This is a genomic window from Blautia aquisgranensis (genome assembly GCF_040096615.1).
In the GTDB taxonomy this organism is placed as follows: domain Bacteria; phylum Bacillota; class Clostridia; order Lachnospirales; family Lachnospiraceae; genus Blautia_A; species Blautia_A aquisgranensis.
Genome location: NZ_JBBMEJ010000011.1, coordinates 1 through 57,671 on the forward strand (window position 1 = coordinate 1; position 57,671 = coordinate 57,671).

47 protein-coding genes, 4 tRNA genes and 1 rRNA gene (1 of these 52 running past the window's edge) are annotated in these 57,671 nt (G+C 44.4%); 44 read left to right on the plus strand and 8 right to left on the minus strand.

Annotated features, from left to right (window positions below):
* The 11 genes from WMO28_RS09960 to WMO28_RS10010 all read left to right on the plus strand — a co-directional run.
* Positions 1-137, plus strand: a 23S ribosomal RNA gene (locus WMO28_RS09960); the annotation flags it as partial.
* A 77-nt stretch (positions 138-214) separates the two neighbouring features.
* Positions 215-288, plus strand: a tRNA-Asp gene (locus WMO28_RS09965).
* 9 nt (positions 289-297) lie between these two features.
* Positions 298-370 (plus strand) — tRNA-Val (locus WMO28_RS09970).
* Between the two features lie 23 nt (positions 371-393).
* A tRNA-Leu gene (locus WMO28_RS09975) sits at positions 394-477 on the plus strand.
* A 572-nt stretch (positions 478-1,049) separates the two neighbouring features.
* Positions 1,050-1,802, plus strand: a complete 753-nt coding sequence (locus WMO28_RS09980) for a tRNA threonylcarbamoyladenosine dehydratase (protein WP_349056884.1) — start codon at positions 1,050-1,052, stop codon at positions 1,800-1,802.
* 150 nt (positions 1,803-1,952) lie between these two features.
* Positions 1,953-2,999 carry a [FeFe] hydrogenase H-cluster radical SAM maturase HydE gene (gene hydE, locus WMO28_RS09985; protein WP_349056886.1) on the plus strand — a complete coding sequence of 349 codons (1,047 nt, stop codon included), beginning with the start codon at positions 1,953-1,955 and terminating at the stop codon, positions 2,997-2,999.
* 141 nt (positions 3,000-3,140) lie between these two features.
* Positions 3,141-3,263 (plus strand): hypothetical protein, encoded by a 123-nt coding sequence (locus WMO28_RS09990; protein WP_349056888.1) that lies wholly within the window; start codon positions 3,141-3,143, stop codon positions 3,261-3,263.
* Positions 3,214-3,801: a TetR family transcriptional regulator gene (locus WMO28_RS09995; protein WP_178644614.1), complete on the plus strand. Its 588-nt coding sequence runs from the start codon at positions 3,214-3,216 to the stop codon at positions 3,799-3,801. The genes WMO28_RS09990 and WMO28_RS09995 overlap by 50 nt, the downstream gene beginning before the upstream one ends.
* Positions 3,802-3,921: 120 nt before the next feature.
* Positions 3,922-4,332: a metal-dependent transcriptional regulator gene (locus WMO28_RS10000; RefSeq protein WP_178644616.1), complete on the plus strand. Its 411-nt coding sequence runs from the start codon at positions 3,922-3,924 to the stop codon at positions 4,330-4,332.
* An 89-nt stretch (positions 4,333-4,421) separates the two neighbouring features.
* Complete coding sequence (locus tag WMO28_RS10005) at positions 4,422-5,153, plus strand: histidine phosphatase family protein (protein WP_178644618.1); 732 nt, start codon at positions 4,422-4,424, stop codon at positions 5,151-5,153.
* A gap of 215 nt (positions 5,154-5,368) precedes the next feature.
* The gene (locus WMO28_RS10010) at positions 5,369-16,519 is read left to right on the plus strand and encodes a GLUG motif-containing protein (protein WP_349056889.1); all 11,151 of its coding nucleotides are present in this window, start codon (positions 5,369-5,371) and stop codon (positions 16,517-16,519) included.
* Positions 16,520-16,747: 228 nt separating this feature from the next.
* On the opposite strand, the gene WMO28_RS10015 is transcribed toward WMO28_RS10010, so the two are convergent.
* A complete protein-coding gene (locus WMO28_RS10015) occupies positions 16,748-18,460 on the minus strand; it encodes an ABC-ATPase domain-containing protein (RefSeq protein WP_349056891.1) in 1,713 nt (570 codons plus the stop codon).
* Positions 18,461-18,708: 248 nt separating this feature from the next.
* Between WMO28_RS10015 and WMO28_RS10020 the strand changes: the two genes are divergently transcribed.
* The 13 genes from WMO28_RS10020 to WMO28_RS10080 all read left to right on the plus strand — a co-directional run bounded on the left by WMO28_RS10020 (position 18,709) and on the right by WMO28_RS10080 (position 29,476).
* Positions 18,709-20,103 carry an aminopeptidase gene (locus tag WMO28_RS10020; protein ID WP_178644624.1) on the plus strand — a complete coding sequence of 465 codons (1,395 nt, stop codon included), beginning with the start codon at positions 18,709-18,711 and terminating at the stop codon, positions 20,101-20,103.
* A 169-nt stretch (positions 20,104-20,272) separates the two neighbouring features.
* Positions 20,273-20,980 (plus strand): ATP-binding cassette domain-containing protein, encoded by a 708-nt coding sequence (locus WMO28_RS10025; RefSeq protein ID WP_178644626.1) that lies wholly within the window; start codon positions 20,273-20,275, stop codon positions 20,978-20,980.
* A gap of 7 nt (positions 20,981-20,987) precedes the next feature.
* A complete protein-coding gene (locus WMO28_RS10030) occupies positions 20,988-22,808 on the plus strand; it encodes an efflux RND transporter periplasmic adaptor subunit (RefSeq protein ID WP_349056892.1) in 1,821 nt (606 codons plus the stop codon).
* Positions 22,801-24,033: an ABC transporter permease gene (locus WMO28_RS10035; RefSeq protein WP_349056893.1), complete on the plus strand. Its 1,233-nt coding sequence runs from the start codon at positions 22,801-22,803 to the stop codon at positions 24,031-24,033. Before WMO28_RS10030 ends, WMO28_RS10035 begins: the two co-directional genes overlap by 8 nt.
* A gap of 157 nt (positions 24,034-24,190) precedes the next feature.
* Positions 24,191-24,264 (plus strand) — tRNA-Arg (locus WMO28_RS10040).
* A gap of 221 nt (positions 24,265-24,485) precedes the next feature.
* Positions 24,486-24,926, plus strand: coding sequence for a DUF4869 domain-containing protein (locus tag WMO28_RS10045; protein WP_349056894.1), 441 nt, complete (start codon positions 24,486-24,488; stop codon positions 24,924-24,926).
* Between the two features lie 11 nt (positions 24,927-24,937).
* Positions 24,938-25,915: a translation initiation factor 2 gene (locus WMO28_RS10050; RefSeq protein ID WP_349056895.1), complete on the plus strand. Its 978-nt coding sequence runs from the start codon at positions 24,938-24,940 to the stop codon at positions 25,913-25,915.
* A 278-nt stretch (positions 25,916-26,193) separates the two neighbouring features.
* Positions 26,194-26,436 (plus strand): hypothetical protein, encoded by a 243-nt coding sequence (locus WMO28_RS10055; protein ID WP_178642292.1) that lies wholly within the window; start codon positions 26,194-26,196, stop codon positions 26,434-26,436.
* Positions 26,437-26,473: 37 nt separating this feature from the next.
* Positions 26,474-26,704, plus strand: coding sequence for a purine biosynthesis protein PurH (locus tag WMO28_RS10060; protein WP_178642295.1), 231 nt, complete (start codon positions 26,474-26,476; stop codon positions 26,702-26,704).
* Positions 26,705-26,783: 79 nt separating this feature from the next.
* Positions 26,784-27,281 carry an AlbA family DNA-binding domain-containing protein gene (locus WMO28_RS10065; RefSeq protein WP_349056897.1) on the plus strand — a complete coding sequence of 166 codons (498 nt, stop codon included), beginning with the start codon at positions 26,784-26,786 and terminating at the stop codon, positions 27,279-27,281.
* On the plus strand, positions 27,274-27,405 hold the full coding sequence (locus tag WMO28_RS10070; protein WP_349056953.1) for a hypothetical protein: 132 nt from the start codon (positions 27,274-27,276) through the stop codon (positions 27,403-27,405). Before WMO28_RS10065 ends, WMO28_RS10070 begins: the two co-directional genes overlap by 8 nt.
* Positions 27,406-27,429: 24 nt before the next feature.
* Entirely contained in the window at positions 27,430-28,245 is an 816-nt protein-coding gene (locus tag WMO28_RS10075; RefSeq protein ID WP_178642298.1) for a Cof-type HAD-IIB family hydrolase, read from the plus strand.
* Positions 28,246-28,477: 232 nt separating this feature from the next.
* Entirely contained in the window at positions 28,478-29,476 is a 999-nt protein-coding gene (locus tag WMO28_RS10080) for a calcium/sodium antiporter (protein WP_349056898.1), read from the plus strand.
* Between the two features lie 20 nt (positions 29,477-29,496).
* On the opposite strand, the gene WMO28_RS10085 is transcribed toward WMO28_RS10080, so the two are convergent.
* Positions 29,497-30,552, minus strand: coding sequence for a helix-turn-helix domain-containing protein (locus WMO28_RS10085; RefSeq protein WP_178642321.1), 1,056 nt, complete (start codon positions 30,550-30,552; stop codon positions 29,497-29,499).
* Between the two features lie 270 nt (positions 30,553-30,822).
* Here WMO28_RS10085 and WMO28_RS10090 point away from each other — a divergent pair, with 270 nt between their 5' ends.
* Positions 30,823-32,388 (plus strand): alpha-L-rhamnosidase-related protein, encoded by a 1,566-nt coding sequence (locus WMO28_RS10090; RefSeq protein WP_349056899.1) that lies wholly within the window; start codon positions 30,823-30,825, stop codon positions 32,386-32,388.
* A gap of 154 nt (positions 32,389-32,542) precedes the next feature.
* Here WMO28_RS10090 and WMO28_RS10095 read toward each other — a convergent pair whose 3' ends face one another.
* A complete protein-coding gene (locus tag WMO28_RS10095) occupies positions 32,543-33,007 on the minus strand; it encodes a transporter (RefSeq protein ID WP_349056900.1) in 465 nt (154 codons plus the stop codon).
* A gap of 180 nt (positions 33,008-33,187) precedes the next feature.
* Here WMO28_RS10095 and crcB point away from each other — a divergent pair, with 180 nt between their 5' ends.
* Positions 33,188-33,553 carry a fluoride efflux transporter CrcB gene (crcB, locus tag WMO28_RS10100; protein WP_178642481.1) on the plus strand — a complete coding sequence of 122 codons (366 nt, stop codon included), beginning with the start codon at positions 33,188-33,190 and terminating at the stop codon, positions 33,551-33,553.
* A gap of 65 nt (positions 33,554-33,618) precedes the next feature.
* Positions 33,619-34,182 (plus strand): YbaK/EbsC family protein, encoded by a 564-nt coding sequence (locus WMO28_RS10105; protein WP_178642484.1) that lies wholly within the window; start codon positions 33,619-33,621, stop codon positions 34,180-34,182.
* 5 nt (positions 34,183-34,187) lie between these two features.
* On the opposite strand, the gene WMO28_RS10110 is transcribed toward WMO28_RS10105, so the two are convergent.
* Positions 34,188-35,129 carry a glycosyltransferase family 2 protein gene (locus WMO28_RS10110; RefSeq protein WP_349056903.1) on the minus strand — a complete coding sequence of 314 codons (942 nt, stop codon included), beginning with the start codon at positions 35,127-35,129 and terminating at the stop codon, positions 34,188-34,190.
* Positions 35,130-35,325: 196 nt separating this feature from the next.
* On the opposite strand from WMO28_RS10110, the gene WMO28_RS10115 reads away from it, so the two are divergent.
* The 5 genes from WMO28_RS10115 (at position 35,326) to xylB (ending at position 41,079) form a co-directional block, all read left to right on the plus strand.
* A complete protein-coding gene (locus tag WMO28_RS10115) occupies positions 35,326-36,285 on the plus strand; it encodes a bile acid:sodium symporter family protein (RefSeq protein WP_178642489.1) in 960 nt (319 codons plus the stop codon).
* Between the two features lies 1 nt (position 36,286).
* Complete coding sequence (locus WMO28_RS10120) at positions 36,287-37,219, plus strand: helix-turn-helix domain-containing protein (protein ID WP_178642492.1); 933 nt, start codon at positions 36,287-36,289, stop codon at positions 37,217-37,219.
* Between the two features lie 114 nt (positions 37,220-37,333).
* Positions 37,334-37,951 (plus strand): DUF4867 family protein, encoded by a 618-nt coding sequence (locus tag WMO28_RS10125; protein ID WP_178642495.1) that lies wholly within the window; start codon positions 37,334-37,336, stop codon positions 37,949-37,951.
* A gap of 81 nt (positions 37,952-38,032) precedes the next feature.
* A complete protein-coding gene (locus WMO28_RS10130; RefSeq protein ID WP_349056904.1) occupies positions 38,033-39,517 on the plus strand; it encodes an L-fucose/L-arabinose isomerase family protein in 1,485 nt (494 codons plus the stop codon).
* A 104-nt stretch (positions 39,518-39,621) separates the two neighbouring features.
* A complete protein-coding gene (xylB, locus tag WMO28_RS10135; RefSeq protein ID WP_349056905.1) occupies positions 39,622-41,079 on the plus strand; it encodes a xylulokinase in 1,458 nt (485 codons plus the stop codon).
* 55 nt (positions 41,080-41,134) lie between these two features.
* On the opposite strand, the gene WMO28_RS10140 is transcribed toward xylB, so the two are convergent.
* Positions 41,135-42,025, minus strand: coding sequence for an AraC family transcriptional regulator (locus WMO28_RS10140; RefSeq protein ID WP_349056906.1), 891 nt, complete (start codon positions 42,023-42,025; stop codon positions 41,135-41,137).
* A 183-nt stretch (positions 42,026-42,208) separates the two neighbouring features.
* Here WMO28_RS10140 and WMO28_RS10145 point away from each other — a divergent pair, with 183 nt between their 5' ends.
* From WMO28_RS10145 to glpK, 9 genes are all read left to right on the plus strand, one after another.
* The gene (locus WMO28_RS10145; protein WP_349056907.1) at positions 42,209-44,170 is read left to right on the plus strand and encodes an alpha-L-rhamnosidase-related protein; all 1,962 of its coding nucleotides are present in this window, start codon (positions 42,209-42,211) and stop codon (positions 44,168-44,170) included.
* A 128-nt stretch (positions 44,171-44,298) separates the two neighbouring features.
* The gene (locus WMO28_RS10150) at positions 44,299-45,543 is read left to right on the plus strand and encodes a galactokinase family protein (RefSeq protein WP_178645376.1); all 1,245 of its coding nucleotides are present in this window, start codon (positions 44,299-44,301) and stop codon (positions 45,541-45,543) included.
* 123 nt (positions 45,544-45,666) lie between these two features.
* On the plus strand, positions 45,667-46,131 hold the full coding sequence (locus WMO28_RS10155) for a DUF1700 domain-containing protein (RefSeq protein WP_349056908.1): 465 nt from the start codon (positions 45,667-45,669) through the stop codon (positions 46,129-46,131).
* Between the two features lie 265 nt (positions 46,132-46,396).
* Positions 46,397-47,854, plus strand: a complete 1,458-nt coding sequence (locus tag WMO28_RS10160; protein ID WP_349056909.1) for an NAD(P)/FAD-dependent oxidoreductase — start codon at positions 46,397-46,399, stop codon at positions 47,852-47,854.
* A 7-nt stretch (positions 47,855-47,861) separates the two neighbouring features.
* A complete protein-coding gene (locus tag WMO28_RS10165) occupies positions 47,862-49,148 on the plus strand; it encodes an FAD-dependent oxidoreductase (protein ID WP_178645392.1) in 1,287 nt (428 codons plus the stop codon).
* A 4-nt stretch (positions 49,149-49,152) separates the two neighbouring features.
* Positions 49,153-49,521 (plus strand): DUF1667 domain-containing protein, encoded by a 369-nt coding sequence (locus WMO28_RS10170; protein ID WP_178645379.1) that lies wholly within the window; start codon positions 49,153-49,155, stop codon positions 49,519-49,521.
* 58 nt (positions 49,522-49,579) lie between these two features.
* Complete coding sequence (locus tag WMO28_RS10175) at positions 49,580-50,311, plus strand: glycerophosphodiester phosphodiesterase family protein (RefSeq protein ID WP_178645380.1); 732 nt, start codon at positions 49,580-49,582, stop codon at positions 50,309-50,311.
* 117 nt (positions 50,312-50,428) lie between these two features.
* A complete protein-coding gene (locus WMO28_RS10180; RefSeq protein ID WP_349056910.1) occupies positions 50,429-51,001 on the plus strand; it encodes a glycerol-3-phosphate responsive antiterminator in 573 nt (190 codons plus the stop codon).
* Between the two features lie 30 nt (positions 51,002-51,031).
* A complete protein-coding gene (gene glpK / locus WMO28_RS10185; RefSeq protein WP_178645382.1) occupies positions 51,032-52,531 on the plus strand; it encodes a glycerol kinase GlpK in 1,500 nt (499 codons plus the stop codon).
* A 90-nt stretch (positions 52,532-52,621) separates the two neighbouring features.
* Here glpK and WMO28_RS10190 read toward each other — a convergent pair whose 3' ends face one another.
* On the minus strand, positions 52,622-53,032 hold the full coding sequence (locus tag WMO28_RS10190) for a DUF6465 family protein (protein WP_178645383.1): 411 nt from the start codon (positions 53,030-53,032) through the stop codon (positions 52,622-52,624).
* Positions 53,033-53,205: 173 nt separating this feature from the next.
* Between WMO28_RS10190 and holA the strand changes: the two genes are divergently transcribed.
* Positions 53,206-54,201: a DNA polymerase III subunit delta gene (holA, locus tag WMO28_RS10195; RefSeq protein ID WP_349056911.1), complete on the plus strand. Its 996-nt coding sequence runs from the start codon at positions 53,206-53,208 to the stop codon at positions 54,199-54,201.
* A 49-nt stretch (positions 54,202-54,250) separates the two neighbouring features.
* Here the strand turns inward: holA and WMO28_RS10200 are convergent, their stop codons facing one another.
* Positions 54,251-54,817 carry a YgjP-like metallopeptidase domain-containing protein gene (locus tag WMO28_RS10200; protein WP_178645385.1) on the minus strand — a complete coding sequence of 189 codons (567 nt, stop codon included), beginning with the start codon at positions 54,815-54,817 and terminating at the stop codon, positions 54,251-54,253.
* 117 nt (positions 54,818-54,934) lie between these two features.
* Entirely contained in the window at positions 54,935-55,198 is a 264-nt protein-coding gene (gene rpsT, locus WMO28_RS10205; RefSeq protein WP_021976748.1) for a 30S ribosomal protein S20, read from the minus strand.
* 300 nt (positions 55,199-55,498) lie between these two features.
* Here rpsT and gpr point away from each other — a divergent pair, with 300 nt between their 5' ends.
* Positions 55,499-56,428: a GPR endopeptidase gene (gene gpr / locus WMO28_RS10210; protein WP_178645386.1), complete on the plus strand. Its 930-nt coding sequence runs from the start codon at positions 55,499-55,501 to the stop codon at positions 56,426-56,428.
* Between the two features lie 23 nt (positions 56,429-56,451).
* Positions 56,452-57,671, plus strand: the 5' portion of a protein-coding gene (locus WMO28_RS10215) for a stage II sporulation protein P (RefSeq protein WP_349056912.1). It continues 52 nt past the right edge of the window; 1,220 of the gene's 1,272 nt are visible here — the first part of the coding sequence; the start codon lies at positions 56,452-56,454; its stop codon lies off the right edge, out of view.

Here is a 57,671-nt window from a genome sequence, read left to right on the forward strand (position 1 = left end):
GAAGCCCCCCTCAAGATGAGATATCCCATTCTTTTAAGAAGTAAACCCCCTTGAAGACGACGAGGTAGATAGGGCAGAGGTGGAAGTGTGGTAACACATGGAGCTGACTGTTACTAATCGGGTGAGGGCTTGACCAAGAAGCAGGTCAGAATTGATTCAAGTGATTAACTATCAACAAAGCATGTATGTAGTTTTTAAGGTACAAACCTTAAATGGCCCAGTGGCTCAGTTGGTTAGAGCGCCGCCCTGTCACGGCGGAGGTCGAGAGTTCGAGTCTCTTCTGGGTCGTTCATATTTGGGGTCTTAGCTCAGCTGGGAGAGCATCTGCCTTACAAGCAGAGGGTCATAGGTTCGAGCCCTATAGGCCCCATTTTTGAACAAATAATTGAATATGCGGGTATGGTGGAATAGGCAGACACAAGAGACTTAAAATCTCTCGGGGGCAACTCCGTGCCGGTTCAAGTCCGGCTACCCGCAGTATTAAGAAGGTTCCTTGAAAAGAGGAGCTTTTTTTGTGCGAAAAAGTATGATCAAGAGTGAAAAAAATATTCCTAGTACATCAGTAGGGGATATTGACAAGGCTATCTATACATGATAGAATCCTCGCAGTTATGTATAATCCTGCAGAAAATTACTTGTTAATTATAGCATTCTGTTCCGATTATCTTATCAGATCCGGGCTCTCAGAACGTATGAACCAGTGCATTCGACGTTACAGCGTATTTTATGACGGGCAATAAGTTTCTCATGCACAGAAATTATGCATGGTGTGACACACTCTGGGATTCCAGAGACTCTGCACTCCGGTACTTCATGTCCTGAGTTGCTTTCTTTCGATATAATAATTTATTGGATTGCTATAATTTTCTGAATTGTTGTAGAAAAAATATTCGCATTACTTACGGAAAACAGTAAACTGCAGCAGGAGCTTTTTTGATAGCAGGAGCTATTAAGGCTATGTATGATACCAGAAGATATTTTCAGAGAAAATTATATATAGAAAATAGAACACGAATATATAGAACACGAAATATAAGGAGAAATTGAAAATGCTGAATCAGTTTTCAAGAACAGAATTATTAATTGGAAAAGAAGGAATGGAGAAGCTGAAGAATTCCAGAGTTGCCGTATTTGGAATCGGTGGCGTTGGCGGATATACCGTAGAGGCACTTGTTCGAAGCGGTGTGGGTACACTGGATCTGATCGATGATGATAAAGTATGCCTTACGAACATTAACCGTCAGATTTATGCAACCAGAAAAACTGTTGGCAAATATAAGGTAGATGTGGCGCGCGACCGTATTCTGGAGATCAATCCGGATGCAGTCGTAAATATCCATAAGACTTTTTATGTACCGGAGACAGCAGATTCCTTTGATTTTTCGCAGTATGATTATATTGTGGATGCTATTGACACAGTAACCGGCAAGCTGATGCTGGTAGAGCAGGCCAAGGCTTCCGGAACCCCTATCATCAGCTCCATGGGAGCCGGAAATAAAATGGATCCGACAGGCTTTATGGTGACAGACATTTATAAGACATCTGTCTGCCCGTTGGCAAAAGTTATGCGCCGTGAGCTGAAAAAGCGTGGAATTAAGAAGCTGAAGGTCGTATATTCACAGGAGAAACCAATGACACCAATCGATGATATGGCAATCAGCTGCAAGTCACATTGCATCTGCCCTCCTGGAACAGCCAGAAAATGCACACAGCGCCGCCAGGTGCCGGGAAGTAATGCTTTTGTACCGTCAGTGGTAGGTCTGATCATTGCAGGAGAGGTTGTAAAAGATCTGATCAAATAAGAATATGTATGAAACGGATACTATGTATTTATTGCGTAGTATCCTTTTTTATTTTATGGTAGAATATTTTTAGATGAAAGAGAAATACCATCAATTTCAAAAAAATCGTCTGTATCAGATTCATAAATAAAAGAAAAGGACATATCAATTATGGGGATCGTTGAAAAATTTATTAAAGAGGGCCAGCTAAAACAGGACGAATATCCACAGCTTCTGAAGCTGTATAAAGATCCGGAGACTGTAGAACTGCTCCGGCAGGAGGCTGTCCGAATCCAGAAGAAATATTTTGGAAATAAAATATATACAAGAGGGCTGGTAGAGTTTACCAATTACTGCAGAAATGACTGTTATTACTGTGGAATCAGGCGCTCCAACACCAACGCTGTGCGCTATCGCCTGACAAAAGATGAAATCCTTAAGTGCTGTGAAAATGGACATGAGCTGGGCTTCCGGACATTTGTGCTCCAGGGAGGAGAAGATCCCTGGTTTAATGATGAAAGAATGGCGGATATTATAAGCTCCATCAAACGAAGCTATCCGGATTGTGCGATCACATTATCTATCGGAGAAAAATCAAAAGAAAGTTATCGGAAATTTAAGGAGGCAGGTGCAGACCGCTATCTTCTCCGGCATGAAACTGCGAATGAAGATCATTACCGTTACCTGCATCCGGAAAATCTCAGTCTCGCCAACAGAAAGCAGTGCCTTTATGATCTGAAAGAACTTGGCTATCAGATCGGCGCCGGATTTATGGTGGGAGCACCGGGACAGACCCTGGAACATCTGGCAGAGGATCTTGTTTTTCTGAAAGAATTAAATCCGCATATGGTAGGAATCGGGCCGTTTATTCCGCATCATGATACGAAATTTGCAGAGGAAGAACCGGGAAGCGTGGAGCTGACACTTTTCCTTCTGTCTGTACTCCGGATCATGCTTCCACAGGTACTTCTTCCGGCAACCACAGCACTGGGAACCCTGGATCCCCGGGGCAGGGAGAAAGGCTTTCTGGCAGGGGCAAATGTTGTGATGCCTAATCTGTCACCGGTGAAGAACCGGAAGCAGTATGAGCTTTACGATAATAAAATCTGTACAGGTGAGGAGGCCGCGGAATGCAGGGGCTGTCTTTCCAGAAGGGTGCAATCTGTGGGGTACGAGATCGTTACAGACAGAGGCGATTCACCGATGCTGCAGCCATAGCAGTAAAATACGGATTGAAATCATAACACAGGCAAATAAATTTACACACAGAGACTTCCATTTTCAGGAGATATACGTTAAAATACGAATAGGATCAGATTGACATAATAATATCAAAGATATGTCAGGAGCTGATCAGAAATGAGCAGATTTTTTTCCGCAGGCGGAGAAAGCGGAAAAAGCAGCAACGAAACAACAATGGAGTGCGTAAAATATGGAAAAAACAGAAAGTGCTGTGCGGAGCAGACTTCTGGAAGCCGGTAAAGAGGAATTCAGGGACAAAGGGTTTCTGAAAGCCTCTCTTCGTGCCATCTGCAAAAAAGCAGATGTGACTACGGGAGCTTTGTATTTCTTTTTTGAAAGCAAAGCAGCTCTTTTTGAGAAGATCGTGGAGGAAACGGTCGGAGAAATGGAGCAGATAGCCGGGAAACTGACAGATTCCCAAAACGAAGAGCAGACGATATCAGAAGAATACGACCAGCTTTTTATGGAATTCGTCTGGGAAAACAGAGATATTGCGAGAATTCTCATGGAAGGTGCAGAAGGAACCAGATATGAAAATTTCTGGGAGGACACCTGCACAAAAATGGAACAGCTTCTTCAGGAGAATTTCCGGAAAAAATGCGGAAAAGAAGCAGATAATGATCTGGTACATATCCTGATTGGAATGAAGATGCAGGGCTACAGAGAACTGCTTAAGGGAAATTATTCCAGGGAAAAACTTCTGGAGCTTTCCAGAATGTTAAAGCGCTGTTCAGATCAGAGTATTCAGACTGTGGCAGAAGAAATCAAGAAAAAATGATAAAGACCTGGCAGCAAAAGCTGTCAGGCTTTTTTTTCTCGGAAAACCATTGCCCAATCAATGAAAGTATGCTATGATTAACTTGGTTAGTTTGAACAAACCGCGGGAGGTGTAAATAGCATGAGATCAAATGAATCATCAGAAGATTATCTGGAAACCATATTGATTCTGGGAAACAGGAGCTCACTTGTGAGAGCGGTGGATATAGCGGCTGAGATGGGGTTTAAGAAGCCGAGCGTCAGTGTTGCCATGAAGAACCTGCGTCAGAAGAATCTGATCACAGTTGCAGATAACGGAGATATCCGTCTGACTGAGGAAGGTCATAAGATCGCAGATAAGGTATACGAACGTCATCAGCTGATCTCTTCCTGGCTGATCATGCTGGGAGTCCAGGAAAAAACAGCTCTTCACGATGCCTGCAGGATCGAGCATATCATCAGCGAGGAGAGCTTTGAGGCGCTGAAAAAGGCGGTTCACGAGCTGAGAGAGCAGGAGAATGCAGCGAAGGAAAAAGCTGTGAGTGAAGCCTGAACAGATGAAAAAAAAGACAACAGGAATTGACAACAGAAAAAATAAGAATATAATGGAAATCCAGGTTATAAAATGGAGGACACAAAAAGATGAAATTACTTTTTATACGACATGGAGACCCGGATTATACAATAGATTCCCTGACAGAGAAGGGCTGGAAAGAGGCGGAATTTCTTTCCGAAAAGATCGCTGCGCTTGATGTCAGGGATTTTTATGTCTCGCCTCTTGGAAGAGCGAAGGATACTGCTTCCTGTACTTTAAAAAAGACGGGAAGAACAGCGACAGAATGTAAGTGGCTGCGGGAGTTTGATGTCCAGATCCGAAGACCCGACAGAAACGGGGAAAAGATCATCCCGTGGGACTGGCTTCCGCAGGACTGGACGAAGGTTGAGAACTTTTACAGCTTTGACAGCTGGTGGGATAATGATATCCTTAAAGAAGGCCATATGAAGGAAGAATATGACTGGGTAACCAAAAACTTTGACAAGGTTCTGGCTGAGCATGGTTATGTCCGTGAAGGGCATTACTACAGAGCCGAGAAAGCGAACGAGGATACCCTTGTTTTCTTCTGCCATTTTGGAGTAAGCTGTGTGCTGATCAGTTATCTTCTCAGTATTTCTCCACTGGTAATGCTGCAGAATTTCTGTGCTGCACCGTCTTCTGTAAGCACGATCGTAACAGAAGAGCGCAGAAAGGGCATCGCCTCTTTCCGTATGAGTTCTTTCGGAGATATCTCACATCTGTATGCACACCAGGAGCCTCCGGCTTTTGCTGCCAGATTCTGTGAGACATACGATAATAAGGAACAGAGACACGACTGACGCGTGCAAATGAATATTCTCAAAATTATAAGAAAGTTCCCGGTTTAATATCGGGGGCTTTTTTTGTAGTTCACATAGTATTTCGAGAATATTTTGAAAAAAAGAGAAATGTAACACTATATCAGAAAGAATATAAAATATATGAGAATAATAATGAAAAAGAAGATGACATATGCTATAATTGTTCAAAAATAACATATGGAAGGAGAAAAAGTATGAAAAGAAGGGGCAGGCAGTTTCTGGCCATTTTGTTGGCGGTCCTGATGATTTTGCCTATGGACAGTTTTTCTGTTCTGGCTATGGAATCAGAACAGATGACGGAATGGCAGGATGATATGTCGGATGGAGATGTATTTTCGGATACTTCGGAAGAAGAAAATGAAACTGTGCAGGAATCCGCTGATGTGTCGTCAGATGAAACAGAGGAAACGTATATACCTGAGACGGAGGTATCGGAACCACAGCAGGAGGAAAGTTCAGCGGAAGTAACTCCGGAAGCAGAAAATCCGGAAATTGAGGAGCTGGAAACAGAGGAGGAAAAATCCGAGCCAGAAGAAGAAATTATTGAGGAGCCCGGGAATTCGGACACTGAAAATGAGAGCCAGGAGCTTACACTGGACAGTGAAGAGACAGAAGAAAAAACGGAAGCTCTTGAAAGCGAAAATGAGATAGCAGTTTTTTCAGATGATACCCAGTGGACGGGAAAAGGGACAGAGGATGAACCTTATGAGATCAGTACAGAGGCAGATCTTAGGAAAATGTCTCAGTTAACTCAGTCCGCATCACTTGGTGGATATTTTATTCTGAAAAATGATATTGCCCTTACAGAAACATGGATTCCAGTTGGAAAAGACGGAAACAACTGTTTTAAGGGCGTTTTTGATGGAAATAATTTTACTGTCAGTAATGTGCAGACCGATTCTGTAAAAGGATATGCTGGCTTTTTCGGATATAATTCAGGAACTGTGAGAAATCTCAGTATTCAGGGAAATCTGAATGTTAACGGAATAGCTGGTCTTCTTATCGGTTATAACAAAGGAACAGTAGAAAACTGCCGGACAGAAGGAAGCGTAACTTCTTCGTCTGATGGTGGAGGAATTATAGGAGAGAATGCAGGTACAGTTAAAAACAGTACAGCGTCTGTAACAGTAACCGGTAATGGTAATGCAGGCGGGTTCATGGGGGAAAATTATGGAACAGTAAGTGGCTGTGGAGCACTTGGAAATGTAAGCGGTCAAAATGGAGAAAACGGTGGATTTGTAGGATACAACACTGCAAAAATCGAAAATTGTTATGCAAGAGGAACCGTATCCGGTTCGGGTAATACAGGAGGATTTCTTGGAAGATCGGAAAGAGTTTCAGTGAAATACTGTTATGCATCGGGTACAGTTAATGATAATACAGGTAAAGGATTCGGTGGATATTTTTATCAGTGTGGGCCGAAATTCTGTTATTATAATTCAGCTAATACAGGAAACCGTGAGGGAATTCCGGTAACATTACAGAAATTAAAAGACCAGAATACGTATTATGGCTGGGATTTTGAGCATGTATGGACAATGGATGAAAACAGTTATCCGGCAATTGATTTTCGGGGAGAAGCGGGAGCTGTTGAGATTGAAGGTGACGGAAGTGAGGTAGATCCTTATCTTATAAAAACAGAAAATCAGCTGCAGGCACTCTGTGCCGGTGAGTTACCGCTGAAAGGACGTAATTATTATGTCCTTGCTAACGATATTGTGCTGACAGGTGAGAACTGGACTCCGGTTGGCGGAAATAACATGGATGCTTTTGGAGGAGTTTTTGATGGACAGGGCCATACGATCAGTGGATTGAAGCTTTCAGGAAGAAATGAAAGATATACAGGCCTTTTCGGGGAAAACAATGGTACAATCTGTAATCTGACAGTAGCAGGAAATATTGAGGCCGTTTCTGAGGCAGGAATTCTGGCAGGCTGTAATAATGGACGGATTGAAAACTGCTCTGTTTCCGGTACGGTTTCTTCAACAGGAAGCCATGGAGGAATGGTCGGTCTGAACAGTAATAAAGGTGTGATCGAGAATAGTACTGCTTCTGCTGAAATTTCGGGAACCGGTGAAGCAGGAGGCTTTGTGGGCAGTAATCAGGGAACTATCCGCTATAGTGGTGCTGCCGGAAAGGTATCAGGAAGTACTGAATACGCAGGAGGTTTTACCGGATATCACAGCGGAACTATCGAGAACTGTTATGCATGGGGAAAAGTATCCGGAAGCAATACATCTGGAGGCTTTGCGGGAAGAGCCTACAATGGTTCCATTAAATTCTGCTATGCACTTGGAATGGTAAATGATAATGCCGGAGCAGGTTTTGTAAATGATAGATATTACAGCAGTATTCGTTTTTGCTATTATAATGCTTCCAACACAGGAAATCGACAGGGAATTCCAATGACCGTGCAGAAGCTGAAAAAACAGGAAACATATACAAGCTGGGATTTTGAACATATATGGGCTCTGGGAGAAAAAGGATATCCTGTGATCAGCTTAAGAGAAGAAGCAGGTGAGATAGAGATTGAAGGAGATGGAAGTGAAGAAGATCCTTATCAGATTGTAACAGAGAAACAGCTGGAAGCTCTGGCTGTCGGAACACTTCCGCTAAAAGGAAAGAATTATTATGTTCTTGGCAATGATATTACATTGAGCAGTGAGAACTGGACACCCATCGGCGGAAATGATACGGATGTCTTCTGTGGGATTTTTGATGGACAGGGTCATACGATCAGTGGACTTAAAATTTCAGGAAGAGGTGAGGTATACACAGGACTTTTCGGGGCAAATACAGGAACAATCCGGAATCTTAATGTCTCCGGAAAAGTAGAGGCGGAGTCATTTGCAGGAATTTTACTTGGGCAGAATAAAGGAAAAATCGAAAATTGTACAGTATCCGGGGCTGTGGAATCTTTAGGAACACATGGTGGACTTATCGGAATAAACGAAGAAAATGCAGTAATAGAAGACTGTATATCAGATGTAACTGTTACAGGAAATGGTGAAGCAGGAGGTTTTGCAGGCAGCAATAACGGAACAATCCGTTACAGTGGGGCCCGGGGAAAAGTATCCGGAAGCAGAGAAGATACCGGAGGTTTTGTAGGATATAACAACCGGAATATTGAAAACAGTTATGCAAGGGGAAAGGTATCCGGAACCGGAAATACTGGAGGCTTTTGCGGAAGAAATTATTATGGAAAAATTACATATTGCTATTCGTCAGGAAATGTAAATGACAATACCGGAGGTGGTTTTGTAGGCAGCAGATATTCAGATGTGATCCGATTCTGTTATTTTAATTCTGCGAATACGGGAAACCGCGATGGAATTCCGGCAACAACACAGAAGCTGAAAAAACAGGAAACCTATTCCGGCTGGGATTTTTCCCATATATGGACAATGTCGGAAAACAGTTATCCGGTAATTCAGCGTCAGGGAGAGCTTGAAGAGATAGAGATTGCCGGAGACGGAAGTGAAGAAAATCCGTATGTTATTACAACAGAAGCGCAGTTGCAGGCTCTTACGGAGAACAGGCTTCCGGTAAACGGAAATTATTATTATATTCTGGGAAACGATATTACTCTGAGCAGTGAAAACTGGACACCTGTTGGCGGAAATGGAACAGATTCTTTCGGGGGAGTTTTTGATGGACAGGGATATACAATTCGTGGCCTCAAAATTTCCGGAAGAGGAAATTTGGATGCAGGTCTGTTTGGCAGTAATGAGGGAACAATTCGAAATCTGAAGGTGGAAGGAAGTGTGGAAAATACTTCCAATGCCGGAATCCTTGCAGGTCGCAATAAAGGAAGAATTGAAAACTGTTCTGTATCCGGAAATGTGTCTTCAACAGAAACACATGGAGGTCTTGTCGGCATAAATGAACAAAATGCAACAATAGAAAAATGCCAGGCAGACGTGACTGTAGAAGGAAGTGGGATAGCAGGCGGCTTCGTCGGAAGTAACAACGGAACGATTCAATACTGTAGTGCTACAGGAAAAGTATCGGGAAGCAGAGAAGATGCCGGAGGTTTCATAGGATATAATCAGGGAGTTGTTCGAAACAGTTATTCCTGGGGACGTGTATCCGGAACCGGAAATACCGGAGGTTTTGTCGGCAGAGAATATTATGGCAGCATGTATTTCTGTTACAGTGTCGGAATGACCAATGATAATAAAGGTGCAGGACTGGTAGGATACCGATACTCGGATAAAGTAAGATTCTGCTATTATAATGCGGCAAATACCGGAAACAGAGAAGGTATTCCTCTGTTAACGGCAAAATTAAAAGAAAAATCTTCTTACACAGGCTGGGATTTTGAACACATCTGGAATATCGGTGAAAAAGGATATCCGGTAATTGATTTGCGGGGAGAAGAAGAGGAGATCGAGATCAGTGGAGATGGAAGTGAGGAAAATCCTTATGTAATCAAAACAGAAGCTCAACTGCAGGCGCTGACAGAAGGAAAACTTCCTCTTGCAGGAAAAAATTACTATGTGCTTGGAAATGACATTGAACTTTCCAGCGGAAACTGGACGCCTGTCGGAGGTAATGGAGCAGATGCTTTTGAAGGCTTCTTTGACGGAAAAGGATATACAATTCAGGGACTTAAAATTTCCGGAAGGTCAGAAGAGAATACAGGATTTTTTGGAATAAATAAAGGAGAGATCCGTAACCTGAATATTTCAGGTACTGTAGAAGCAAGCTCAAATACGGGAATTCTTGTGGGAAGTAACAGGGGAATCCTAGAAAACTGTAAGACATCCGGATCAGTGAGTTCACAGGGAAATCATGGCGGACTTGTGGGAATGAATGAGAATACTGGAGTTGTCAGACACTGCAGCAGCCAGGCAAATATAAGTGGTAAGGGAACTGGGGGAGGTCTGGCCGGGTATAATAACGGACAGATTACAGAGAGTTTTGCAACAGGAACTGTTACTGAAGGCAGTGAGGTTGGAGGTCTTGCTGGAGACAATTATTATGGAACTATTGAAAATTCATTTGCAAGAGGTAATGTCACAGGTAATACTGCCGGAGGTCTTGTTGGAAGATACTATTATGGAAAAATAATAAACTGTTATTCCACGGGAAAAGCAAATGAAGGAACTGGCGGAGGCCTGATCGGAAGCAGTTATGGAACAGTAACGAATTCCTATTACTGCAGCACTACAAGTTTCTGTAAAGATACAGATAAGGGAACACCTCTTTCAAGAGAAAAAATGAGAACAGAGGGAAATTATGAAGGCTGGGATTTCTCAGAAACCTGGGGAATTTACAGTACAATCAATAATGGATATCCGTTCCTTCTGTGGGAAATTGAAAATAAAACAGAAGTAACCAATACTTCTTTCTGGTATGAAGTCGGGGAAAGCAAAAAAGGTTTTGCAAAAATGAATCAGGATATGCAGATCTACCTGACAGCAGAAAATATGAAAACTGTAAAATATCATATTACCTATGTGCAGTCTCAGGAAACCAGAACCATGGATGTTGTGGCTGAATACAACGAAAAGGAGCAGGCATTTAAGGGAACATTCCATATTGATGAGGATATGCAGGAGATTTCGGCTTTATCTGCAACTGTGACTAATAATGCAGGAGAAGAAAATGTCATAAATTTTGACAGCTCATATAATTATCAGATACCGCTCAAAATAGAGGGACTTTTGAATGTGAAGATTCCTGCTGAATTTGTCAAAGATGGCAAAATGAGTCTTCAGCTGAAAAATTCTTATGGAAGTTCAGTGGTTAAAATGTCAATGGACGGAAAAACAGAATTTACGATCCCGGCACTTGAGACTGGAATTTATAAGGCAGAGCTGTATGCGGGAAATATGAAATATGCAGAAAGATCCGGAATTAAAATCGTTCAGGGTCAGACAACGCTGGAAGATTTTTCAGACCTGAGTGCTGTAGCAGATGTTGCAGTGGAGTTTTATGCAGAGGGAAGAAAGGTTTCCAGTGATGATTTTACATTGAATTTCTATGATAAGACAGAAGGGAAAGACCGACTTCTGGAAAAGGGTACAGAACTGAAATATCTGGCAGCAGGAGATAAGATCGGATATTCTCTGGAACTTACCGGAAATGGAAAGCGAAAATATCGGGTAGATGATACGATTTATGAAAAAACGCTGAATGAAGGACTGAATGTAATACAGTTCCAGCTGAAACCATTTCATAATACAACCTGCGAAATATCTGCGGTTAATCAGGTATCCGGAAATCCGCTGCCAGGTGTTTATGTGTCAGTATCACAGAAACTGAATGGGGTTTATTCCAGACAAACTTCAGGAATTACCAATGCATCCGGAAAATGTACGCTGGAGGTTGCTGATGAGAAAGCTGAGGTTGTTGTATCAAAAACCGGTTATGAAACGCAGCGTTTAACTTTAAGTGAACAGGAACTGGGAAAAGGATTGAATCTGGAAGTAGAACCGTTAAGTGGTATTGTGGAATTCGACCTTTCCTATGAAAAAAATGTTCTGGCATCTTCGTCAAGGAGTTCAGAAAAGGATGTTCTCAAACCTTTAGAGGTAACGCTGATCCGTGATAAGACCAAAACAAAATCAAAATTGTCCATGAAGGACTGGCCGAGAGTATATGTAGATGGATCCGGATGGAATCCAGGAGAAACATTTACGGCAGAGATCAAGACAGATCAGTGTGGAACGCAGACCATTACAACAAGTGTCAATACATTTGGAAATCTTTATTTTTCAGGGGTATTTAAAGGCAGAGGATCACTGATGGTTTCTGTTGAATGGGAAAAAGGTCTGACTTCAGGAACAAATAATCTGGCTTTATACGATAAAAAAGGAGACAGAGTCACACTTGTGACCAGTGGCAGCACCATGGTTACCATGGATAATCTCGAAAAAGGCACATATACTCTGGCTGCCGCAGATAAAGATGCAGGACTTGGAAATTATCAGACTTTGGGTGAGCTTCAAAAAGAAGATTCCATGAATGAAAAATATGTATCTTCAGAGGTTTCCATTATGGATGGAATTATACAGGAAACCGATGTTACGATACCGGCACCGGAAGTAAGCAGACAGCTGCTTGTTCGTGAGGAAAGTGGAATTCTGGTGAACAACAGTTATGCGAGGATCGGAGATTATATCCATGTACGTGCAAAATATGTTTTTAATGATGAAATGGGAATTTCCGGAAAAACAGTAACATTGGAAGTTCCTTCCGGTACAAAATTTGTAGAAAAATCTTTTACTGTAGATGGAAAACAGGAAAGTGTTGGGGTATCGGGAAATAAGCTTACCTGGAACACAGATAAAAAAGAGCTTCTGGTACGTTACAGTGTAAAGGTGCTTACTACAGTTACGGTAAGTGAACTGGAATTTTCAGGTTCTGTGGAATATGCATATGATACTGACAGAAGAACAGAACTTCTTGGAAAAGCTGCGGTACAGTTGAATGAACTTACAATTAATGTACCTGCACAGACCAATTATACAAACCTAATTGCAAATGGAATCGGGCCGAAAAATTCTTCTATTGAAATCTATGATGAAGGAATTCTTATTGGACAGACGACCTCAAATAAATACGGCGTGTATCGGGTAGCAGTAGAGCTGAATTCCGGAAGCAAAAATACGTTGCACCATCTGAAAGCGGCTACAAAAGAAGGAAAAGAATCTGAGACGGTGGAAGTTCAGTATGGAACCAGTACAGCATCTGTTCTGAAACTGGAGATTGGATACAATGGTGGAAATGTACTGGTTATTAATGACCCGACACAGGAAATTGCAAGCAGTACTATAAGCTATAATCCAACTTATCCGTTTTCGTTTAAGGCGTATTTTGACGATAACAGAACTGTAAATGATGTACAGATGCTCATTAGTCTGAAAAACGGAAATACTCTGGAAGTTCCGTTATATTATGATGAAGTGATGGATGTATGGATGGCATCACAGAAACTTAATTCCGGAGAAATTCCTGAAAGTTTTTCAATAGAGTTTCAGCCGATCGCATTTAACTATGGAGAGGTAACCGCTCTTCCATATGAAATCAGCAGTATTCAGAATGGTAAATTCTATGAACTTATAGGTGGAATTTCCGGCTATGAATCAGAAGTTACAATGGATGATTCCAGTCATACAAAACTCATGGCACTAAATGAGATACAGAAAGATGCCGCTTTTACACCGTCGGATACATATACATGTATTGATGTAGACGGCAGCAAAGTATACTTTGATCTGAAAGCAGATATGCAGTCAGTTGTCAGAAATGGTACAGAATATTTAACAACACAGTATTATATGTTACTGGATGACGGTACATATGTATTGTGCAGGAGAGGAATCGGTGTAAAAGGTTCCGTTTCTTCTGAGGCACTTTCGCTTTATGCAAAAGTAGATACAGGTGAAATCAAACAGGGAATAAAAGATATAAAGAATGCCAAAGAGGCTATGGATTATTTCAAACTTCTGGAAGAGACAAGTAACTATAAGTATGAAAAATCTGAGGCAAATAAAGCCATGGATGATATCATTGCCGAAGCAGAAAAATCCACGAATCCGCGTATCAGAAATAAAGCTATGGAGTGGAAGGCGAAGAAGGAACTGGTTGATCTTGCTGAACGGTTAGATACTGCCTATGATATGACTGATAAAGTGATCAGTAATGACAGTGCCGACAACGGTAATTATGATAAGATCTGGAAACAGGTTGCAAAAAAAATGCAGCAGACCAATCAGAGTATGAGAGACCTGAACAACAAAACCGCGCAGGAATGGATGAATGATGTATACGCGGACATTTTTAATGACGAAGAGTTTATGGATTACCTTATGGCAGATAAGACGGATAAGGAGAAAAAAGCGCTTCGTGACAGGATTAAAAAACTGAGAAAAAAATACAAAATTACCAATGCAAAGGTTATTGTAGATCCCAGTGGTTATGTATATGAAACATTCCCGGAAAATCGTCTGGAAGGTGTGACAGCAACCCTCTATTACGAAAATGATGAGGGAAATATGCAGGTATGGGATGCAGAAGAATATCAGCAGATCAATCCTCAGAAAACAGACAAAGAAGGAGCTTACGGATGGGATGTGCCGGAAGGACTCTGGCAGGTTTCCTACAGCAAAGAAGGATATGAAACAGTTAAATCAGAAAAGCTTGAAGTGCCACCTCCACAGTTGGATGTTAATATTGAAATGGTATCCAAAAACGGAGCCGCTATTGCAGGGCAGGCTGTAAATTACAACAGAATAACGATTGTTTTTGATAAATATATCCAGAAAGCTTCTCTTGGAAGTGCTGTGTTTGATCTTACACTGGGAGCTTCTCATTATGAAGTCATACCTGAAATCAAAACTTCTGATATAAAAAATTATAAAGGCGTAGAAGTTACCAAAAAAGCTGACCTGGTATTAAAAACAGGAAAACTTGTGGATGGAACTTATAAGTTACATATCGGAGAAGGTATTCAGACATATTCCGGTGTGATAAGCAAAGCTATGGATACAAGCTTTGTTTCGGCATCTTCCGAAGATGAACAGATCCGGACAATCAAGATCCCTGAAAAAGTTATCGTTATGCGAGGAGATGAGGAACTGTCCGATGGTGCACAGATACAGAGAAATGACAGAATTCTCATACAGGCTAAACCGGATGAGGGAGAAACACTGGAAACACTTACAGTAAATGGAGTATCGGTGAAAGACGGTGAATACTATACAGTTGCAGATGTGGATCTGATCATTGAAGCTGTATTTAAAAAACCTGAGATAACTTATACGATGTCATTTGACAGTGTGGGTGGAAGCAGAGTATCTGCAATTACCGGAATTTCCGGAAATACCCTGGTTTCCAGACCGGCCGATCCGACACGGGAATATTGTACGTTTGAGGGATGGTATACAGATCCGGAGTATCATACTGCATGGGATTTTTCCGGGGACAGAGTTACAGAAAACATGGTTCTTTACGCAAAATGGAAAAATAAAAACTGCAGTATTACTCTGAATAATAAAGAAAGTGATCTGTACATTGGTGAAACAATAAAACTGGAAGCAGATGTAGCAATAGAAGGAACAAAAACGGATGCGCTGAAAAAAATATGGTCTTCATCAGATAAGACAGTTGCGTCTGTCGCAGAAGATGGAACAGTTACTGCAAAAAATACAGGAACAGCTGTAATTACAGTTACAGTGGAAAACATGCCAGGTGCACAAGCAAAATGTCAGCTTACTGTTCGAAAAAGAAATCAGATTCTGGAAGGAACAGATCTTTACTCAAAAACATCAGGAGACAGAGGCTTTTATCTGGATATTACATTGAAGGAAGGAGATGGTGATCTCACTTATACTTCATCAGATAATTCCGTTGCTTCGGTATCCAGACTTGGAAGAGTTCTTGTAAAACATCCCGGAACTGCAGAAATCGTAGTATCTGCTTCGGAGACCAGGGAATATGATGCGGCAGAAAAAACGATTGTCATCAAAGTTACAAAAGGTGTGCAGACTTTGCAGGGAACAATGTCTTATACAGTGACAGCAGGCGAAAAGGCAATCCGTCTTGATACTTACCTGGAAGAAGGGGATGGAAATCTTTCTTATAAGTCATCAGATACACAGCTGATATCGGTAACAGAAAATGGCTTTGTCTATGGAAAGAAAAAGGGAACTGCAACTGTTACAGTAACAGCTTCTGAGACTGACAATTTTAAGAGTGCGGTTTTGAACATAAAGATTACAGTTGGTGCGCCAAAAGAATGCAAGCACAGTTACGGAGCATGGAAAACAGTGAAGGATGCAACCGTCTTTGCGGAAGGAAAGCGAGAAGCTGTATGCGTAATATGTGGAAACAAAAAAACTGAAAAAATTTCAAAACTTCCGAAAAAACTTAAGTTAAGTGTAACCAGCCTCACGTTAAAAGTGAAAAAGACAGCTGTAATTAAAGTTACACAGATTCAGAAAGGTGATTCTGTTCTTTCCTGGAGTGCATCAAATAAAAATGTGACAGTCAGCAAGCAGGGAAAAGTAACAGCAAATAAAGCAGGAACAGCTGTGATTACAGTGAAATTAAAGAGTGGAATTTCGGCGAAAGTGAATGTTAAAGTGCAGGATATCGTAGCTACAAAGATTTCGGTATCTCCATCAAAATTAACTCTTGCAAGGGGAAAGACAAAAAAACTGACAGTGAAAGTTCTTCCGGCAAACTGCACTCAGAAAACAACCTACAAAAGCTCTAATTCCAAAATTGTCACAGTAACTTCCGGTGGAATTGTAAAAGGGGTGAAAAAAGGTACAGCTAAAATTACCATACAGACAGGGAATAAAAAGACATACTGCACGGTAACTGTGAAATAAGCATTTTTTTCATGTTTCTTTATAAATTTTATAATTTTATTAGAAAATGTACAAATTTCTCTCACATTTATCCTGTATGATATAAACATCTTAAGAGAACAGAAGCTCTTAAGAAAAACTCTTTCCTTTCCCTAAAATATGTATGAAGATAAACCACCGTCCTGTATGGCAAGACAGAGCCGACAGGACGGTGGTTTTGATTTACGGATAGTATTATGAAAAATATATTTACGGGCGTCTGTAGCGGTTGAAGCAGGAATAAATCTCCTGAACTCGTGGAAGTGCATATCCACAGGAGATATAAGAACCTTCCGAGAAGAAGGAAAGCCCCTGCTTTTTTAGCTGGGAGTCCAGGTAGGTGACGATCTCAGGCAGAGTCCGTTTTCCGTCGATGAGATGCTCGCAGGCGTATTTCAGAAGAAGCGCCAGAGCGGCAGTCTGCTCGGAATCAGTAAGCTGTTCGATATAGCGGAGATCAATGTCTGTTTTTCCGAGGGAGAAGCCGTCTTTTCCATAAACTTTGGTTTTCAGGCGTTCCGGCTGTCCGGGGCGGCTGTGACGGGAAGGCGCAGGTCTGGACCAGGTCATGATGCGGTGGCTTTGCGGCAACCGGAATGCAGGTGGCTGGACAACAGAAAGCGGATATTCTTTGCAGAGCTCTCTTGTGGCGGCTGTGATATCAACCGGGTGATAATTGTCCATCTGGACCACCGTATCTGCGATATGGAAAAAAGCACCGGAGCTTCCCGCAACAAGAATCGTGGAGATTCCGGCCTTTTCATAAAGTTCACGGGCACGTTCCAGAAATGGCGTGATGGGCTCTTTTTCCCGGCAGATCACACGCTGCATAAACGAATCCCGTACCATGAAATTGGTGGCTGAGGTATCCTCGTCAAGCAGAAAAACCTTACTTCCTGCTTCCATTCCTTCTACGATACCGGCTGCCTGGGAGGTACTTCCGCTGGCATCCTCTGTGGAAAAACAGAGGGTGTCTTTTTTATTTGGAAGATCGTTGATAAAAAGCGAGATATCCACGTCTTTGATAAAACGTCCATCCTCAGAACGCAGTTTCAGGGCAGAGGCATCGGTGATCACATATTCCCGTTCGTCACCGGAAATATGGTTGTAAACGCCCAGCTCCAGTGCATTGAGAAGGGTGGATTTGCCATGGTAGCCGCCACCTACGATCAGGGTGATGCCGCAGGGAATCCCCATACCGGTGATGGTGCCCTTATGCGGCAGATCAAGTGAAATCCGCAGACTGTCCGGTGAGACAAAAGGAACAGAATCCTTCATCGGGCGTGAAGAGATCCCACTTTCCCTGGGAAGAATGGCTCCGTCATTTACAAAGGCTGCAAGGGAACGGCGTTTCAGCTCCCGGCGTATATAAGCCTGATCTTCTGCGAGAAAGATGGCATGCCGAAGTGCAGCTGCGTCAAGATTTCTGTAAAAGAACGCTTTGTGCACACAGACCGGAAGAAAATCGAAGAGGATTTTTTCAAGCTCTGTTGCGTTGATGGTGCGGCCGTTAGCCGGAAAACCGATAAAAAAGCGGGCGATGATTCCCTTTTCCGTGATCTCGCAGGCTGTACGTGCGAGAACTTCCTGTCCGCAGTGACTGACAGAGATCAGACCGCTTTTTCCGGAGCCTTTTGCGCGGAAGGTATAGCGGCTGACCTGGTGCTCAAACTGACGGTTCAGAAAATCTCCAAGTGTAATGCGGGTGAGTGTATCCTTATAATATTCTGCCGGAAAACCGGTATCTTTGTGGGAAAGCCGCACACTGATATGAGAAGGAGCGGCAAAAGGATCTCCCTGTACATGATCGATGGATAAAATATATCTGTCAAACTGATAGGCACCACGAAGTGATTTATAAGCTGGGTAACTCTTTCGGTTGACAGAGCGAAGCAGTGTTTTTAACTGATCTGATGATTGCATGATGATTCCTCCCTGGCCCTGAAAGTCAGAAAACAAAGAAAACAGGGCTAATTCTTAAGAACTACTATAGCGAATCGTGAAGATTTTGTAAAGAATGGGAATTGCGGTGGAAATCTGCGATTATTTGAATTATAATGTTAGACAGATTGCAGATAATATGATGAGAAATGAAATCCCACGGAATGAACAGATGCAGAAAATCTGTGGTTCGTGAGATTTCGAAACATATAAGAAAGGTGGAATATCATATGGAAAGAAGAAATGCATGGCTTTCTTATAAAGAAGCAGATGAGAATGAAATGGAGAAGCTTGCGAAAGCTTACAGAAATTTTCTTAATAAAGGAAAAACAGAGCGCGAATGTGTTACAGAGATCATAAAAGAAGCAGAGGCAGCAGGCTATGAGTCCCTTGAGGCGAAGCTTGCAAAAGGCAACGGGATCAAAGCCGGTGACAAGGTCTATACAGTGGGGATGAAGAAGATCGTTGCTCTGTTTCATGTAGGAGAAGAAGAGCTTTCCAAAGGTATGAGCATTCTTTGCGCGCACATTGACTCTCCACGTCTGGATATCAAGCAGAATCCGCTCTATGAGGATACAGACCTGGCTTATCTGGATACCCATTATTATGGTGGCGTGAAGAAATATCAGTGGGTGACACTTCCTCTTGCCATGCACGGTGTAGTTGCGAAAAAAGACGGCAGCGTTGTTGAAGTCAGTGTGGGAGAGGACGAGGAGGATCCGGTTCTCTATATTACAGATCTTCTGATCCATTTGGCTGGTAAACAGCTCCAGAAAAAAGCAGCAGAGGTGATCGAGGGAGAGAGTCTCGATATCCTGATCGGCAGCAGACCGCTGAAAGATCTGCCGGATGATAAGAAAAAAGACGCTGTAAAGCAGAATGTCCTGAAAATCTTAAATGAGAAATACGGCATCGAGGAAGAAGATTTTCTTTCAGCAGAGCTGGAGATCGTTCCTGCCGGAAAAGCCAGAGAATGTGGACTTGACAGAAGCATGATCGCAGCTTATGGACAGGATGACCGTGTATGCGCGTACACATCACTTGCTGCAATGCTGGAGATGAATGAAACACCGAAGCGTACCGGATGCTGCCTGCTTGTAGATAAAGAAGAAATCGGAAGTGTAGGTGCTACAGGCATGCAGTCCAGATTCTTTGAGAACAGTGTGGCAGAGCTTCTGGATGGAATGGATTGCTATTCTGAACTGGCAGTGAGACGAGCACTTCGCAATTCCAGCATGCTTTCTTCCGATGTAAGTGCAGGCTATGATCCGGCTTACAGCGAAGCTTTTGAGAAAAAGAACGCAGCGTACCTGGGACGAGGTATCGTCCTCAATAAATTCACCGGAGCAAGAGGAAAATCCGGTTCCAATGATGCCAATGCCGAGTATGTGGCAAGAGTGCGCCGGATCTTTGATGATCATGATGTTGCTTTCCAGACAGCAGAGCTTGGAAAAGTTGATTTTGGCGGCGGTGGAACGATCGCTTACATTGCAGCACTTTATGGAATGGAAGTTATCGACAGCGGCGTGGCTGTGCTGAGCATGCATTCTCCGTGGGAGGTTACAAGCAAGGCCGATGTATATGAAGCGTATAAAGCATATAAAGCATTTTTACTTGACGCATAAAAATCAAAAGGAAAGATTGTTCTGAAAAAAGATTCGTATCTGAAGTTATTCAGAGATCTGTTTCGTTATATAGAAATGAACGGGAATTTTCCCGGAAAGAACAGAGCAGTATAAAGATTAAGTTTCCCCTGCAGATACTGCTCTGTTTTTTTATTAAAAGGAGTTGTTTATGGAAGAAGCACTTGTACGGGTGGAAGATATCTGTAAGATTTATAATCCTGGAGAAAATGAGGTAAGGGCGCTGGATCATGTAAGCCTGGAAATACATAAAGGTGAATTTGTGGCTATTATCGGGCAGTCCGGTTCCGGAAAATCCACGTTTATGAATATGCTGGGCTGTCTGGATGTTCCTACCTCCGGTAAATATTATCTGAATGGAACCGATGTATCTACCATGAAGGATAATGAGCTTTCTGTGATCCGAAATAAGGAAATCGGCTTTATTTTTCAGGGATTTAACCTGATCGCCAATCTCACAGCGCTGGAGAACGTAGAGCTTCCGCTGATCTATCGCGGAATCGACAGAAAAACAAGGAGAAAGCTTGCGGTGGAATCACTGAAAAAAGTCGGCCTTGAGAAGCGTATGGATCATAAACCAAGCGAAATGTCAGGTGGACAGCAGCAGAGAGTGGCTATTGCAAGAGCTATCGCTGCGAAGCCACCGGTGATCCTGGCAGATGAGCCGACGGGAAACCTGGATTCCGCTTCCAGCAGAGAGATCATGGAAATCCTTAAAGATATGCACAGATCAGGAGAAACGCTGATTCTGATCACCCATGATAATGGAATCGCAGCACAGGCGAAAAGAGTTGTCCGTATTATGGATGGAAGGATCGAATCGGACATGATCAACGAGGAGTACGTTGAGGAGGCATAAATTAAAAATGAAAAAAGGGAAAAAGATTGCAATCGGTGTAGTTGTAGTGGCTGTTGTAGCCGGAGGTATTTATTCAGTAACCGGTGGCGCAGGCGGAGGAGAGCAGGTGCCACAGGTCACGGTTACAAAGGCTGCGACCGGGGATGTGGAAGAAATTGTGGATGCGACCGGTACAGTGGTCAGCGATGAGCAGAAAACATTTTATTCACCGGTAAATGCACAGATAAAAAATGTATCCTTTGCAGAGGGCGATTCTGTCAAAAAAGGAACAAAGCTTGTAGAGTTCGAGTTAAAGGATCTTGAACGCGACAATACGAAAGCAGAGCTGAATGTAAAATCCGGGCAGTACGATTATGAAAATACGATCAATAAATCTGATCAGGCTGAACAGAAACAGAACGATGCGAAAGCCAAGGCAGGAAGCCTGGAGCAGCAGGTGAAGGATAAAGAGAATTATATTGCATCCCTGAAATCCCAGCTGGCTTCTGTTCAGGCCCAGGCGGCGGCGGATGCCCAGGCTGCAGCGAAAGCGCAGGCAGAGCAGGCGGCAGCAGATGCCCAGGCTAAGGCGGAAGAGCAGGCGGCGCAGGAGGCAGAAATCCAGAGAGCATATGCAGAGGCGTTGACTACATATCAGAATAAAACCCTCCCGGACTATCAGAAGGAGCTTGGGGAGCTGAATACTGCTTATGTTAAAGCACAGAGCGACTATAATCAGGCAGACACCGCTTATCAGATGGCTTTTGCCCAGTGGCAGGCAGATTCTTCCGATGAGAATGCGGCAGCCCTTGAGGAAGCAGAAAGCACAAAAAGCCAGGCAGAAATCGACTGCCAGCAGGCAAAAGAAGCCTACGAGGATAAAAAGGCGAATGCGCCGAAAATGCCGGAGTATTCGGATTACAGCAATGTCGGACAGAAAGATTTTGTTACAGACGGAACCGGAGAGTCTGACGGAGATTTTTCGGATCAGGGTACCGGCACAACGGATGGTACAACAGATTCGGTAACTGCTTCTGTGGATACATCTGGTATTGAAAATGCCATTGAGCAGGCAAGCTCAGATCTGGCAGAGCTTCAGTCAGATCTTGCAACACAGAAATCCATTGCAGAGGCAGACGCTACGAGCCTTACCAAAGAAGAAAAAGAAAAGCTCCGCATTACCAACAACCTTACAGAGCTGGATGCGAAATCTGCAAAGGAGCTTGTAGCTGAAGGTAAGAAAGGAATTTCCGCAGATTTTAATGGCGTTATCTCAAAATCAGCCGTGCAGCAGGGCGCTACTGTGACACAGGGTATGGAGCTTTTTACCCTGCAGAGCACAGACGAGGTAAGCGTTGATATTAATGTGTCCAAATATGATTATGCAAAAGTAAAAGCAGGTCAGAAAGCAGACATTACGATCGGTGATAAGAAATACACCGGAAAAGTAACGAAGATCAGTCATATTGCCACCACTAATGAAAAAGGCTCCACGCTGATCTCAGCTACAGTCAGCATTGATAAGCCGGACGAAGATATTTTTCTTGGAGTTGATGCAAAGGTTAAGATCTATGCGGAAAAAGCAGAGGATGTTGTGACACTTCCGGCAGGTGTTGTAAATATTGGAAAGAGTGGTTCTTTCTGTTATGTACTGAAAGATGGAGTGATCACGAAACAGGACATTACAACTGGCATCAGCTCCGAGGATTCTGTTGAGATCACAGATGGAATCAAAGCCGGTGATGAGGTCATTGAGGATCTTGGTTCCCTGGAAGAGGGAATGACTGCGGAGGCTGCACCAGCAGAAGGTGACAGCGCAGCAGCGACAGGAGAGACTGCAGATGAGTAACATTTATGAATATATTAAAATGGCGATTCACAATATCATGGCGAATAAGGGAAGATCTTTTCTTACCATGCTTGGTATCATCATTGGTATCGCATCTGTGATCGCCATTGTCTCCATCGGTGAAGGTACCAAGAACCAGATGAACAGTGAGATTGATGATATCGGCGGTGGCCAGATCGCAGTTTACTGCAGCGATGAGGCTAATCAGGATCAGGTATGGATCGAGCCGGGGGACATTGATGCTGTACGGGATCTGGATGAGGTGGAAGGTGTCAATGTTTCGGATTCCTATATGGGTGAAACCGTTACCGGAAAAGGTAATTTCACACTGACAGTAAATGGCGAGGCGCAGGATGCAAAGCTTGTGGACAATGCTGCCATGAAATACGGAAGCTATTTCGGGGAAAAAGAAGTCGAGGAAGGAAAGAATGTGTGCGTTCTTTCGGATTCTGATGCAAAAAGGCTTTTCGGAACCGATGATGTGGTGGGAATGACACTGGATATTACCTGTTATGATCTCACAAAAACCTTCCGCATCTGTGGCGTTACGACCCAGAAGGAGAACGGAACCTTTGTCAGCTATACATACGATGGCATGCCTGTAACTGTAAATGTGCCGTATACAGCTATGGATGATTTTACAGGCAGCAGTGGTGAATTTTACCAGATCACGGTTCTGGCAGACAAAAGTCTGGATTCTCAGATCGTAGCAGATAAGATTGTGAATCTTCTGGAAAGACGGCACCAGAGTGCCGGAGACAATTATTTCCAGGTACAGAGTTTCCAGGATATTATGAAGTCCATGAATCAGATGCTGGGAATGGTTACAGCATTTATTTCCTTTGTTGCGGGAATTTCTCTGCTGGTCGGTGGTATCGGAGTTATGAACATTATGCTGGTCTCCGTGACTGAGCGTACCCGTGAGATCGGTATCCGTAAATCCCTTGGTGCAAAAACTTCCTCCATTATGATGCAGTTCCTGGCTGAGGCAGCGATCCTTACCATCATGGGTGGTATTATCGGTATTATTCTGGGAATCGCAGGCGGTCATGTGATCTGTGCGGTGATCAGCGCCAGCATGGAGATGAAGATTACACCGGGAATCAATGTGGGAACGATTCTGGCTGCAACTCTGTTCTCCTGTGCAGTAGGAGTATTCTTCGGAATCTATCCGGCAAGAAAGGCTGCCAAGCTCAGCCCGATCGAAGCGTTACGGAGTAATTAAACTGTTGCTTTTGCATCAAAAAAAACAATAAAAAATATTTTTGAAAAAAAATAAAAAAACTTTCAAAAAACCCTTGACATTTTAATGGTCTTAGAGTATCATACATATTGTTGCAGCGGTGATACGAAATATCACTTAAGAAAAGAAGCAACAAGATGTGCGTTTAGCTCAGCTGGATAGAGCGTTTGGCTACGGACCAAAAGGTCGGGGGTTCGAATCCTCTAACGCACGTTAATAAAAGAACGAGGCAGAGCATGAAGCTCTGCCTTGTTTTCGGTTTAATTGCAGAATGAATTAAAAAAGGGAATTGTTAACAAAAAAGGTCAGGATATGAAATCCTGATCTTTTTGGCGTTCGAGGAAAATTATCTGGTGAAATGGATGGATTTGTGAGATAATTTTTTTAGGTGCAAAATTAAAAAACAGATTTATAGAAAATAGCGAGGAATAATTATGTTAAATGTATATCTGGGAAAAATGGATGAAGCAATTTATTATCCTCCGACTTATTTTGATAATCGCTATGAGGATGAGTGGATCACAGACAAACGATCCGTTGAAATGATCAGAAATGTGGATCAATCGGAAGTAATCAGTCCGCATTTAATTGAAAGCCCGGTATTAGGGCCTATTTCACCAAAAGAATTATCCGGTGGGGTAAAAACACTTTTATTAATGTTATTCGATGATACCGGTAAAGTATTTAATGCGTCTGCATGTGGAGATAACTGTGCAAAATGGATTTTGAAAATTGCCAGAAAAAAAGAGCTGACGATCAATCTTCGCCATATTATGGAATTTGGAGATGATGAATTTGAAATAAAGATATTAAATACAGGAAATGTGGTTCATAATATGCTGGAGTTTATTAATATTGCAGGAATGTATGTGTAAGGTGAATGGGTATGAAAGGTTTGCATAAAGTTATTGTACAGAATAACCGGCTGCATTATGAATTTGAGATAAAAAGAAATATTACAATTATTCAGGGAAACAGTGCCACTGGAAAAACTACGTTGATCAATATGCTGCGTCAGGCAGAAAATCTTGGAGAATCCAGTGGAATTGATATAAGTTGCGATGTTCCATGCAGAGTTTTGGAAGGTAGAAACTGGAAAGTGATTCTTGAAAATATTTCAGAAAGCATTATTTTTATTGATGAGGAAAATACGTTTATCAATACGGAGGAGTTTGCTTCTGCTATTCAGGGCACAGATAATTATTATGTATTAATAACCAGGGAAAATCTTTATAATTTGCCATATAGTGTAGAAGAGATTTACGGTCTGTATTCTTCAGGAAAATATCAAAATACGCGAAAAATATATCAGCAGATGTACAGAATCTATTCTGGAGAAAATTTTATGCCTGTAGAACCGGAGAAATTAATTGTGGAAGACTCGAACTCGGGATATGATTTTTTTGAAAATGTCAGCAAGGAAAATCAAATGGAATGTGAAAGCGCACATGGAAAGACTAAGATTTTTGGAATGTTGCAAAAAGATGATGAACGACAGATCTGTGTAATTGCAGATGGTGCAGCAATTGGCGCAGAAATGAACAGATTATATAAACAGTGTCAAAAAAAGAAAAACATTCATTTATATTTACCGGAATCATTTGAATGGCTCATTCTGAATTCCGGAATACTTAAAGAAAAATTGATTCGTGAAATATTGAAAGAACCAGAAAACTATATAGACAGCAAAGATTTTTTCAGTTGGGAAAGATATTTTACCCGGCTGTTAACTGAAAGAACGGAAAATACGTATTGGAAGTATAAAAAATCAAGACTGAATGAAGTGTATCTTCATGAAAAAAATAAAAATCTTATTCTGGAAAGTATTCAGGGGATAAAATTTGGGGATTCAAAAGGTGAATAAGTATCAGTAAGAAAAGGTAATGCCGGGGGATGTCTGGAGAGATATGGAAAAATTAAACTATTAGCAAGCTAAAACGTTGTGTTTCAAAACATAAGTATACCCGGAAGGTATTTACTATTATCCGTAAAGGAATGGTATTAGTATAGAAGAGGGAGATCTTGTCAGAGAAGCCGCTAAATTAATGGGATATGCCGAGTTGGAACCGGTGTTGCAGCTCTGTTCGAAAAAGCATTAAAGTTAGGTAGCAAAAATGGACGTCTTATTAAGCATGATTCAAGGTGGCACTAACAGATAATGGTAATGACTTTGCAAAACATCTGGTAAACAGTATGGTATATGAAGAAATGCCTTCAGAAAAATTAAAGGTCGCATCTAATAGCGTTAAAACGTTAGCTTCTGAATTTGGCGAAAAAAGTGAAAAAACAAAAGAAACAGTAAAAAAGCGTGCAATTGATAAGATTACTAATTGTGACAACAACTGTAAATTTTATATGACATGTTCACATGTAAATGCTCAATAAATGGATACAGATATTTTACGACAGGAGGAAAAACAAAATGCCAGGATACCTGATCAAAGACACAACAAAAGAAGAAAGAAAACAGATCGTAGAGGAGTCTCTGGGAAATATTGCAGCGAACTGTGACGGCTGTATGTCAGGGCTTGCAGATATGTACCAGGATTATATCGATGGAAAGAAGGAAATCCGGGACATCAATATGGAGTTTAATGCCAGATATGTCCGGGGAGATATGGATAAAGAAGAAAAAAGAAGCTGTCCGATATAAAATTTTGTAAGGAGCGGGAGGCGTTTGAATAACTGTAAAAGAACTACAATCTATTCTTGCAATTGGTGAAACAGTAGCGGTGGAATTCAAACGCTGCGGTAACGTAATAGAAAATGATACCTATGAGACAGTCTGCTCTTTTCTGAACAGATTCGGTGGAGATCTTTTTATGGGAATCTTGGATGATGGAACTGTAGTAGGTATTCCAGAAAAAGCGGCTTCTGATATGGTGAAAAATTTTATTAAAATTGTAAGTAATCCTATGTTGTTTTCACCCACCATATATCTAATACCAGAGATCATAAAATATGATGAGAGACGAACCATCATTCATGTTCATATTTCTCCAAGCGCTGAAGTACACAGCTATAAGAAAGTTATTTATGACCGTGTAGACGACGCGGATGTAAAAGTGACAGCAACTGGTGCAATCGCACAAATGTATATCCGGAAGCAGAATATTTTTACGGAAAGAAGAATATATCCATATGCAAGGTTGGAAGATTTAAGACTGGGCATCAGATATAATACAGTTAATAAAGGAAAATCCGTCAATTACGCAGAAGAAGATTCATGAGCAACTGGGAATTTCATTAGGAACGATAAAACGGATTTTACCCAGATTACAGAAAAAAGGTATTCTGGTCAGAGAAGGCGGCAAACGATTTGGTAAATGGGTCATTACCGATGAAAACAGATAAGAGAACATTGATGAAAGGAATCAAATGCTAAAATTAATCACAACAGACGTAGACGGCACACTGGTAAAAGATGGCACAATGCTTATCAATCCGGAGTACATGAGAGTTATCCGGGAGCTGACGGAGATGGGAATTACTTTTGTGGTGTGTTCGGGGCGGCAGTATGACAGTGAGCGGAAGCTTTTTGAGGAAGTGAAGGATCTGGTATATTTCGTGTCAGATGGTGGTACTGTGATCCGGAAAAATGACAAAATTCTCAAAACCCATACGCTTCCGGAGGAAACATGGAAAAGTATGTACCATATGGTGAAAGAGAAGATGCCGGAATGTGACTGCTTTATTGCCACACCGGAGTGTTGCTATGCGGAAAATGAAGAAGGGCAGATGTTCCGGTGGCTCAGGGATTCTTACGGGTATGATATGCGTAAGGTGCCGGATCTTTCAGCACTGGAGGGAAAACAGGTGCTGAAGTTTTCTGTTTATCATCCAGAGCGGTGTGAGGAGCTTTGTGAGCCGTATTTTACACCGGCGTGGAAGGATAAGGTTACACTGGCAGCAGCCGGAAAGGAATGGATGGACAGCACGCCGCCTGGCGGAGAAAAAAGCACAGCAATCGAATTTATTCAGAAACAGCTGAATATTTTGCCGGAGGAAACCTGTGCATTTGGGGATAATCTTAACGATATCGCCATGCTTCAGAAAGCAGGAATGAGCTATGCAGTGGCTAATGCGAGAGGAGAAGTGAAGGCAGCAGCAAAGAAGGTATGCCCGTCATATAGTGAGGATGGTGTGCTGCAGACATTAATACAGATATTTCACAAAAACCGGAAACAGGGTTGACTTTTCAAAACAATTCTGTTAAATTGAAAAAAATCGTAAATATATTCCATGAGGGAGTAGTTCGCGTACAGGCGTGATTTGTCAACAGACCCGGTTTTTATGTAAACCTGGCAAATCTTAAAGAATGAGACTCATGTATGCTTTGTTTTAAAATGCAGGGCATACATGGGTCCTTTTTTGTTGCCGGGCAGACATTTCCCTCGGAGCGTTGTGAAAAGAAGGAGGAAAGAAAATGGAAAATCTGGTAAACAGCTCACCTCTTATACTGGTTATCGTATTTCTTGTGATCGGATTTGGATTTCTGATGAAGGGTGCAGATTTTTTTGTGGAGGGAAGCTCCAGTATTGCAAAGAGACTGAAGGTGCCACCGATCATCATCGGTCTGACTATCGTAGCAATGGGAACGTCTCTTCCGGAGACAGCGGTCAGTGTCACGGCGTCTCTGGTAAACAATAATGAGCTTGCAATCAGCAATGTGGTAGGTTCGAATATCTTTAATCTGATGATGGTAGTTGGTGTCTGTTCCATTCTGACACCGATCCTGGTACAGAAGGAAACGGTTACAAGAGATATTCCTTTTTCTGTGGCATGTGCTCTGGCACTTGTAGGACTGGGAATTCTGGCAGTGGGAGACCGAAGCGGAATGACACTGGGACATCTTGATGGAATTATTTTTCTCATACTCTTTGCAGGATATATTCTAGCGATGATCCGAAGTGCAATGAAAGCCAGAGCTGCGGGAAAAGATGTAGAGATAGAGGGCGTTGAGGAAGAAATAGGAATTCTTTCCTGGCCAAAGAGCATTATTTTTATTGTGGGCGGAGCAGCTGCGATCGCATTTGGCGGAGACCTCACTGTTGATGCAGCCAGCCGTATTGCAATTGATCTGGGAATGAGCCAGACGCTGGTAGGACTTACCATTGTTTCTATCGGAACTTCTCTTCCCGAGCTTGTGACCTCTGTTGTGGCAGCCAGAAAGAATGAGGTGGATATGGCAGTCGGAAATGCAGTGGGTTCCAATATTTTCAATATTCTGATGGTACTTGGAATCGCGTCTGCGATCAATCCGGTAGCACTGATCCGGGAAAATATCATAGACATTGCAATCCTGATCGCTTTTTCTCTGATCGTATGGATCTATGCAGCTACCAAACGTAAGATCAGCAGAAAAGAGGGAATCTCCATGGTGTGTATGTATCTGATTTATGCGGGATATATTATCCTGAGATAGTTTTACACAGGGGAAAAAGCTTATTTTCCCTGATGCTTACGCCGGTACTCCCCGGGTGTAACGCCATACGTTTTCTTAAATAATCTCATAAAATGCTCCGGATTTTCGTATCCGGTAAGCTCACAGATAGAGCTGATGCTGAGAGTGGTTTCCCGCAGTGCGCGGTTGGCCTGACTCAGTTTCAGCTCTTTTATAATGGTGAGAAAGGTACGGCCGGTACCTTCTTTGATGAGAGTACTGAAATGCGAGGTGCTGTAACCGAAATGTGCAGCCGTGTCGTGAAGTGTAGCTGTGCGGTAATTCTGACTGAGATAATTCAGGATCTCCGGGATGGTGCTGCTTCCGGAGGTACTGGTGAGGATGGATTCAATGTCATTTTCGTGATATCGGAGAAGTTCCGCCCACAGCATCATCAGCTGGGCATTGAGAAAGGCAGCGCGGTATCGGGCGTGAAGCATATATTCCATATAGAGCTCCTCAAGGGTGGAGCGGATGCGTGGATCGTCACCGGTATGAAAAATTAGGAAATTTCCTTCGGTTTTCTGGTAAAGAACATGGGAAAAAAACTTCGCAAGAGCACTGTCTGCGGCAAGTGACTGAAAGAAGGTGCTCTGGAAAGTGGATGACCGGACGATGATATTGAAGGCAAGACTGTCGTCAAAAATCCCCAGGCTGTGCTGTGTGTTGGGTGGAATGATGCAGATATCTCCGGAATGCAGGGTATGATGAATTCCCTGGATCTGATTGGATACAGTTCCCTCATAAACACAGAGAATCTCAAAAAAATCATGCTTGTGGGTGAACTCCGGAGTGTAGCGGTAATGCTTGCTGATGATAATATTTTCCGGAATATTTTCGAACAGATCGTTCTCACCCATGTATGGGAACCATGGTTCCTGACGAAGCTCCGGAACGAACAGACGCCGACTGCGGATATAGTCCTGGTCCAGACTCCGGAGATATTCCGAAAAAGTTTCAGGATGTTCTTTTTTCAGGAGATATATTTTTTTATAAAAAAGCTCATCCTCGGTGTATTCCGAGAGATACCGGTGAAAATCTGATTTTGAGATCTGCATGAAGCTTCCTTTCCGACTGATGATACGAACTGTTTTTTTCAGTATAGCACAGATTGGAGGGAGCAGAAAGAACGAAAAAAATATCAGTATTTTTCCGAAAAAATCACACTTGTATAACGAGGCGAAAACGTTAAGATAAATATCAGTGAGAAAAGAACAATTCTGTATCTGGGACATTAAGAAGAATATAATGTGCAGGAAACAGAAGAATGAACAGTAAGGAATAAACTGAGAATAAAACAAGCAATCATAAGGTAAAGGAGAAAAAACATGGCAGAAGTAAGCATCGATTTAAACATGGTACGTGTGTCTAACGAGGATTTCCTTAAGAAAGCGGCAGACTGTGCGCCGGAGCTTAAAGAAACACTGGTACGTCCGGTTGAGATTGTGGATATCCGTGAGACTGACGGTGTATATCCGGAGGTCGTTCACAGAGATTCTGTGGATAACCTGAAGAATTATCATATGAAAAAGGGCGATAAGCTTTGCATGGATTTCGGGGATCATCAGGTTGGATATGTGACACTGAAGCTTGCTTCTGTTGGAAGCCCTCAGGATGCACCGGCATTTTTTAAACTGAAATTCGGCGAGATTGCAAAGGAAATGACTGAGAAATCCGAGGAGTATGACGGATGGATCAGCCGCGGATGGATCCAGGAGGAGTGGTTCCACATTGATGTGCTTCCGGCAACTCTGGTTCTTCCGAGAAGATATGCGTTCCGTTATCTGGAGATCGAGACAATCGATACATCCATGAAATGGCAGCTTGTAGTAGAGGATGCTGTATGCCGTAGCGTTTCTTCTGTAAGCATGGACGATGTAAAACCGGTGGAGACAGAGGATGAGATGGTGAAGAAGCTTGACCGTGTCAGTCTTCGTACACTTCACAACTGTATGCAGGATGTTTTTGAGGACGGTCCGAAGAGAGACAGACGTCTCTGGCTTGGAGATCTGAGACTGCAGGCACTGGCTAACTATGAAACATTCAGAAACTTTGATCTTGTAAAACGCTGCCTGTATCTTTTTGCAGGTCAGACAAAGGATAACGGTCAGGTAAGTGCCTGCCTGTTTACTGAGCCGGAAGTGATCGCAGATGATACTTTCCTTCTGGATTATTCCATGTTCTTTGGTGCAGCTCTTTATGATTATTATCAGGCATCAAAAGATATGGAAACTCTGAAAGACTTAAGCAGGTGTGCATACCGTCAGATGGAAGTTGCAGCAGAGCAGTTTGACGAGAATCATATCCTGAAGCCACAGGAAGGTTTCTGGGGCTTTATCGACTGGACAGAGGGACTTGACAAGCAGTGTGGTGTTCAGGGTGTTTTCATCTACTGTGCAAAGCGTGTACAGAAGATTGCCGAGATCCTTGGAGATGTAGCAGAGGCTGACAAGATGGCAGAGCAGATCCGTCTGAAAACAGAGGCTGCATGGAAGTATCTCTATGATGAGAAGGCAGGACTTTTTGTAAGCGGAAAAGAGCGTCAGATCAACTATGCAAACCAGGTATGGATGATCCTTGCCGAGGTTGCTGATGTGGATACCTGTGGTGAGATCCTTGACAGAGTTATCGCTCTGAAGCCGGAAAAAGGCATGGTTTCTCCATATATGAACCATCATTTCGTAGAGGCTCTTCTTCTCACTGGAAAGAAAGAGCAGGCTATGGAGTATATGAAATATTACTGGGGCGGAATGATCAGCCACGGTGCAGATACATTCTGGGAGCTTTACAATCCGGAAAATCCGGCAGAGTCCCCGTATGGTTCCAGTATTGTAAACAGCTACTGCCACGCATGGAGCTGTACACCGACTTATCTGCTGAGAAAATATTTCTGATTCAGATATAAAAATATAGACAACATAGAAACAGAAACAGCTTAAATGCAATGATACGAGAATAAACAAAAAAACAGCCTGGCTGGGAATACATAGCGCATAGCGATATGATTCCCGGCAGGCTGTTTTTTCGTTCAGCAGAAAATCCGGAGATTTATTCTGATTTTTCAGAGCTTTTTTCCGCAGTGATATGATCCTGATGATGCGGTGTCATATCATCGCTGTCGGTCATGAGATATTTTCGCACAGCGAAAAGAATAGCAATGCCGATGATGCCGATCAGTGTCTGGGCAGGCTGGAGATGTTCCACGACCATCTGCCTTGCTGTGGCAAAAAGAAGAACCTCCACAACGGTCTGTGCGGAATGACGGCAGAGCATTTTTACAAACTCCACGCCTACTACCAGCGATAAGGCCTGTGCCAGAAATGTGGTAAAAAAGTCGGTGTCCATCTGCATGATAGAGGTGTCGGCGGTGTCAAGGATCAGCCGGAAGCCGCTCAGTGCGATGACGACCAGGATGACAATGGACAAAACGACCTCTGTGTAACGGGCTACATTGTAGATCAGCTCATTGAAATGCTTGCGGATCTTGTGATTGACAGCAGTTCTGTTTTTCATAGATAATTTCCTTTCTGATGTAAGGGGGACAGGTTAGAATCAGTATAGCATGGAGAGAAGTGAAGCTGGTGTATTTTCGTGAAAACATTATTGACAACAGAATGAACAGCACCCGGTGCTATTTGTATGGTTGCGGATCATTTATCTGCTTGCTATAATGCAGTGGGAGGGAAAAAGCTTATGATAAACTGTTTATTTGTGGGAATTGGCGGCTTTGTGGGATCAGTATGCAGATATCTTATGGGACTTCTGCCAATAGAGACCAGCCAGGGATTCCCGGTAAAAACGCTGCTTACCAATGTGATCGGTGCATTCGTGATCGGGATCATCGCGGCAGCAGCCGCAAAAAATTCATCTCTGAACCCGAGAATGGTACTGCTTCTGAAAACCGGCTTCTGCGGCGGATTTACGACCTTTTCCACGTTTGCGTATGAGACAGGCAGTATGATGGAAAAAGGTCAGACAGGGCTTGCACTTCTCTATGTGGTATTAAGTGCAGTACTTGGAGTGCTGGCTGTATTTGCAGGGCAGTTGACTGTGAGATGATTGAATAAACGCAAAGCAGCTGTTTGATTTAGCGTTTGAAGATTTGTCTGATAAGGAGAAAAACAATGGAAGAAGTAAGGATTGACAAAACGATTTACAAAGGAAGGCCCGAAAATCCAGAAGGACGCCTGGAAAAGGAAATTCAGGTGTACGATTTTCTGGACAGTCTGGGAATTGAATATAAGAGAGTTGACCATGAGCCGTTGATGACTATGGAAGCGTGTGAGGAAGTCGACCGGCTTATCGGAATAAAAATGTGTAAAAATCTTTTTCTGTGCAACAGACAGAAAACGGATTTTTATCTGCTTCTGATGCCGGGAGAAAAGCCATTTAAGACGAAATTTTTATCCAAACAGATCGGAACAGCCAGGCTTTCTTTTGCAGATGGAGAGCAGATGGAGGAATACCTGAATATTACACCGGGTTCTTTAAGCCTGATGGGCCTGATCTTTGACAAAGAAAAAAAGGTACATCTGGTTATTGACAAAGAGGTTTTGGATGAGGAATATTTCGGCTGTCATCCATGTATCAATACTTCCAGTCTTGCAATGCTTACCAGCGATGTGAAAGAAAAAATTCTGCCGGCACTGGGCCACGAATATCAGGTGGTAGAGTTACCGACAGAATAATAAGATCAGCGTATTAGCTTACAGTCCTTTTTATTGGACTCGGATATGATGTAATGGGGACGGTGCTTGACTTCCATGTAGGTTTTTGCTATGTACTGTCCCATGACACCGAGGCAGAAAAGCTGCAGTCCGCCGATGAAGATGATCACAGAAATGGTGGAAGCCCAGCCCTGAACAGGATCATCGAAGATCAGCTTTCGGAATATGATGATAAGCAGGAACAGGAAAGAGCATCCTGTCATGGCGGTGCCGAACCAGGATGCGATGGTCAGCGGAACCTGGGAAAAGTTGATAATGCCACTGATGGCATATTTAAACAGCTTCCAGAAGTTCCATTTCGTCTCACCGGCTACACGCTCGACATTCTTATATGGGAGCCAATATGTACGGAAACCGATCCATCCGAAGATTCCTTTAGAGAAACGGTTGTATTCGCTCATGGATACGATGGCATCCACCATACTGCGTTTCATCAGCCGGAAATCCCTGGCACCGTCCACGATATCTGCATCAGAAATCTTATTGATGATCTGATAGAATTTCCGGGCAAAAAAGCTGCGGATGGGCGGTTCACCATCTCGGCTCACACGTCTGGTCGCAACACTGTCGTATTCTCCGGATTCCAGCTTCTCGAGCATTTCCGGAAGAAGGGACGGCGGATCCTGAAGATCAGCATCCATAACAGCGACGTAATCACCACGTGCATTACAAAAGCCTGCATACATGGCGGCTTCCTTTCCGAAGTTTCTGGAAAAGGAAAGATAGATCACATGAGGATCTTTTTCGGAAAGTTCTTTTAAAATCTCAAGGGTTCTGTCTCTGGAACCATCATTCACAAAAATAAATTCATAATCACAGTCCATTTTTGAAAGGACAGAAGTTGCCTCCGGGTAAAAAAGAGGAAGAGATTCTTCTTCATTGAAGCATGGTATAATTAAAGAAATCATTTTTTACCTCATTTCGTAAATCATAAAAATGATCATTCTGGTGAAGCGCAAACTTCACCTTGTTTCTGTACTGTTACTGAACGGGTAATATCATACCATATCTGACGGTAATCGGCTATAAAAGAGAATATATTTTTCTTGCACAGGTCTTTTTTTGTGTTAAACTGTAAAAAAGACAAAAAATACGAGGTAAGATATGCTTGGAAGATTTAACAGCTTTATAGAAAAATGGATGGCATTTGTAACTCCGGTGTGTCTTCTCATGGGAGTGCTTTTTCCGGATATTGCGAAGCATGGAGTGCCGTATGTTACATATGCGTTTGCATTTATGACGTTTATCGGAGCACTGAAATCCCGGTTCCGGGATGTGGCGGATGTGTTTAAAAAGCCGCTTCCTCTGATCCTGATGCTGCTGGTACTGCATGTGCTGATGCCGGTGATCGCATGCGGGCTTGGACATCTGCTGTTTCCGGAAAATGCCAATTATATTACAGGCATGGTTCTGGAATTTTCGGTTCCTGCTGCGGTGATCAGTCTGATGTGGGTTTCCATCTATAACGGAAACAGTCCGCTTTCGCTTTCCCTGGTGGTGATCGATACGATCCTGGCACCGTTTCTGATTCCCACGGCACTGAAGATCCTGGTAGGATCCAGCGTGAAGATGGATACTATGGGCATGATGAAAGAGCTGGTGTTTATGATCGCGCTTCCGGCAATTCTGGCGATGTGTCTCAATGAATTCAGCCACGGAAAGGTAATGGAAACATGGCCGTCCAAACTGGCACCTTTTTCCAAAATGTGTCTGATCTTCGTGGTGACATCTAATTCCTCCAAGGTTTCTCCGTATATGAAGCATCTGAACGGGGAGCGGATCCAGGTGGCTGTGACGATTCTTCTGCTGGCAGCCGGAGGATATGCCATCGGCTGGGTGATTGCTATTTTTACGAAACAGAACAAAAAATCTACCGTTTCCATGATCTACGGCTCCGGAATGCGTAACATCAGTGCTGGCGCGGTGATCGCAGGTGCGTATTTTCCATCGGAGGTACTGTTTCCGGTTATGATCGGAACACTGTTCCAGCAGATACTGGCGGCCTTTTACGGAAGCATGGTGCGGCGTGTGCAGGCGGCGCAGATGAAAAAGGAGGAAAAGTAATATGGAATTTCAGCATGAACTGATCATTCCCAATGAGGGGCTTCCTTTCAAGCTTTTTCTCTTTGAAGGAAGAAACGGAAATTATGTGAGGGAAAAACACTGGCATACATCGATTGAGATTTTTACTGTAATGGAAGGAACCCTTTCCTTCTATATAGATGAGGAGGAATATCCCCTGGAAGCAGGAGAGTTTCTGATTATCAATTCCAATGAGGTACATTCGATCCAGGCACCGGTACGCAACGAGACAATCGTTCTTCAGATTCCTCTGAAGCAGTTTGAGGATTATTTTACGGCGCAGCGTTTTATCCGTTTTCGCAGTGAGACAGCCGGACGGAATGGGAAGTTCCGTCTGTCTGATGAGCTACAGAGCAGGGATCTTCATACACGGGGAGCGAAACAGGGAGAGACAGATTCCGAAGAGCTGGACCGGCGGATGGTTTCTCTGATACAGGAGCTGTACAGAGTATATATGGAACGGGAGACAGGCTATGAGTTCCGGACAAGGGCGGTATTCTATGAGATCCTGTATCTGATGGTTTCCAGGTATCGTGAGACAGAGGTGCAGGAGAGCGAGCTGAAAAACAGCCGGAGACTGGATGCTTTGTCAAAAATAACCACTTATATGAGGGAGCATTATAAGGAAGATATCAAGCTCTCAGGCCTTGCAGCCATGTTCGGATATTCTGACGCATATTTGTCAAGAATGTTCCGGAAGTACGCAAAGGTCAATTTTAAGACGTATCTCCAGGATATCCGCATGGCATACGCCTATAAAGAGCTTCTGAATACGGATCATACCATCAGTTCCATTGCACTGGATAACGGTTTTGCCAGCAGCAGGGCTTTTTCCAAGGAATTTGTGAAGCGCTATGGGATCCTGCCCGGCAAGGTGGAACGTCAGATCAAACAAAATGTCAAAAAAGTGCTATGAATGAGACAAGAAAAACGGCGAAAAGCATACCATCATGTGGTATGCTTTTTTTACATCAAAAACAGGGCAGAACACGAAACTGCGAAACATCAGACCTGTAAGGAGGTTAAAAACGTGAAAATTCAGAAAGTAACAGATCCGGCTTTCCGCAAATACGGAAAAGTTCTGGAGGGATACAATTTCAGTGCACTTCTGAAAGAAATGAAGCATACACCGGTTCCGGAAGATGTTGTGTATGTACCGTCTGTTGAGGAGCTTGAGGCACTTGATGTGGAAAAAGATCTCAGAAACAGAGCTTTCGGTGGATTACCGATCGAGATCGGATACTGCAACGGTCATAACAAGAAACTGAATGCGGTAGAATATCACCGTAATTCCGAGATTAATGTGGCAGTAACAGATCTGGTATTACTGATCGGCCATCAGCAGGATATCGAACCGGATTTTACATATGACACATCAAAGATCGAGGCATTCCTTGTACCGGCAGGAACAGGAATCGAGGTTTACGCCACAACACTTCACTATGCACCATGTCATGTGAATGAGAGCGGTTTCCAGTGTGTAGTAGTTCTTCCGAGAGGAACCAACACAGATATTGATTTCCCAATGCCAAAGGATGGCGAGGACGGACTGATGACAGCCAAGAATAAATGGCTCATCGCACATGAGGATGCGAAGATCGAAGGTGCGTTTAACGGCCTGAAGGGTGAGAACATCACTATCGGCTGAGAAAACTGACGCGTTATCTATATAAGAAAAATAATTACGCCCGGAAGATAAGGGCGCCTTTCAGAAAAGGAGAATAAGATCATGAACAACATGCCAGAAGTTAAAGTTGGAATCGTTGCAGTCAGCAGAGACTGCTTCCCGGAAAGTCTTTCCGTAAACAGAAGAAAAGCTCTTGTAGATGCTTACACAAAGAAATACGATGCAAAAGATATCTATGAGTGTCCGGTCTGTATCGTAGAGAGCGAGATCCATATGGTTCAGGCTCTTGAGGATATCAAAAAAGCAGGATGTAATGCACTTTGCGTATACCTTGGAAACTTCGGACCTGAGATCTCCGAGACTCTTCTTGCAAAACATTTCGAGGGACCGAAGATGTTCATCGCAGCAGCTGAGGAGACACAGGACAATCTCTGCCAGGGTCGTGGAGATGCTTACTGTGGTATGCTTAACGCAAGTTACAACCTGCAGCTTCGTAATGTAAAAGCTTATATTCCGGAGTATCCGGTAGGTGACGCAGAGGACTGTGCAGATATGATCCATGACTTCCTTCCGATCGCAAAAGCAATCGAGGGACTTAGCAACTTAAAGATCATCAGCTTCGGACCGCGTCCTACAAACTTCCTTGCATGTAATGCACCGATCAAACAGCTTTACAACCTTGGCGTTGAAATCGAGGAGAACTCTGAACTGGATCTTTTCGAGGCATTTAACAACCATGCAGGTGACGAGAGAATTCCTGAGATCGTAAAAGAGATGGAAGAGGAGCTTGGTGCCGGAAACAAGAAACCGGAGATCCTTCCGAAACTTGCACAGTATGAGCTGACTCTGAAAGACTGGGTAAGAGATCACAAGGGATATCGTAAATATGTAACTCTGACAGGAAAATGCTGGCCGGCATTCCAGACACAGTTCGGATTCGTTCCATGTTATGTAAACAGCCGTCTGACAGCACAGGGAATTCCTGTATCCTGCGAGGTTGATATCTATGGTACATTAAGTGAGTTCATCGGACAGGTAGTAAGTGATGATATCGTTACTCTGCTTGACATCAACAACTCCGTACCGAAGGATATGTACAAAGAATCCATCGAAGGAAAATTCGATTACACACTGAAAGATACATTCATGGGATTCCACTGTGGAAACACAGCTTCCAGCAAACTTTCCTTCTGTGAGATGAAATATCAGATGATCATGGCAAGATCTCTTCCAATCGAGGTTACCAACGGTACTCTTGAGGGAGATATCAAACCTGGAGATATCACATTCTACCGTCTGCAGAGCACCGCTGACAACAAGCTTCGTGCATACATCGCACAGGGCGAGGTTCTTCCTGTTGCAACACGTTCCTTCGGTGCAATCGGTGTATTCGCAATTCCGGAGATGGGACGTTTCTACCGTCACGTGCTGATCGAGGGAGGCTTCCCGCATCACGGAGCTGTTGCATTCGGACATCACGGAAAAGCTCTCTATGAGGTATTCAAATACATCGGTGTTCCGGTTGATGAGATCGGTTACAACCAGCCGGCAGGCGTAAGATATCCGACAGAGAATCCATGGGGATAATCAGATAACAAAATCATAAATGATCCGGAAGCCGCGAGCTCTCAGGCGTGCAGATACTGCAAACTGAGAGTTGCGGCTTTCTTTTTTACAGGAGGAAATGAATTATGTATTATATCGGCGTTGATCTCGGAACTTCCGCAGTAAAGCTTCTTCTCATGGAAGAGTCCGGAAAGATCTGCAACATCGTATCCAAAGAATATCCGCTGTTTTTCCCGCACCCGGGCTGGTCTGAGCAGAATCCGGAGGACTGGTTCACACAGAGTATGGAAGGAATCAAAGAGCTTACAGAGGGAATCGACCGCAGTGAGGTAGCCGGAATCGGTTTTGGCGGACAGATGCACGGCCTTGTAACTCTTGATAAGGATGACAATGTGATCCGTCCGGCTATCCTCTGGAATGACGGACGTACCGGCGAGGAAACTGAATATCTGAATACAGTTATTGGCAAAGATAAGCTTTCCCAGTACACAGCAAACATTGCATTTGCCGGCTTTACTGCACCGAAGATCCTCTGGATACAGAAAAATGAGCCTGAAAATTTCAAAAAAGTTGTGAAGATCATGCTTCCGAAAGATTATCTGGCATACCGTTTAAGCGGCTCTTTCTGTACAGATGTATCCGATGCTTCCGGTATGCTTCTTCTTGATGTAAAGAACCGCTGCTGGTCAAAAGAAATGCTTGAGATCTGCCACATTACAGAGGAGCAGCTTCCGAAGCTGTATGAAAGCTGGCAGGTAGTAGGAAACCTGAAACCTGAGGTGGCAAAAGAGCTGGGCTTCTCCGAGGATGTAAAGGTTGTAGCCGGCGCAGGTGACAACGCGGCAGCAGCTGTCGGAACAGGAACTGTAGGAGACGGTCAGTGCAACATTTCTCTTGGAACATCCGGTACGATCTTTATCTCCAGCAAGGATTTTGGCGTAGACGAGAACAATGCCCTTCATTCTTTCGACCATGCAGACGGAAGCTATCACCTTATGGGATGCATGTTAAGCGCAGCTTCCTGTAATAAATGGTGGTCAGAGGAAATCCTTCAAACAAAGGATTTCGCAGCAGAGCAGGCACCGATCCAGAAGCTTGGCGAGAACCAGGTATTTTTCCTTCCGTATCTTATGGGAGAGAGATCTCCGCATAACAATCCGGATGCAAGAGGTGTATTCTTCGGAATGTCCATGGATACTACAAGAGCAGACATGACACAGGCTGTTCTGGAAGGCGTTGCCTTCGGCCTTCGTGATTCTCTTGAGGTTGCAAGAAGCCTTGGAATCAAGATCGAGCGTACCAAGATCTGCGGTGGTGGAGCGAAGAGCCCTCTCTGGAAAAAGATCATCGCCAATGTGATGAACCTGAAGGTTGATGTTCCGGAGAACGAGGAAGGTCCGTCCATGGGTGGCGCAATGCTGGCAGCAGTAGGCTGCGGTGCATACCCGGATGTAGAGACCATCTGCAAAAAAATGGTCAAGGTCGTAGACACTGTAGAGCCGGATCCGGAGCTTGTTGCGAAATATGAGGAGAAATATCAGAAATTCCGCAAGCTGTACCCGGCTATGAAAGACCTTTTCTAAAAGCGAAATAGTGAAATAAAGATAAGAAAATCAGGAGCAGATGACCGGGGAAGGATCACTGCTCCTGATTTTTTCTGTATTGTCTGGGTGTACAGCCCTTGATTCTGGTGAATACTTTGGTGTAGTAATTAGAGTCCGAAAAACCGGACAGTAATCCGGCTTCTGTAATGGAACAGGAGGAATCCTCAAGATATTCCAGGCTGCGCTCAATGCGGTACTCCTGGATATAACCAAACAGGGTGATGTTCATACATTTTTTGAAAAGGCGGCTGCATTCGCTGGGACTTAAATGAATAAGCCGGGCTACATCGTCCAGAAGGATTTTTTCGGAATAATGCTCTGCGATATAGGACATGATCTTTCGGATACGGCGGTAATTCTCCTCATCCTGCCCGGAAGGGGCAGAAGCATCGGAAAGTACATGGGCACACAAAATTTTCCAGAAGTGCTGGAGACAGGCAATGATCTCGAATTCATACATAGGCGTCCGCTGGCTGTCAAGTTCAATGAGCTTACGGATATCCTCTATAGCTGCATGATGCCACGTGCAGGTAAGATCCAGCGGAACCGCAGAGAGGGAAAAGCTTCGAAGGACGGGCTCCGTATATTTCTGAAACAGGATACTTCCTGAAAAACCGTAGACCAGTTTGGGGTCAAAGGTGACCGGAATATATTCACAGTCCCGGTTATGGTACATATATCCGGCATGAAGAACATTGGCATTGCCAAAAAGTGCCTGGCCTTCCTTAAGGTGAAAGGTGTTCTGGTTGACCTTGTAGAGCATTTCTCCTTTTTTTATATAGGTGAGCTCGATCTCACGATGCCAGTGCCACAGAAAGGAGCCGGTTTCATAGCCGGAAAGCCGCTCGTAGCTTACCAGAAACGGGAATGCGCTGTCCCCGTGCTTTTTCAGTTCTTTGCCTGCGGTGTCTGTGATGATCTGCATGAAAGGTCTCCTTTCGATGATATAAACTTATTTTAGCAGAAAGTGCTTCATAAATCCATGCAATGTGATGATTTGTGCATGGACAGAGGTGCGGAAATAGGATAAGATAATCTGCGACAAATTTTATAAAAAAGGGAAATGTCTGATTCCGGACGTTTTACGAGCATGATAAAGGAGAAGATTATGAATACATCACATTGGATCTGGTACCCGGGAGATTTTGAGATCTATCATGGAATGCTGCAGAATTTCAGCAGAGAAGAGAGAGGGTTTATCTGGCCGGCATACTATCATCTGGATGACTGCAGAAAGCATGTGCGTTTTACAAGAGAGTATGACCTGGAAAAAGAGGAGACAGTTACCGTATACGCAAATTGTCTTGGCTATTACCGCATCAATGATGTGAAAAAGAGATTCGGAGAGCCGGTAGTGTGCGGCCCTGGAAAACAGAAATTCGAGATTTATGCAGGAATGCCTGCAGGTGTTCCGTCTGTCCGCATTGAGGGAGAGACGATCATTTCCGACAGGGGATGGATGGCAGATGATTTTGTCAGCAATCCGGTACCAGTGGGATACAACGAGATCTATACCAGAAGAGAGCAGGATCCGTCCGTCTGGGTATACGATGAAAAAGAATATCTGCCAACAGAAGTGCACGAGGATGAGACAGGCGTGCTGTTTGTATTCGAGACAGAGCTTACCGCGATCCTGAAAGCGGAATTTCCAGAGGGCTTCCGTGAAATGACTTTATGTTACGGAGAGTCTGAGACAGAGGCAAGAGACACGGTGAACTGTTATTACAGCCAGACTTTGCATGCCCCGGAGGATGAAATCATCCGCAGAGCTTTCCGCTATGTGTTCGTGCCGGACGCACACAAAGATGAGATCAGCATAAAAGCAGTTCATCAGTATGTGGATATTCCGGTTCGTGCAGCATTCTCTTCTTCCGATGCACTGATCAATAAGATCTGGGATGTAGCGGTGTGGACTTTCCAGCTTTGCAGCGGAATTTTCTTTATTGATGGCGTGAAGCGTGACCGCTGGATCTGGTCGGGAGATGCTTACCAGAGCTATTTTGTAAACCAGTACCTGATGTTTGATGAGGACATTAACCGCAGAACTCTCTGGGCTCTCATCGGAAACAGCCCGATCCGTCAGCACATCAATACCATTGTGGATTATTCTATGTATTGGGTGATCGGAATCCTGAATCATTACCGTATGACCGGCGATGAGGAGTTTGTAAAAGCAATCTATCCGCGAATGGCAGAGATGATGGATTTCCTTGGCGGACAGCTGGATGAGAACGGTTTTATTGTAGGACGCGAGGGTGACTGGATCTTTGTGGACTGGGCAGATATGGATAAGACTGGCGCGATCTGTGCAGAGCAGATGCTTCTTGCCATGTGCTACCGGACTATGGCACAGGCTGACGAGCTGGTCAAGGGTGACGGTTCTGCCTGGGAGAAAAAATATGAGGCACTGACCGCGCAGATCGAGAAATTCTACTGGAACGAAGAGAAAGGCGCATATATCGACAGCTTCTCTTCCGGAAAAAATAGCGTGACACGCCACGCTAATATTTTTGCCATTCTCTTTGGTTTTGCAGATGATGAGCGCAAGGAACTTCTTATGAAAAATGTGATCGAAAATGATGAGATTCCGCAGATCACAACCCCATATTTCAAGTTCTATGAGCTTGAGGCAATGTGTGCCATGGGAAGATTCGGGGCAGTGAAAGCCATGATGGAGAGTTACTGGGGCGGCATGCTTTCCCAGGGTGCCGTAACCTTCTGGGAGGAGTTTGACCCGGAGAAGAAACCGGAAGAGCAGTACGAAATGTACGGAGATCCTTTTGGAAAAAGCTTCTGCCATGCGTGGGCCGCAAGCCCGATCTATCTTCTTGGAAGATATTTTGCAGGAATTTCTCTTGCCGATACTGCATATAAGAGCTTCGTTGTAAAACCGGAAACAGAGACTTTTGAGACTATGAACTGTACCTTCCCGGTAAAGGGCGGGCTTGTTTCCGTGAAGTGGGATGAAAAGATGCTGACCGTGGAGAGCTCTGTGGCAGGTGGAACACTGGTCTACGGTGGAAAGAAATATGTCCTGGAGCCAGGAAAACCGGTACAGACCACAAAATAATACTGTTTTTACGCAAAATCGTTATGGAAAGAAAGCATAGGACTGCTATAATAAAGATACCGAAAACAAAGAACGAAAAGAAGCGGAAATAAAGCGCATATGATTGCAGAAAACAGGAGGATATAAAAATGGCAACGATCGAAATTCCAGCAGCAGACCTGCTGAAAAAAATCTATGGAGAAACTACAGAGAGCAGTGCGAGATACACCAACCTTGCAGTGAATTTCCAGAAGAAATATCATCATGACAAGGCAGAGTTCTTTACTGCACCGGGACGTACCGAGATCATCGGAAACCACGTAGACCACAATGGAGGACAGATCATTGCGGCAAGTATCGACCTGGATACGATCGGTGCTGCTTATCCAAACGGAACCAATGTGATCCATATGATCAGCGAGGGCTATCGCCAGGAGGTTATAGTAGATCTTGACAAGCTGAGCCCGGAAACCTACACAAAAGGCACGGACGCTCTTGTTGCAGGTATCATGGAATACATGAAGAAAAAAGGCTATGCCACAGGCGGTTTTGATGCTTACGTTTCCACGAAAGTTATCGCAGCAGCCGGTGTAAGTTCTTCTGCATCTTTTGAGATGCTTGTGTGTGCGATCACCAATTATTTCTTCAATGACAATAAACTGGAGTACGGTGAGTATGCAAGAGCCGGTCAGTATGCAGAGAATGTTTACTGGAAAAAAGCTTCCGGACTGATGGATCAGATGGCATGTGCTGCCGGAGGCCCGATCCTTCTTGATTTCTCAGACAAAGAGAACATCAGCTGTGAGAAGATCGCTTTTTCCTTCGAGGATATGGGATACCGTCTTGTGATCGTAAACACAGGAAAAGGCCATGCGGATCTCAGCGAGGAGTATTCTTCAATCCCTATGGAAATGAGAGAGGCAGCAAAAGCCATGGGCGTGGAGCTTCTCTGCGAATCCAACATGGAGAATCTTCTGGCTCATGTGAAGGACATCAACAATGACCGTGCGATCCTTCGTGCCATGCATTTCTATGAAGAAAACCGCCGTGTTGCAGATGCGGTAAAAGCGGTTGAAAATAAAGACGGCGAGGAATTTTTACGCCTGCTTGAAGAGTCAGGAAACTCTTCCTGGGAGTGGCTGCAGAACTGCTATTCCCTTCAGAACTGCAAGGAGCAGAAGATCACAGTAAGCCTTGCACTTACGAAACTGTTCCTGAATAAGATCGGTGCAGGTATCTGCAGAGTACATGGCGGCGGTTTTGCCGGAGTTATCATGTGTGTACTGCCGATCAAGGATGCAGATGCGTATGTGGATTACATGTCTGAGTATGTAGGAAGATCCAATGTCTATCCGATGAATATCCGCAGCACAGGCGCAGTACATGTGGGATAAATAGTTACGGTCAGGGTTTTGATTTTTTAATCAAAATTTTATGGTTTGTTTCTGATTTATTCCGGGTGTGTATGCTATAATAAATTTATTATAGGATATATAAAGAGAGGTTTGATCGGATATATGAGCAGAAGAGAGTTTCTGGAAATTCTGAGAGGGCAGCTGTCTGGGCAGATGGCGCAGGGTAAGGCGGCCGCACATGTACGGTATTATGAAGATTACATTCAGTCCCAGGTCCGAAGCGGACGCAGTGAGGCAGATGTCCTTAAAGAGCTTGGAGATCCCCGGCTGATCGCCAGGACACTGATCGATACAGATGACGGAACCGAAGTTTACGATGAGTCCGGATATGCGGAAGAGAGCTATGGATCGGATGATTATGCAGGAAACAGAGGCGGAGAGTCAGCTGTGAAGCACCACAGCTTCAAACTGGACTTAAGCACCTGGTACGGAAAGGCGATCGTCATAGCCATTGCAGTTCTGATCATCGTGCTTCTGGCAACGGTTCTGGTGGCAGTTGCGCCGTTTGTCATCACATTTTTTATTGTGCTGTATCTGATCTCCTGGTTCAGGAGAAGACGGGCGTAAGTAACAGATGTGTTAAATAATTGGAAGCATATTTTACACAAACGCACTTGTAACAGACGAAACGGTCTGCTATAATTATAAAAAAATGAAGAAGAGTTCTGATTCAGCTTGTTGAATACAGACGATGCCATTGAGAACAGAGACCGGCATGAAAACACATGGATACGTGTGTTTTTATGTCGGTTATTTTTGTGCTTAAATGGTGCATGAAACATTTTTTTACGACATGAAGATATCCGTCAGATAGGAAAGGAGATATACATATATGTATGATGTGATCATTATCGGAGCAGGTGTTTCCGGGGCGGCAGCAGCCAGAGAGCTGTCCAGATACAAACTGAATATCTGTGTTCTGGAGCGGGATGAGGATGTGTGCTGCGGAACCTCCAAGGCGAACAGCGGAATCGTTCATTCCGGATACGATGCAGAGCCGGGAAGCCTGATGGCTGAGCTGAATGTAAAGGGCTGTGAGCAGATGGAGGTACTTTCAAAGGAGCTGGATTTTGCGTATAAGAATACAGGTTCCCTGACTGTCAGCACAACAGAGGAAGGTCCGCAAGCCTTACAGAAGCTCTATGAGAGAGGTGTGAAGAACGGGGTAAAAGGACTTCGCATCCTTAACAGGGAGGAAGTTCACGAAATGGAGCCGAATCTGTCCGATGAGGTGAACGCAGCGCTCTATGCGCCGACAGCCGGAATCGTATGTCCGTTCGGACTGAACATTGCCATGGCAGAAAATGCCTTCACCAATGGCGTGGAATTTAAGTTTGATACAGAAGTAAAAAATATCCGGAAGCTGGAGAATGGTTTTTCCATTGAGACTTCTAAGGGAACTTATGAGACAAAATATATCGTAAATGCAGCCGGTGTTTATGCCGATGTTTTTCATAACATGGTAAGTGAAAAGAAACTGCACATCACTCCCAGAAAGGGTGAATACATGCTGCTGGATAAAAGCGCAGGAAAGCATGTAAATGCTACGATATTTGCTCTTCCGAATAAATTTGGAAAAGGTGTTCTGGTAACACAGACTGCCCATGGAAACCTTCTGGTTGGACCGACGGCTACGGATCTGGAGGACAAAGAAGGTGTGAATACAACTGCGGAAGGTCTTGGAGAGGTACGGGAAAAATCACAGTACACAGTAAAGGACATTCCGTTTCGAAAGGTGATCACAAGCTTTGCAGGACTTCGTGCTGTTGAGGATGGAATGGATTTCGTGATCGGCGAGGCAGAGGATGCACCGGGCTTTATTGACTGCGCGGGAATCGCGTCACCGGGACTTACCAGTTCACCGGCAATCGGAGCGAGAATCGCAGAGATCATAAAAGAGAAGCTTCAGCCTGAGGAGAATCCGGATTTTGATCCTGTAAGAAAGGGAATCAAAAATCCAGCGGCACTTTCTCTGGAAGAAAGAAACGAACTCATAAAAAAAGAGCCTGCATATGGAAATATCATCTGCAGATGCGAGATGATCTCAGAAGGAGAGATTCTGGATGCGATCCGAAGACCGCTGGGTGCAAAATCCCTGGATGGTGTGAAACGCCGTACAAGAGCCGGAATGGGCAGATGCCAGGCAGGATTCTGCTCTCCGAAAACCATGGAGATCCTTCACAGGGAGCTTGGAATCCCGATGGAGGAGATCACCAAAGCCGGAGGAGAGTCGAAGCTGATCGAGGGAACCAACAAAAATCTTGCAGAGGAGGGTGCTGACCATGAGTGAGCAGGTTATGACAAAAAAAGATATCGTGATCATCGGCGGAGGTCCGGCAGGACTGGCAGCAGCTCTTGCTGCAAAAGCCGAGGGAGCAGAAAGTATTCTGATTCTGGAGAGAGATAAAGAGCTTGGAGGAATCCTGAATCAGTGTATCCATAACGGTTTCGGGCTTCATACCTTCCAGGAGGAGCTGACAGGACCGGAGTATGCAGCGCGTTTTATACAGAGGGTTGAAGAACAGAAAATCGAGTACAGACTGAACACTATGGTTATGGATATCAGTCCGGAAAAAGTGGTCACAGCCATGAGCCGTGAGGACGGAATGTATCAGATCCAGGCGAAATCAGTGATTCTTGCCATGGGATGCAGAGAACGTCCGCGAGGCGCACTGAACATTCCGGGCTACCGTCCGGCTGGTATTTATTCCGCGGGAACCGCACAGCGCCTGGTAAACAGGGAAGGTTTTATGCCAGGAAAAAAAGTAGTGATCCTTGGTTCTGGTGATATCGGGCTGATCATGGCCAGACGTATGACTCTGGAAGGCGCAGAGGTGAAGGTAGTGGCAGAGCTGATGCCGTATTCCGGCGGCCTGAAGCGTAATATTGTACAGTGCCTGGATGATTTCGGGATTCCGTTGAAGCTGAGTCATACAGTGGTTGACATAAAAGGAAAAGAGAGGGTGGAAGGAATCACTCTTGCACAGGTGGATGAGAACCGGAGACCGATCCCGGGTACCGAGGAATTTTATGAGTGTGATACGCTGCTTCTTTCTGTGGGACTGATCCCGGAGAATGAGCTTTCCGGACAGGCTGGCGTGGAGCTGAGCAGTGTGACCTCTGGACCTGTGGTAAACGAAAGCCTGGAGACGAACGTGGAGGGGATTTTTGCCTGCGGAAATGTTCTTCATGTACATGACCTGGTGGATTTCGTATCAGAGGAAGCTGCCAATGCCGGAAAAAATGCGGCTGATTATGTAATGGCAGGAGAGAAAAAGGATGACAGTGGGGACTGGAAGGTTAAACTTAACCCGGAAAATGGTGTCCGTTACACCGTACCGTCAGAAATCCGTCTGTCCCATATGGCGGACGAACAGCTGGTACGTTTCCGTGTTGGTGCCGTGTATAAAAACTGTTATATCCGCGCATATCTGGACGGGGAACGGGTATTTTCCAGAAAAAAACAGGTGGCAGCACCTGGAGAGATGGAACAGATCAAACTGAAAAAAGAACAGCTGCTTTCGATCCTGGAAGGAAAACAGAATGAGAAAGATCATAAGCTTGTGATCCGGGTGGAGGAATGATAAAATGGAAAAACGAAATCTGACTTGTATCGGGTGTCCGATGGGTTGTGCCATAGAAGTGGAAATGAATGGAGAAGAGGTTGTCTCTGTCACAGGAAATACCTGTAAAAAGGGTGCGGAATATGCGGCAAAGGAAGTGAAAGACCCAACCAGGATCGTGACTTCAACGGTCCGTGTGAAAGACGGCAGCATGCCGGTGGTATCTGTAAAAACCGCGAAGGATATCCCGAAAGGAAAAATTTTTGCATGTGTCGGAGCGCTTCGTGATGTATGTGTGGAAGCCCCGGTGAAGATCGGAGATGTAGTTCTGGAAAATGTGGCGGGTACGGGAGTGAATGTGATCGCCACTGCAAATGTGAATGCGGAAGCCTGAAAGGCATGGAATCAGATATAAATAAAAATAGTATTGTGTGAAATTGGAGGAAAACAAAATGAGAGTATTTGGACATCGTGGTTTCAGCGGGGAGTATCCGGAGAATACAATGCTGGCGTTTCAGAAGGCTGTGGAGGCCGGCTGTGACGGAATCGAGCTGGATGTGCAGCTGACCCGTGATCTTGTGCCGGTGATCATGCATGATGAAAAAGTTGACCGTACAACAGACGGAAGCGGATATGTTTATGATCTGACCTTTGATGAGATCCGCCGCCTGGACTGCAGCTATCCGGATAAATTCGGGGGAAAATTCGGACAGCTTGAAGTGACGTCTCTTCGGGAATATCTGGAGTGGATGGCAGAGGAAGAAAATCTGATCACAAATATCGAGCTGAAAAACAGTGTTTACTATTATGGCGGCATGGAGCGCATGGTCATGGATATGATCTGTGAGTATGGTCTGGAGGACCGGATCATCCTTTCTTCTTTTAACAATGCTTCGATCGTGCTCTGCAGACAGAATGACGATACGATCGCAGGTGGTTTTCTGGTGGAAAGATGTGTGGAAAATGCCGGTGTTTATGCGAGAACCTGTGATGTGCAGTATTATCATCCGAACATGGATTATCTGAAGGAAGAGCATGTACGCAGCTGCTCCCAGAATGGTGTTGGCGTGAATGTCTGGACAGTAAACGAAAAAGAGGATATGAGAAGAATGAAAAAATGGGGTGTAAGTTCGATCATAACCAATTATCCGGACAGAGGAAGAGAAGTAGCAGACGAAGAGTAAGTCTGGCGGATTATTATGGGGTGTAGAAGAAGGTTTGCAAATATTCTGTCTGGTCTTTGCAGCAGGAAACTGATACAATAGATAAGAATTGTTGTATCAATACCCGGAGGTAAACAGATGAACAGAAAATTTCTGGATGCGATCGAGGCGAATCCGATCATAGCAGCTGTGAAGGACGAGCAGGGACTTAAAAGCTGCCTTGGCAGAGAAGAGCTTACAGTGGTCTTCGTTCTTTTTGGAGATATCCGTTCCATCGGAAAAATTGTAGAGCGGATCCATCAGGCCGGAAAGATCGCCATGGTACATATTGATCTGATCACAGGTTTAAGTTCCAAAGAAATCTCAGTAGATTATATTCATGAGGATGTACACGCAGATGGGATCATTTCTACGAAGACATCCATGATAGGACGAGCAAAAAAGCTTGGAATGTATACAGTTATGAGGTTTTTTCTTATTGATTCCATGGCTGTTAAGAACATTGAAAATCTGGGAAACCAGCATGAACTGCCAGATGTGGTGGAGGTTCTGCCGGGACTGATGCCGAAGATCCTGAAAAAGATCAGCCGGATTAGCCGTGTTCCTGTGATTGCAGGTGGGCTGATCTCAGATAAAGAGGACGTAATGGGAGCACTTGGGGCAGGAGCTGCCGCAGTTTCCACTACGAATCAGCACGTATGGGAGCTGTAGAAAAACAAGAAACGTATTGGAGGAGTTTTTATGGCAAAATATATTATGGCGCTGGATTCCGGAACTACCAGCAACCGCTGTATTCTGTTTGACGAAAACGGACAGATCTGCAGTGTGGCACAGAAGGAATTTGTCCAGCATTTTCCGAAACCGGGCTGGGTGGAGCACGATGCAGGTGAGATCTGGTCGACTCAGCTTTCCGTTGCCAGAGAGGCAATGAATCAGATTGAAGCCACAGCAGAGGATATCGCGGCGATCGGTATCACGAATCAGAGAGAGACAACCATCGTCTGGGACAAAAATACCGGTCAGCCTGTGTATCATGCCATCGTGTGGCAGTGCAGAAGAACAGCAGAATATTGTGACAGCCTGAAGGAAAAAGGTCTGGAGGAAAAATTCCGTCAGAAAACAGGACTTGTCATTGATGCTTATTTTTCTGCAACCAAGGTGAAATGGATCCTGGATAATGTGGAAGGTGCCAGAGAGCGGGCAGAGCGGGGAGAGCTTCTGTTCGGTACTGTTGAAACATGGCTGATCTGGAAGCTGACAAGAGGAGCTGTCCATGTGACCGATTATTCCAATGCGTCCAGAACCATGATGTTTAACATCAATACACTGGAGTGGGATGATGAGATCCTGGAGGAGCTGGGGATTCCGAAGTGTATGCTTCCCCAGGTAAAAGAATCCAGTGAGATCTACGGGGAAACAGATCCGGCATTTTTCGGCGGAAGGATACCGGTGGCCGGTGCTGCCGGAGATCAGCAGGCAGCGCTGTTCGGACAGGCCTGCTTTGAAAAAGGTGAGACGAAGAATACATATGGAACAGGTGGCTTTCTTCTGATGAACGCAGGCGATAAGCCGGTGTTCTCAGATAACGGACTTGTAACGACCATTGGATGGGGTCTTAACGGTAAAGTGACCTACGTTCTGGAGGGCTCGGTTTTTGTGGCCGGTGCAGCGATCCAGTGGCTTCGGGACGAGCTTCATCTGGTAGATTCCGCTTCGGATACGGAGTATTTTGCAGGTAAGGTGCCGGATGCCAACGGCTGTTATGTGGTGCCTGCTTTTACAGGACTTGGTGCACCGTATTGGGATCAGTATGCACGTGGAACCATCGTAGGTCTGACACGTGGCGTAAATAAATACCATATTGTGCGCGCAACGCTGGAATCGCTGGCATATCAGGTGAATGATGTGCTTGAAGCCATGAAGGAGGACGCAGGAAGTGAGATCGCTGTGCTCCGTGTAGACGGTGGTGCAAGCGCGAACAATCTTCTTCTGCAGATCCAGGCAGATATCAGCAATGTGGCGGTAGAACGGCCGGAATGCATTGAGACAACTGCACTGGGAGCCGCATATCTGGCAGGTCTTGCAGTTGGATTCTGGGAAAGCAGAGAGGCGGTTCTGGAGAGTCGAAAGGTTGACCGTATTTTCCAGACGGAAATTGATGAGGAGAAGCGCGGTACCATGCTGAAAGGCTGGAGAGCCGCAGTGGGCTGCTCCAGGGACTGGATCAAGAAGATCCGGTAGGATAAAAACAACGTAAAAGAGGGGCTGCCGTGGCAGTCCCTCTTTTACGTTATCATATGATAGTACGGCGGAAAATATTCCGCAAAAAAATTACAGAGTGGTCAGATCGATCTTGTAATCGTCGGAACCTTCTCCGTCTGCAGTATAGTAAGCTGCTCTTTCTTCTGCATTTACATAGATGTGGAGCTCTTTACCTTTCAGGCCTTTTGCTTCTGCATCTTTCTTAACAGCTGTCTCGAGGTCTGCAACTGTGATGGATGTCTCAAAAATTTCAAGTGTGATGCCGCTGATCTTATGGCTCTTTACAGTATTTTTTACTTCTTCTACTACTTCCGGTGCCTTGGCTGCTACGGTCTCGGTTGCTTTCTTTACTGCTTTTACAGTTTTCTCAGCTGCAGGTGTTTTTTCGATTTTTTCTACAGTTGATTTAACAGTAGCCTTGGCTTTTGTGGTTGCGCTCTTCAGGTTATTTGTGGCTCTGTTGTTTCTTTTTTTCTCCATAATGGAACACTCCCTTCCACATATTTACCTGGCAGAAAATGGTTCTGCCGGAATATGTACCCGTCTACAGTACCATGAATCTGCAGGAAAGTCAAATTTTTGCCAGGGTGTTGCTTTTTTCGGAGGTGTCGTTTAAACTGAGAGACAGAGAAAAAGGACAGGGGAAATGAAGCGTGAAAAATATTCAGGAAGACATCAGATCAGGAAATTTTAAGCAGGTGTATCTTCTCTATGGAGAGGAAGCTTATCTGAAACAGCAGTATAAGAGAAATCTTGTGAAGGCTCTGAATCCGGATGACGATACCATGAACTTTGCGAAATATGAAGGGAAAGGGATTGATATCAGGGAACTGATCAGCCTTTTTGATACCATGCCATTTTTTGCGGAGCGCAGAGTGGTTCTTTTGGAGGACACAGGATTTTTTAAGAATAAATGTGAGGAACTGGCGGACTATATGAAAGCGCTTCCGGATTATCTGTATCTTGTATTCTGCGAGTCTGAGGTGGATAAGCGAAGCCGCATGTACAAGGCGGTGAAAGCCTGCGGAAGCATCGGGGAGTTTAAACAGCAGGATGAGAAGACACTGATGCGCTGGGCTGCCGGAATTCTTGGAAAAAACGGCAGGAAGATCACCCAGAGGGATGTGGAGCTGCTTTTGTCCATGACAGGAACCGATATGGGGAATTTGAGGATGGAGCTGGAAAAACTAATCTCCTATACAGAGGGAAGGGAGATTGTGGCCAGAGAGGATATCCAGGCTGTCTGCACGACACAGACAACCAATAAGATCTTTGATATGGTGCGGGCAGTAACCGAGAAGAACCAGAAACGGGCACTGGATCTGTACTATGATCTTCTGACGCTGAGGGAGCCGCCCATGCGAATCCTGTTTCTTCTGGCAAAACAGTTCCGTCAGATCTGCCTGACGAAGAAGCTTTCGGGAGAGGGACTTTCCCAGACGGAGATCGCTTCCAAGCTCGGTGTGCCGTCTTTTGTTGTGCGAAACCTGGCTGCCTGTGCCAGATCGTACACAGTGGAAGAGCTTGAGAATGCAGTGCGTGATTTCGTGGATGCGGAGGAAGCGGTGAAGACTGGTACACTTGGAGATGTGCTCAGTGTGGAGCTTCTGATCGTGAAGTACAGCTCGGCACAGAGCAGGAGCGCGTAAAAAAGAGCAGGCAACGGAAGCGGACTGGGAGTATCCACCTGACGAGCTGTTACGGATTCTGCCACAGGGAACGCCCGTTGTCTTTGAGCCATTTTTCGTAAGTTTTGTATTCCGGCATGACAGAGGCTACCACAGCATAAAAAGCCGGAGAGTGGTTCATTTCCTTCCGGTGTGCCAGCTCGTGAATGACAACATAATCAAGAACCTTTTCCGGAGCGAAGATCAGACGCCAGTTGAAATTCAGATTTCCTTCACTGGTACAGCTTCCCCAGCGGGTCTTCTGCTCGCGGATGGTGATACGGCCGTAGGTTACGCCCATTTTTCCGGCGTATACTGCGGTTTTTCTTTTGAATATTTTTCGGGCAGATTCCATATAATAGCTGCGGCGGAAATCGGAAAGAGGCGGATTTTTCGGAGTCTCGGAAGATGACTCAGGTGTTGCATGGGAGAGATGCTTTAAAATCCAGCTTTCTTTCTGTGTGAGAAAAGCATCAATCGTGGAATCGGACATTGTGCGTGGCGCGCGTACAGTAACCTGGCCGGTAGTGCTGACCTGGATAGCCAGAGTTTTGCGGTTACTGCGGATCAGACTGTAGGGGAAGGGATGCCGGGTCATACAAAAACTCCTTTCAATCAAGAATAAAAATATCCGGAAATAGAAAAAAGACAGTCGCTGACGGTTCGACTGTCTTCCTTTTACTTATAAGCTTATAACTAAAATGTCCCTGGTCTATTACGCAATGCTGTTGACAGCTTTGGAAAGACGGGAAATTTTTCTGGCGCAGTTATTTTTGTGATAAACGCCCTTGGATGTAGCTTTGCTGATTGTGGAGATTGCGTCCTTAAGAGCAACCTCTGCAGCTGCCTTATCCTTATTCTCAACTGCTGTCTCAACTTTCTTGATGGAAGTCTTAACTGCAGAACGGATTGCTTTGTTTCTTGCAGCCTTAGTTCTGTTAACTAAGATTCTCTTCTTTGCGGATTTAATGTTAGCCAATTCGTACACCTCCGATTCCTAAAATATAATAATAAAATTACATTCACAGGAACAGACACGGGCGCTCCTATGAAACATGCTTATATATATTATTACATACAGTCAATAATGTCAAGATGTTTTTCGGAAAAAATTACAAAAAAATTACGAAAAAATACAAGATGCTGTGGATGACGGGAAAAAGAATACATATTTATGGGAAAACAGGGAAAAATAGACTGAGAAAAAGCAGAAAATTCTGCGGATCATAATGGAACGCAGAGAAAGTGCAAATTTACAGAAAAAAGAGGATGAGAGAGTATGGCAGGAAGAACCAGGATCAGGACGGATCTGGCATTGGAGGCAACGGAACGTTTCCAGGAAGAGAACGTGGAAGTGCGGGGAGTGGAGATCCGGGAAAAATACGATGAGGAGAAGGATGTGCGGACGACTGTGGTCCGAATCACAACGGAAAATGGAGCGAAGACGATGGGAAAACCGCAGGGAACCTACATTACCATTGAAGCGCCGGATCTTTCGGTACCGGATGAGGATTATCACCGGGAGATTGCAGAGGAGGTGGCACATCATCTGCGGGAGCTGATCGATTTCGGGCAACAGCAGTCTGTTCTGGTGGTAGGACTTGGAAATCAGGAGATCACAGCAGATTCTCTTGGCCCGCGCACGGTGGGAAATCTTCATATGACAAGGCATGTGATCCGGGAGTATGGTCTGAAGGGGAATTGCCACACCAAAATGCACCAGATCAGCGGAATCTCGCCGGGGGTGATGGCGCAGACCGGAATGGAAACACTGGAGATCGTGCAGGGAGTTGTCTCAGAAACAAAGCCGGATGTGGTGATCGCCGTCGATGCGCTGGCTGCCAGAAGCACAGCAAGGCTGAACCGGACGATCCAGATCACAGATACCGGGATCAGCCCTGGCTCCGGGGTGGGAAATCACAGAGAAGGACTGAACGAGGAGAATCTTTCGGTGCGGGTGATCGGGATCGGTGTGCCGACGGTGGTAGATGCGGCGACGATCGTCCACGATTCCATGGCAAGTCTTCTGGATGCGCTGGAGGAAGAGGAACAGAAGGAATTTCTGGAGGAGATGATCTCGCCGAAGCTTTATACCATGTTTGTGACCCCAAAAGATGTGGATGAGACGGTAAAATACTTAAGTTTTACAATCTCAGAGGGGCTGAACATGGCATTTTCCGATAGTCTAATCAGAGAGGACATGTCATAAAATACCATAAGAGGTGATCGTGGGTGACGAATATCCAGAGAGCATTCTGCGTGGTGTTAAGCCTGGTCTTTCTTTGTGTTGTGGCCGCGCTTCCGGGAGATTTTTTCAGGCATGGAGAGATATACAGGCAGCTGCCGCTGTACTGCTTTCTGGAAAAGAAGGCTTTGCAGGAGGAAAAGGGCAGGGATCTGGAAACGGAGATGCTTTTGCAGGAAAAAAATGCAGAGCATCTTGGGGAGGAAGTCCAGGCGGAGAACAAAAAAGAACAGGAGGAACTGCTTCTGGCGGAGGTTCGGGAGGCTGAGAAGGAAGAAAGTGCAGATCGTCAGGTGCAAAATGAAACAGAAACTGAAAAGAAACAGCCGGTAACAGGAAAAGAACAAAATGGGCAGGGAAAATCAGAAGAAACGGATACAGAACAGTTAAAAGGAAAGACAGAGAAGCAGTCGCCAGAAACGCCCGGAACAAAATCAGCCGCAGACAGCAAGGAGACTGTGGCGCATCCACAGATTGATCTGTCCCCGGCAAAACTTGCGGATTTTGATTATGTAATGAATCAGTTTTTTATTCTGGATTCCAATACGGTGACGAATGCAGGGCAGATCAGCGGGACAAGGTTTTTGAAAAAGGATCTGTCCATAAAACAGGACGGAAAAGTACCACAGATCCTGATCTATCACACCCATTCCCAGGAAACTTTTTCGGATTCCAGGGAAGGTGAGGTGGAGGATACGATCGTGGGAGTGGGGAATTATCTAACGGAGCTTCTGGAGAAGGATTACGGTTACAAGGTGATCCATGTGACAGATGCTTTTGATCTGATGGGCGGGCAGCTGGACCGGAGCAAAGCCTACGATTATGCAAGAGCTTCCATAGAAAAGGTTCTGGAGGAGAATCCTACAGTTGAAGTTGTCATTGATCTTCACAGGGATGGCGTGCCGGATGACCGTCATCTGGTGACGGAGATCGACGGAAAGCCAACAGCGCAGATCCTTTTTTATAATGGGTTGAGCTATACAGTCAGTCAGGGCGCGGTCAGTTACCTGCCAAACCCTTACATAGAAGATAACCTGGCATTTTCTTTCCAGCTGGAATACCAGGCAGCGCAGTACTATCCGCAGTTTTACAGGGGAATCTATCTGGCAGGGCTACGCTATAATCTCCATTTAAAGCCCAGGGCACTTCTCCTGGAAGCCGGAGCACAGACCAATACAGTTCAGGAAGTCCGAAATGCCATGGAACC

Excerpts from the sequence above, each read along its gene's own strand:
- hydE (WP_349056886.1), top strand. The coding sequence starts at position 1,953 with ATGGGGATCGTTGAAAAATTTATTAAAGAGGGCCAGCTAAAACAGGAC.
- WMO28_RS10010 (WP_349056889.1), top strand. The coding sequence starts at position 5,369 with ATGAAAAGAAGGGGCAGGCAGTTTCTGGCCATTTTGTTGGCGGTCCTG.
- WMO28_RS10105 (WP_178642484.1), top strand. The coding sequence starts at position 33,619 with ATGGAAGAAGTAAGGATTGACAAAACGATTTACAAAGGAAGGCCCGAA.
- WMO28_RS10120 (WP_178642492.1), top strand. The coding sequence starts at position 36,287 with ATGGAATTTCAGCATGAACTGATCATTCCCAATGAGGGGCTTCCTTTC.
- WMO28_RS10030 (WP_349056892.1), top strand. The coding sequence starts at position 20,988 with ATGAAAAAAGGGAAAAAGATTGCAATCGGTGTAGTTGTAGTGGCTGTT.
- WMO28_RS10050 (WP_349056895.1), top strand. The coding sequence starts at position 24,938 with ATGAAAGGTTTGCATAAAGTTATTGTACAGAATAACCGGCTGCATTAT.
- WMO28_RS10145 (WP_349056907.1), top strand. The coding sequence starts at position 42,209 with ATGAATACATCACATTGGATCTGGTACCCGGGAGATTTTGAGATCTAT.
- WMO28_RS10180 (WP_349056910.1), top strand. The coding sequence starts at position 50,429 with ATGAACAGAAAATTTCTGGATGCGATCGAGGCGAATCCGATCATAGCA.
- WMO28_RS09980 (WP_349056884.1), top strand. The coding sequence starts at position 1,050 with ATGCTGAATCAGTTTTCAAGAACAGAATTATTAATTGGAAAAGAAGGA.
- WMO28_RS10080 (WP_349056898.1), top strand. The coding sequence starts at position 28,478 with ATGGAAAATCTGGTAAACAGCTCACCTCTTATACTGGTTATCGTATTT.
- WMO28_RS10045 (WP_349056894.1), top strand. The coding sequence starts at position 24,486 with ATGTTAAATGTATATCTGGGAAAAATGGATGAAGCAATTTATTATCCT.
- WMO28_RS10110 (WP_349056903.1), bottom strand. The coding sequence starts at position 35,129 with ATGATTTCTTTAATTATACCATGCTTCAATGAAGAAGAATCTCTTCCT.
- WMO28_RS10160 (WP_349056909.1), top strand. The coding sequence starts at position 46,397 with ATGTATGATGTGATCATTATCGGAGCAGGTGTTTCCGGGGCGGCAGCA.
- WMO28_RS10115 (WP_178642489.1), top strand. The coding sequence starts at position 35,326 with ATGCTTGGAAGATTTAACAGCTTTATAGAAAAATGGATGGCATTTGTA.
- WMO28_RS10025 (WP_178644626.1), top strand. The coding sequence starts at position 20,273 with ATGGAAGAAGCACTTGTACGGGTGGAAGATATCTGTAAGATTTATAAT.
- crcB (WP_178642481.1), top strand. The coding sequence starts at position 33,188 with ATGATAAACTGTTTATTTGTGGGAATTGGCGGCTTTGTGGGATCAGTA.
- WMO28_RS10000 (WP_178644616.1), top strand. The coding sequence starts at position 3,922 with ATGAGATCAAATGAATCATCAGAAGATTATCTGGAAACCATATTGATT.
- gpr (WP_178645386.1), top strand. The coding sequence starts at position 55,499 with ATGGCAGGAAGAACCAGGATCAGGACGGATCTGGCATTGGAGGCAACG.
- WMO28_RS09990 (WP_349056888.1), top strand. The coding sequence starts at position 3,141 with ATGAGCAGATTTTTTTCCGCAGGCGGAGAAAGCGGAAAAAGCAGCAAC.
- WMO28_RS09995 (WP_178644614.1), top strand. The coding sequence starts at position 3,214 with ATGGAAAAAACAGAAAGTGCTGTGCGGAGCAGACTTCTGGAAGCCGGT.
- WMO28_RS10170 (WP_178645379.1), top strand. The coding sequence starts at position 49,153 with ATGGAAAAACGAAATCTGACTTGTATCGGGTGTCCGATGGGTTGTGCC.
- WMO28_RS10140 (WP_349056906.1), bottom strand. The coding sequence starts at position 42,025 with ATGCAGATCATCACAGACACCGCAGGCAAAGAACTGAAAAAGCACGGG.
- WMO28_RS10015 (WP_349056891.1), bottom strand. The coding sequence starts at position 18,460 with ATGCAATCATCAGATCAGTTAAAAACACTGCTTCGCTCTGTCAACCGA.
- WMO28_RS10165 (WP_178645392.1), top strand. The coding sequence starts at position 47,862 with ATGACAAAAAAAGATATCGTGATCATCGGCGGAGGTCCGGCAGGACTG.
- WMO28_RS10190 (WP_178645383.1), bottom strand. The coding sequence starts at position 53,032 with ATGGAGAAAAAAAGAAACAACAGAGCCACAAATAACCTGAAGAGCGCA.
- WMO28_RS10060 (WP_178642295.1), top strand. The coding sequence starts at position 26,474 with ATGCCAGGATACCTGATCAAAGACACAACAAAAGAAGAAAGAAAACAG.
- WMO28_RS10175 (WP_178645380.1), top strand. The coding sequence starts at position 49,580 with ATGAGAGTATTTGGACATCGTGGTTTCAGCGGGGAGTATCCGGAGAAT.
- glpK (WP_178645382.1), top strand. The coding sequence starts at position 51,032 with ATGGCAAAATATATTATGGCGCTGGATTCCGGAACTACCAGCAACCGC.
- WMO28_RS10005 (WP_178644618.1), top strand. The coding sequence starts at position 4,422 with ATGAAATTACTTTTTATACGACATGGAGACCCGGATTATACAATAGAT.
- WMO28_RS10075 (WP_178642298.1), top strand. The coding sequence starts at position 27,430 with ATGCTAAAATTAATCACAACAGACGTAGACGGCACACTGGTAAAAGAT.
- WMO28_RS10200 (WP_178645385.1), bottom strand. The coding sequence starts at position 54,817 with ATGACCCGGCATCCCTTCCCCTACAGTCTGATCCGCAGTAACCGCAAA.
- WMO28_RS10130 (WP_349056904.1), top strand. The coding sequence starts at position 38,033 with ATGAACAACATGCCAGAAGTTAAAGTTGGAATCGTTGCAGTCAGCAGA.
- xylB (WP_349056905.1), top strand. The coding sequence starts at position 39,622 with ATGTATTATATCGGCGTTGATCTCGGAACTTCCGCAGTAAAGCTTCTT.
- WMO28_RS10155 (WP_349056908.1), top strand. The coding sequence starts at position 45,667 with ATGAGCAGAAGAGAGTTTCTGGAAATTCTGAGAGGGCAGCTGTCTGGG.
- WMO28_RS10085 (WP_178642321.1), bottom strand. The coding sequence starts at position 30,552 with ATGCAGATCTCAAAATCAGATTTTCACCGGTATCTCTCGGAATACACC.
- WMO28_RS10035 (WP_349056893.1), top strand. The coding sequence starts at position 22,801 with ATGAGTAACATTTATGAATATATTAAAATGGCGATTCACAATATCATG.
- WMO28_RS10090 (WP_349056899.1), top strand. The coding sequence starts at position 30,823 with ATGGCAGAAGTAAGCATCGATTTAAACATGGTACGTGTGTCTAACGAG.
- WMO28_RS10020 (WP_178644624.1), top strand. The coding sequence starts at position 18,709 with ATGGAAAGAAGAAATGCATGGCTTTCTTATAAAGAAGCAGATGAGAAT.
- WMO28_RS10150 (WP_178645376.1), top strand. The coding sequence starts at position 44,299 with ATGGCAACGATCGAAATTCCAGCAGCAGACCTGCTGAAAAAAATCTAT.
- WMO28_RS10095 (WP_349056900.1), bottom strand. The coding sequence starts at position 33,007 with ATGAAAAACAGAACTGCTGTCAATCACAAGATCCGCAAGCATTTCAAT.